Source organism: Puniceicoccus vermicola (assembly GCF_014230055.1).
Lineage (GTDB): Bacteria > Verrucomicrobiota > Verrucomicrobiia > Opitutales > Puniceicoccaceae > Puniceicoccus > Puniceicoccus vermicola.
In genome coordinates this window covers 1-57,671 of sequence record NZ_JACHVA010000102.1, presented here as the reverse complement: position 1 = coordinate 57,671, position 57,671 = coordinate 1, and the positions used below count along the sequence as shown (strand labels likewise).

The following is a 57,671-nucleotide window of genomic DNA, read 5'->3' as shown; positions in this document are numbered from 1 at the left end:
GCGCTGACTAAGTCAATAGATTTAGGCTTTGTTTTAACTCTTTATTGAGGGCGATCTTGTTGCGTTCGGTAGTTTGTGCGCATTGACTGAGCCATAGGGATTGCATAAGGTTCTGGAAATGAGGTAGCAGTAGTTGTCATGGCCGAGAGGAATAGAATTCAAGTTGTCCGGGATCACATACTGGGCTTGCTGGAGAGAGGAGAGATTTCTCCTGGGGATCGTATTATCGCCGCTCGAGAATTGGCGGAGCAATTGGAAATTTCCTTTTTGAAAGTCCAGCAGGCCGTCGAGTCACTCTGTCAGGATGGTGTGCTCCATACTCATTCCCGCAAAGGCACGTTTGTGCAGAAGAATTGGCAGCAGTGTGTGCTGGCAGAAAATATGCGGGTATACAATCCAGTGGAATTTTTTCCGTGGATTCCCGATTTGTTGTCGCTAATCGAGGACTATATCCCGGGCTTGCGTAGCACTTTTGCTTTTGATCGCGGCATGCTTGAATTGCGCACGACGAGTCATGTGCTGACAGAGTTTGATGACTACATGGATCTGTCGTCTATTTTCGAAGAGTGTTACCCCGATCGCAGTGTTTTCTTTGAAAGGCCGTTTCGCCCATTTGAGATCAAAAAACGCATGGTCGGCATTCCGTTCGCCTTCTCGCCGCGCGTAATTTTTTACCGGCCCTCTCTGTTTGAAGCTGCGGGTGCACCCATGCCTCACGTTGGCTGGGGTTGGAGCGAATTCATAGAAAGTCTGGAGGCGCTGAAAAATATTTTGCCGAAGTCCGGGCTCATTAATTGGAGTCATGCCCAGTACTTAATTATGGTTTTTGTTTTGCGGGCTGGGGGGAGGCTCTTCATGCCGGGCGCTGAGGACCCGGTGTCATTCGACAGCCCGGAGGTTGAGCACGGTCTAGAGCTGTATCGTGAATTAGGGGCGCGGGTGGAACGCGTTCATTCGCCCGATGCGACTTATCATAAAGCGTTTATGAACGGGGAGGCTGCAATGTATCTCGGGGGTCGCCATTTTATGGATTTCATTTTGAGGGCAGAAGATGATGATTGGGCTACGGCACCTTTGCCTCTCTTTGAGGGCGGCGTTGACTCCACGGCCCAAGCCACAGATCTGATTTGTGTGCGTAAATCATGTACATCGCCTGACTTGGCAAAGCAGTACGTGAAGGCGATGCTCTCTGAAGAAGTTCAGGATTTTATTGGTCAGCAAAAGCACAACATACCGATTCGGAAAAGCTCGGCTTTTAAGTCACTGGATTTGGATGATCCGCGGGATTCCCTAATTGCCTCTGAAGTGGGTAAGATCTCGATCGACTTTAATTTGCAACCGCCATTTCCAGGGGCCTTTGTGCTGAAAGGGCTTCAGCGCATAATTAAACAGGACATTGATATTCGAACGGGCTTGTCGGAGCTTGCCTCCGCGGCGCGCACCATTATTGCGGTCAACGGCGAGTATCGCCCCGACTAACTACGCGTCTGCGATGGCGTATCCTGCGCTCGGAACTGCGATTGTCTGAATCGAATCGCCGTTTGAAATTTTAGCACGGTTCACTTCTTCGCCGAGGCAATTGTAGATACGAAGCTCACGAGCCGTTTTGATCTTTGAGCAATCGAGGTGAACCTGTGGCTTGTGTGTGGCATTCACTATGCTGAGCTTCCGGCCAGAGTTTTTTGGCAGTTGGGCAATGTGCTGTTGCTGATAGATGGCACTTAGCGTTTCTTCATCGTTTTCGACGTGGACCGAAGGATAGAGGTCTAGTGGTTGGACTGGATTTAGCCGTCCTTTCATCAGTAGATTTTTTCGTTGGATCCAGAAGGTTAGAAACTCTCTCAGCATCTGCTCATGCTCACCGGGGATAGAGTCTTGTTTGACGGAGATTTGAGGCACCGAAAACAGGGTTGCCCAAAGTTGCATGGCTGCGTGTTCGACGCTCTCCCTGGGGTTCCACATCACCATGTCCGAATGCACGGCGGTGTTTCCAGAGAGCAGGCGGAGGTCGATGGTTCGCGTGAGGTTACTCGTGGCGTCGTTGGGGCAATCATGGGCTCGAAAGATATTCCCGTACTTGCGCATGGCCGGGCCAATGTAGGCTTGTCGAAATTCTATCAAAACATCGGGCTTGAGCGCTCGAAGCTGAGTCATGATGTCTGTAAAAAGCCGATCTGCAGCAGCGGGAACGGAGACCATATCGGCAGTTTCGTTTTCTGGGGTCACGGGGTTTTCCGCGGTGAAACGATCCACGAAATCGAGCTTGAGTCCATCGATGTTCCATTCCTCGATCGCGGTGCGGTAGCAATCGATAATCGTCTGGCGAACCGATGCGAACCTTGGGTCCAGGCAGGCGGCGGAGCCAACGGCTGCTTTGGGTAGGGTTTTGTCTTTGAGTGATTGCCAGGCTTTGCTTTTGGGTCCGACGAAGGGGACTGAAAACCAGACGAGGTAATTCATCTCCAAGTCACGGACATTGGCGACATGGGAGGGGAAATTGGGAAACTTGCTGGTGGCAACACCCCAGTCGCCACAGAAGGCGTAGCCCTTGTTGTTGTCTTCGGTTTGCCAGCCGTCATCCAGAATGACGGTTTTGCAGCCAAGTTCCCGGGACCATTGGCAGTTGGCCTCAACCTCCTTGTCGGTAAGTTTTTGGTGGAAGCTGTACCAAGTTGAGTAAACGGGTTCGTAGGCGGACTCGGGAACGGGGGCTGGTCGATAGGGCGGCATGGCACTCCACCATTGGCTGATGGTAGAGATCGTCTCATGGTAGGGGTGCGGTCGCTCGTCGATGCGAATCGTAATTTCGTAGTCTTTGATCTGGGGCCATGGAGCATCGAACAGCACGATGCGACAGTTGGCCGCAGAGTCTTCTTCCTCGAGTTGTGTGCGAATGCTAATGGGGTTGATGGCGTCCGATAGTGCAAAGGTGTGGCGGTTCTTGTCCTCCGACGAGAAGAAGGTGAATACGGGCGCGCCGAGGGTGGCGTAGGTCTGAGTGGTGGTAGCCCAGTTGGCAGTAAGCGAGCGGTCAGGTCCAATCGTTGGATGCCACTTCCCAACAATGTCCACAATCGGGACGAACCAATTAATTTGGATGGGAGCAGGGGAGGTCCTCTCCTTTAAATCGATACGGATGAGGTAGTCGTTTAGTCCTGGTTCAATCTCCTTAACGGTGACGTCTGCGGTAAAGTCCGGGGCATCGCCTACTGCGCGTATGGAGTCCGCGCTGATTTTTACGCGTTGGTTGCCGTTTGGTTGTGGAGTCACTGACCTGAGGTCTTGTCGCTCTTTGTCTTCAATGGATAGACAGCGAGCCTTTCGTATTCCGCCCAGTGCGTGTGATCCATTTGCCGAAGGCCAATCCAGCCGCTGTGATTCCACGCGGGTCCGTCGTTTGAGGGGTCGTCCAAATGTTCAAGCGCGAGCTCGCCATCGACATAGTAGCGGATCAGTCCATCATTTTTGTAGATGCCAATGCGGTGAAATTTGTCCGTTTGGTCATTGGCGATTGGATCTTCGCCATTGGCGATTAGGGTGAATCCTCGGTTTTTTCTGAGATTGGATGCTTTTCGGGCTCCGCTCCAATACGATAGATGGTATCCATTTAAGTCTCCGCTGTGGTATTGGGTGAACGTGCCGTCCCGAGCGGCGAGCTCTGGGTCAAAAATGGATTCACCATTCACTCCCCGTGTGTTGAAAAATACGATGGTTAAGCCTTGCTGCTTGTCCTTTGGTCGAAAATCAAACTCCAGGTAGAAGCTGCCCGGCACTTCGACGTTGAGCCAGGCAACGAGATGGTTGCCCTTTGCCGGCTTGGTATTGATACCCTCGCTTTTGAGTAGGAGGCGCCCATTTTCGATCGATATCGACTGACCTCCCTCGAGAGACCAGTCTTGCAGTATGCCGGGGGAGTCGAATTCGGTCGCGTAGATCGGGTGGGCCCAATCAACATTGTCGGCGATGAGGGCGATGTCTGTCTCATTGCACTGGGACATTGAGGGAGCCAGGATTAGAGAAGCGATGAGGAGGCTTTTTCGTAGACTCATGGGGACTTATTTCCGGCGGCGCAATACCGCCAGGCTCATGAATAAGATGCCTGCAATTAAGGAATATTGGGAAGGTTCGGGGATGGTGGAAATGACGTCCCCCAGTGAACTTCCGAAACGGATTTCGTCGTAGGAAGTGCTGATTTCTCCCGTATTGTCGTAGTTGTCTGCGCCAGAGTTAAAGTCTACAGAAAACTCAGCCGTGGCAATGCGCATGGATTGGCTGTCGCTTAGGGTGATCGTGTCAGTGCTGCTGTTGCTCGTGGAAATCAGGGCATAGGTGTTCATGTCGCTTTCGAGTCCGCCATTGGCTTGCCAGCTGTCGTAGGAGGTCTCGTTGAAGACCCACATATTAGCTTCGCCACCGCCAGCGCCACCAACATTGGTGTAGCGGGAAACGAAGAGGTAGACTTCCGATAGGTTGATACTGCCGCTGCCGCTAATGGAACCGTTAGCGGAGTAATAGGCACCTACCTTCACGCCGCCTTGATTGGGGCGTTTGGTTTGGGCAGACATGTAGCCATTGCCGTTGCCGATTATGTCGCTCGTATCCTGTGCACGCAAATCGGATATGCCGGAGTTGGATGGATCTTTGCCCAGGGTGGCATTGGCTAAGTTGTTGGAGTCAACGCGAGCGAGCATCGACTGGTAGACGGTGCCGGTCGCCACCGTGTCGAATGAGGCGTGTGAGTATACGTATTCTTTGTCCTGCAAGATGGTGGGAGAGACATTCTGATAGAGTGAACCGCCGGTTGTTTGAATGTTGCTGAATTCTAAGCCAGTCGGGTTGTAGGTCGATGCTTGGACGTTGCCATTCCCGGAAGTCCCGGTGCTGGTTGAGTAGGCTCCGCTGAGCCCGAGAGCGCCGCCGCCGACGGACACACCATTGATGTCCATGCTTGAGCCGCCGTAATTAAACCCTTCGTAGACAAATAAGTTCGCGTTGGCGAAAGCCGGACCAAGGATTGAGAAAGTGATAATGGCGGAAGTTTTTTTGAGGAGGGTCGTTTTCATAAGTGGTTGGATTTCTGGGGTGGAATTTTGGCTTAATCAGAAGAGAATTTTGTCGGCTATAGAATCATCGCTCGGGTTCGGAGGATACCTCTGCGCTTCACGGAGCAGTCGCCCAATGACTTGCTCTGGATTCTTCTTGGGCGTGGGCTCTTCGCGCACGGGTGTTTTTCAACTCGATAACGATGACGGCTGATTGATGCCGATTGCGGCGCTGCCGAAAATCGCCCTTTTCTCGGGTTTGGTTCGGACGGAAGTCAATTTTCATAGCTTTGATTTGCAAATCTTTACAATCTTTCGATTGCGTAGAACCGTGCCCGTAGATGGTCTGAATCTGACTGTTTCCGACTTTTTCCCTGCATTCGAGGAGATGACGGTCCACTGCGAGCAGACGGCAGAAGGTCTTTTTCGGCATTTTGGTTTCAGTAGTTTGGGTGGGGTCTCTCAAAGTTTCCTTTGAATGAAGGAATTTTATAGGCGAACCATCTTGACTAAGTCAACAGGAAATTGGAACCAAGTTTCCCTTACCTGTGTGGATGGCTGCGACATAGATTTCTCTGAATGGTTTGATATTGGATCGGAGAAATTTGTGCACAAAATTGGACGCTCAGCGCTCAGGGAAGGAATTCCAAAGAATTCCTGCCGAGGGAGGATCGCTGCTGGCTTGAGTGGGTCCTCTGTGGGAGCGAGGAGGGTCCGATTCGGGATGATTGGCAGGTCGTGGAGAAAATGTGTTTTCATCGCCAAGGGTTTCTCTCAGTATGGTTTTTATGCGATCGATTCCGTCTCATTTTGGCGCTCTTCTGCTGATTCTTACTCTCTCGCTGACCGGTTGTTACACCGTTCCAGAGACGGGGCGCTCGTCGTTTACGCTTTTGCCCGAGAGCCAAGTGAAGAGCATGGGGATTTCCTCATTTGAGGAGATCAAGGAGACTTCTCCGCTCATTACGAGTGGTCGAAATTACGAAATGATTCAGCGAGTTGGGAATCGGATCGCCAAAGCGGTGGGCAATGATATGCCGGACGCCGAATGGGAATTCATCTACATCGATGAAGACCAGGTGAATGCCTTTGCGCTGCCCGGTGGGAAAATCGCGGTTTACGATGGAATGTTCGATGTCATCGATAGTGAGGACGAGCTCGCTTTCATCCTTGGGCACGAGGTGGCGCACGTCACTGCCCGTCACTCCAACCAACGCCTTTCTCAGGCCATGGTTATTGCCGGAATCGGGGTGGGAGTTGGATTCGCTATCGATGATCTGGATAGTTCGGAGAAGCAGTTGATCCTCGCGGCTTATGGATTGGGGACGACGGTGGGTATCGCTCTGCCCTACAGTCGGCTGCATGAGAGTGAGGCCGATTATATAGGACAACTTTACATGGCCCGGGCCGGCTACAATCCGGAGGTTGCCCCCGGAGTTTGGGTGAAAATGGCGGAAAAGTCGCCGAATGGCACGCCCGGTTGGCTATCAACTCACCCGACCCATGAGGATCGAACTCAGGCGCTCCAAGAAAGTATGCCGAAGGCCAAAGAAGAATACCGCAATTCCCGCTACGTCACAGGCGAGCGGTAATCGAATCGGCTGAATCTCCAGATCTACTGTGAGGTAGACGTCGAGAGAGGTTTGCCTACCGCTCTCGCACGCAGGGCTGGAGGGCACCGTTTTCGGACGGGACGTTTTTGACCTCGAACAGATCGATGGCCTTAAAGAGGTCGCTGAGTTTGCGGAAGCCGTAATTGCGGGGATCGAATGAGCCTTGGTTGGAAATGTGGGATCCGACGACCCCGAGATGGGCCCAGCCCTCTTCATCCCCAACCGCCTCGATGGCGTTGCGCAGAAGATTCATGAGCTTCGTGTCGCTCTTGAGAATCGACGGGTTTGTGGCCTTCTCTTTTCGGGATTTCTTGGCCTTCTCGTCTTCATCGAGGAAGAGGAATTTTGAGCAGCTTTTGCTGAAAGGTTCGGGCGTTTGCTGTCCGCCGAATCCGACCACCAGTTTTCCTTCCTCGCGGAGGCGTCTCGCCAACGGGGTGAAGTCGCAATCGGAGGTGACCAGAGCGAACACGTCCGCATTGCGGGTGTAGAGTATGTCGAGGGCGTCTATGACGAGACTCATGTCGGTGGCATTCTTACCTTTGACGAGATCGAAGCGTTGCACCGGCTGAATCGCGTATTCATTGAGAATCTTTTCCCATCCCGAGAGTCCCCGCTTTTTCCAGTTTCCATAGGCGCGGCGAATATTGACGGTGCCGTACGAGGCGAGCTCAGCGATGATGAAATCGATCTTCGACGCGGGGGCGTTGTCGGCGTCAATGAGCAGGGCGATGCTATTGTGGTGAGAGCTGGGTTCGGGCATGAGATTGTGAATCCTAGAGATTTCCCCTCGCGCGGTAAAGGGGAACCCGCCACAGAAACGGCCTCTTGGGAAACTTCGGGGCCGAGAGGTCGCGTTCTCTTTTTGGGAACAGCTGGGTCAGTTGGCAGGGCCGAGGCCGATCCCATCGACCATAGATTCAAGATCCTGAAATCCCCGGAGTTGGCCGTCATAGCTCGCCGCTTCGGAGGGATTGAAAAGGATCAGGTAGGGCCAGCCCCGATATTTCAGGTCGTCGGGTATGTTCTGCTTGTGGCGGAAGGCGATGAGATTCTTTGTGGAGGAAGGGATGTTCTTATCGCGGTAAATGGGCGCGAAGTCGACCTTGAGGGGGATGATTTCTGATTGCGCAAAATCGGCGAATTCCGGAGTCGAGAGGACATTTTTCTCAAGGAGAATGCAGGGGCCGCAGGAATAGGAATTGGTGAAGAGGAGGAAGATCGGTTTGCCCGTTTCTTCCGATTGAGCGACCGCCTCGTTGTAGTCGGTGAGCCACTGGACTTCGTTCTCGGCGGAAGTGAGGGATTGCGCCACGGAGAAGGTGAGCAGGAGGGAGAAAAGGAGGGTTCTCATGGAGATCAAGTTTTGGCTACGCATAAAATACGGCGAGCCAGATCGTGATTTGGTCTGGGTCGGTCCAGTGGACGCGATGTTTTGTGTGGGCGGGAAGATGAAGTGTGTCGCCCAGGCCGAGTGTTTGAGAGCGGCCATCTTCGAAACGGATCTCGCCCCGGCCTTGGAGGACGAGGACCCACTCGTTCTCATCCTGGTCATACCACCCGGATTCGGGAGAGCTTTGTCCGTGGGAGAGGATCCGCTCAATTCGGATATTCTCGCCGCGGACGAGATCCTCGACGACCTCGGAATCCAGGGACTCCGGAAGAGAATCGAAAAGGTTCTGAACGGCCTGCGTCATTCCGGCTTCGCATTCAACTTGAGGGGGAAGGACTTTTTGCAGTCGAGGCAGTCCACCTTCTTCGTGGATAAAGGGAGGAGGAAGCCAATGATGATACTCATGGCGGTGATTAGGTTTAGTTCCCGCATTTTTACGTTTCCGGAACCGCAATAGGGGCAGGTGAGGAGGCCCTCGGATGCCGGGGGGAGTTCAAGGATTTCCCTTGAGCGGTCTTCATCGGCATCGGGCACCGCCAGTTTGATTCCTCCGACGGCGTCGGCATAAATCTGGATCGCTTCGACGATTTCGATATCCCGTAGCTCCACGGCGATCCCGTTCCCCTCGAGGACGGACGCCGCTAAGTGGGCTTCGTCCGGGTTGTGGTAGGTGGCGATGACTTTCATTGTTCGAAGACCGGGATTTTAGGGGAATTGCGGTGGAGAGTCATCCCCGGCCCGATTATTGTAATTGATCCGGTCGAGGTCGCTGTTTTTTGAAACGATATGCGTTGAAAGCCTTTTGACTGGAGTGTTTCCAATACGGATTGGATTCGCTGAAGTTTTGTTGTGGGAGCAACTTTAATTAGGATCTTTGAGTCTTTCGGTTTGTTTTTAAAGGCTTCTAGTAGCTCTTCGGTGGATACCGTTTCACCCGATAGGATTAAACTGTCTGGAGTGACTTCGACTTCGATGTCGAAGGAATCCAAGTCTGGAAAGGTCTGTGGCGATTTTGGGCCTGTAAAGGAACTGGTTATTTGAGGGCGGATCTGGATTTTTGCCGTCTCGGACGATCCTCTCACGAGGACGAACCAACGGTACGAATGGATTGGTGGCTGGTCGCCGATCTGCTCCGTGCGGTGGAGGCCTCCCATGAGAATGAAGGTATTGGGTCTGAGTGTCAGGTCGGAGGTAAGAAAAATCTTTTCGAAAATAGGCTGATCGAAGTTTGAGGGGGCATTCGCGATCGTTCCCTCGACTTCTTTCACGTCGGAGAAAGTGTAGGCAATGTCATCTCCATCTTCCTTGATCTGAAAGTAGGTCCCGACCTCGTTCCTGTCGGATGTTTCGCTTGAGTCTGATGAGTCTCCGAAAGGATCTGTGGCAGGGGAGGAGTCGCGGTGTTCTTGGGTGTAGGGAATGCCCTCCGTTTGAAGGGTGTGAGTGACTCGAATTCCGGGAGTGTTCAGAATCGTTGGGATGTCCAAGTCGGGGCTCTCGGAGATCACCGGCTCGTTGGCCTCGATTACGTAGAGAGTGTAGGAGTCGGCGTGGGCTCTGGCCGAGAGGCAGACGAGAAGGATGAGGAGGATCTGCTTCATTCTGGACGATTGGAGTTAGACGTTGTTTTCGAGAAGAACATCTTCACGCGAGCTTTGTTTGCTGGCGGTAAGATGGATAATCAGAGCGACGACGAGAAGCGCCAAGGCCAAGGCTCCGATGAGGCCTCCGATCATTGTCGAAATAAGGGCGTTGCTCATCTCGGTGTTAAGGGTTCCGGGGGCACTGACGCCGGGTTGGGCAACGGTAGAGAAGGTTCGGACAAAGCTGAGGATGGAGCCGCCCAAACCGACGATTGCGCCGGAAATGGTTAGAGCGATTCCACTGATTAGAGGCCATTTAACGGCAGGTTTCATGATCGGGCGGGTTTCGGGATTGTCCAGGGAGAGATTTCTGAGGGATAACTGATGTTGCTCCGGATTTCGAGGTGTTTCTTTGTTCAAAGCCTTTCGTTTCTCGGGCTGGATGGAGTGAATCCTGAGGTTCATGGAGGCACGAGGTCGCGTTGGTTGGAGCGCGGACTTCAGTCCGCCCCGACGGAACGGCGTCGTATGAAAGGTGACCTAGTTTGGCAGCCGTTTCTCAGGAAATGATCGAGGGAGGAAAAAGTACTAGGAGGATTTGCTGAGAGGCATGGGGGGCGGAATGAATTTCGCGGTCCATTGTGTCGATCCTTAGGCCGCTTGGGTGCTTCGTCGTTTCCGGCCGATAAGGAGGCCGCAGACGATGAGGATGGATCCGAGGGCGAGGGTGGCCCAGTTGGGTTCGCTCTTGTTGAGGACGATGGCGATCAAGACTCCGAAGGGGACGACAAGGTTGTTGGAGGCGGCAAGGAATCCGGCCGAGACGCGGCTGGCCCCGAAATTCCAGAGGAAGAAGCCGATTCCGGAAGCGACGACGCCGAGGTAGAGGAGGACGGCCCATTGGGCGAGCGTCGGCTGCGGAAATGGAGTGTAGGAGGCGAAAATCAGGGCCATGAGGACGGTGAAGGCGAGTCCGCCGACATAGAGGAGGGCAAAGACATCCTTTTCGCGGGTCTCGGGATTGCGGAATTTCCACTGTCGAAACCAAACCTGCCCGCCGGCGAAGGCGAGATTTGAGAGCTGCATTAGGAGGAATCCGGTGAGGAATTCTCCCTGCGGCACTCCCTGAGCTTCGATGAAAACGGCTCCGACCACGGAAAGGAAAGCCGCGGCGAAAAAGCGGAGCTTGAACTGACGGCGGAGGGCGGCGTCGAGAACGGTGACCCATAGGGGTGTGAGCACACTGAAAAGCGCGACCTGCCACGCCTCCAGAAAACGAAAAGCCGAGAGGTAGCTGACGTACATGACGCCAAACTGGAGGGCTCCAATGGCGGCGAGCTCGAACTTTTGTGCCCAAGAGCGTTGGCCGATCCGGAGGAAGGGCGCGAAGCAGACCCCGGCGACGACGAGGCGAACCGTCCCGATGAAGAGCGGATCCAGCCCGGCAAGCGCCTTCCCGATGATGCCGAAGGAGAAAGCCCAGATGAGGGTGACAAGAAGAAGCGCCCCGGTTCCGAGAGCGGTCTGGGAGGGGGCCGACTTCATCCGGTCAACTGCCCGGGGCGATTAGCCCGCAGGAGTGAATCGATCGGTGAGGAGGACCGTGCAGCTTTCGGTGGCTTGGATCGCGCACTCGCGGCTGGCCGGAAGGAGGACGGTGTCGCCCTTTTTCATCCCGATCCCGGAAGGGGAATCCGAGAGCTTGCCTGAGACGACGTGGAGGAGGATGGGGGCACCGGGGGCTCCGGTGGAGAGCTTGGTTCCTGCTTCAAGATTAACCCGACGGATCCGGAACTCGGCGCAATCAGCGAGGACGGTCTCCCCAACCTCATCAAAGGACGGAAGGGCAGAGGGCTCGAAATCGTTAAAATCGATGCTCTTCATCGACTCGTCGACGTGGAGCTGGCGTGGGTTGCCGTCGAGTCCCTTGCGCCCCCAGTCGAAGACGCGGTAGGTGGTGTCGGAATTTTGCTGGATCTCCAGAATCAGGTTCCCGGCGTCGATAGCGTGGAGGCGTCCGCTCTCGACGAGGATGGATTGGCCGGGTTCGACCGGAAAGCGGTGGACCAGGTCTTCCAGAGTTTCTTCCTTCAGTGCGGCTTCGAACTCATCGCGGGTGACCCCATCCTTGAGGCCGACGATGAGACCGGCGTCCGCCTGGGTGTCGGCCACGAACCAGTTCTCGGTCTTGGGTTCCCCTCCGAGCGAGGGGGCGATGGAGGCGGGTGGGTGAACCTGGAGGCTGAGGCGCTGCTGGCAATCGAGCCACTTGACGAGGATCGGGAAGCGGTCTTCGGCTTTCCAGCCCTTGCCCATGATTCCCTCCGGATCGGATTCGATGAGACTCCGGATCGTCTGACGTTCGTCTTCGGAGCCGCAGATCAGGGATGCGTCGTCGGGACGATCGACGAGGTCCCAGCTTTCGCCGATGACCTTCCCACCGGGGAGTTCGCGCCCCAAAGAATCTTCAAGGGAGCGGCCGCCCCAGACACGTTCTTTATAGATCGGTTGAAAGAGAACTGGATTCATGATTGCCATTGCGCTACAAAAGTCGGTTTGAATCCAGCTGAATGTCTCCCTCTCGTCAAAAGAAGAATAAAAAGGTTCAAGCGACCTTCACTCCTCGCACTTCACCGATCCGTCCGTTGAAGGGGGGAATCCTGATCACGATTGGCCTGCTTTTCGCGGTCGCATTGGTCGATTATGATCCGACTCAGGAGGGCATTATCCGGGCTTTTGCGACCTCGACGGAGACCTCGTCGGATCCGAACCTCGTTGGTCAGTTTGGCCGGGACTCCGCGTTTTTGCTGCTCTCCGGGCTGGGTCTAGGCTCGGTCTTTCTACTTTTCTCGGTGATTTGGATTGGCGTTTTGAATTTGGTGAAGCGCGCCCACCTCGTCACCGGGCCACGCCTGGTGGTATTGGTGCTGGCAACCCTCGCCTCGGCGGGGCTCGCGAACGGACTGCAGCTTGCGTGGTGGCCGAATCTGGAATCGATTTTTCCGGAAAATTTCTTTCCCCGCGGCACCGGAGGACTGGCCGGGTATTGGCTGAATGAGGCATTTCTTTTCGAAACGCTCGGTCAATTTGGCAGTTTTTTCCTCCTTTTGCTCTTTTTTCTGCTCGGACTGGGGGCGTTGTTCAGCGATCCCTCCCGGAATCTGTTTGAGCGGGCCTTCCAGCGTTGGTCTGAGCGCCGGGCCGACCGGCAGCCTACGGCGGCCGAGCGCAAGAAGGCTCGGACGCAGAAGAGGGAAGAGCGCGCGCAGAAGATCGCGCTGAAGGAGGAGAAACGTCAGGCGAAGCTGGACCGGAAGAAAGAAAAGGACCAGATCCGCCAGGAGAAAGCCCAGAAGCGGGAAGAGCGCGAGGCGGAACGTCGGCAAAAGCGTGAAGCCGAAGCGGCGGCGCGCGAAGAGCGATTGGCCACCCGCGCGAAAGAAGATCCCGAGCCCGAGTCTGAATCGGTCGCCGCGGTCGACAGCAGCTTGCTTTCGGGGAGCATTCCGGCCCGCCGTCGGTCTCGCTCGCAGAGTCGTCCTGAACCGGCCGCGCCAGCCCGCCGAGCGACTCCACCGACGGAACCGGAACCTGAGCCCGAGCCGGAGCCCGCGCCCCAGCCGAAACCTGCGAAAGCTCCCGAGCCCAAAGAACCGGAGCCGAAGGACAGCGGCCTGAAGATCGTTGCTGGGGAGAAAATCGAGAAAGCGGAGAACCTCTTTCCGGCCCGCAAAGGCAATTACCAGTTTCCCTCCCTGGACCTCCTGCAGGAGCCGACTCCGCCGCAAGAACGCCACGTGGAGAATCACGAGGAGACGGCCATGGCCCTCAAAACGACTCTGGCCGAGTTCGGGGTCAAGGTGGAGCTCGGGGAGGTTCACACCGGACCGGTCATCACTCGCTACGAAGTTTATCCCGCTCCGGGGGTCCGGGTGGAGAAGATCGCTAACTTGGCCAAGAATTTGGGTATGAGCCTCAAAGCGCAGTCGGTGCGTATTCTCGCCCCGGTGCCCGGGAAGGGCTGCGTGGGGGTCGAGGTGCCGAACCGCAATCCGTCGGCCGTCTGTATTCGCGAAATCATCGAATCCCGATCCTGGGGCGACGCGGATGCCGAGATTCCCGTCGTTCTCGGGAAGGAAGTGAGCGGAAAACCGTTGGTGGCAGACCTGACGAAGATGCCGCACCTGCTCATCGCTGGTTCCACTGGCTCCGGGAAAACGGTCTGTATCAACAGCGTCATCGCCTCGCTGCTCTACCACTCCAGCCCGGAGGACCTGCGTTTCATCATGATCGACCCGAAGATCGTGGAAATGCAGATCTACAACTCTTTGCCCCACATGCTGATTCCGGTCGTGACCGATCCGAAGAAGGTGCCGGGGGCTCTCAAGTGGTTGATCTCCGAAATGGAGCGGCGCTACCAAGTTTTTGCCCGGGCCAACGTCCGCAATATCGCCGGATTCAACAGCAAGATCGCCAAGAACAAGGAGGAGAAAAAGCGCGCCGAGGAGATGGAGGCCGAAATGTCGGCCGAAGAGCGGAACGCTCTGCTCGAGGCCCGGTCCGAGGAAGAGGACGATGGCTTCGAAATGCCGACCGAGAAGATTCCCTACATCGTCTGCATCGTGGACGAGCTCGCCGACCTTATGATGGTGGCTCCGGCCGACATCGAAACCGGAATCGCCCGACTCGCCCAGCTCGCTCGTGCGGCGGGAATTCACCTGATCCTCGCCACCCAGCGTCCCTCGGTAAACGTCATTACCGGGGTGATTAAAGCCAACTTGCCGAGCCGGATCGCCTTTAAGGTCGCTTCCAAAATCGACAGTCGCACCATTCTCGACGAAGGCGGAGCTGACTCCCTTATCGGAAAAGGGGATATGCTCTTTATCCCGCCGGGTGCTCATACGCTGGTCCGTGCGCAGGGGGCTTTCGTTTCCGACGAAGAAATCAACGGCGTCGTCGAATACCTCAAAGTCAACGGCCCGCCGAACTTCCTCGAACAAGTCCAGGCTCAGATCGATGCGGGCGACGAGGAAGGCGGAGGAGGCGCCGAGGGAGATTACGAGGACGAGTTGGTGCCTCAGGCCCTGGATGTTCTTCGTTCGAGCAAGCGGGCCTCGACTTCCATGCTCCAGCGTCGTCTTCGCATCGGCTACAACCGGGCTGCTCGGATCATGGAAATCCTCGAGGACGAAGGCTACGTCGGCCCGGAAAACGGTTCGAGTCCGCGCGAGATTCTTCGGGATCTGGACTGAGTCAAAAAGACAAGCGGTGACTCTTAGCGAGTGTTGAGTTGCCAGTGGAGAACGCGGGGCAGACTAGAGTCCGCGGTCCAAGGGGAGTGATTCCTTTTGTGTTCTAACAACTGGCGATTGATGGAGCGCGGAATTCATTCCGCCCCGTTAGAGGAGGCGCTCGTTTTTCCGTGGCAGGGTTGGCTCCGCCGCCCTGCGGATTTGGGCGGGACGGAGAAATTGATTTAACCACTGACCGCATACCCGTTCATCTGGGGTAGAAGATCACTTTCCTTGATGAGAATCATGGCTATTGTGATTCCGTGATCGTGGCGCTTGAGAGTTGCGGGTCTTCTCCTCTTTGTTTTGCCGATTCTCGTTGGGCGGCGAAGCCAACCCAACCACTGTGGATGGTGCTTTTCTGTAGCGCTTGGAACTTCGTAGTCGAATTTTGCCGCGTCGGGCGTGAGGCCGATGATCGCCAGTGGTGTTATCCCTTCTTCGGTCGTGCCCGGAACTCCTCGTGGAGGTCCGGGCGCTGTTGGCTCAGAACGGTGGAGACGTGACGGGCGAAGTCGGCTCCGATTTCGTTGTAGAGGTGGAAGGCGGAATCGACGCCGGTGGCGCAAAGTTCTTTGGCCTCATCGTCGAATTGAGAGGTGGTGGTCACGACCTCCTGATCGCCCGCCTCTTTCACCGTTTCTTTGGTGTGGAGTTTCACGGCGCGCTTGGGAATGGCCAAGCCAGTGGTGCGTCAGGAGGGATTGGACGAGTCGGAATCTCCATTTTCTTCGGCAGCAGGTTTCGGATAGCGTTTGTCGAATTCTTTTCCTTGGCGACTGCCTTGGGCTTTTTTGCGAATCGAGGTTATCAGGTCTTCTCGGACTTCGGATTGGCCGGATAGCTCAAGAAAGTCAATGAGGCTGTAGGTGTTCTCCGAGCAGAGAAAATAGACGGATGCTTTTGGGTTTCGGGTTGTCTCCGTGATCCACTGGGCGGTTTTAATCATTGGCTCGACCGGAGGCTGGGGATTGTTACGGAGAATCGCTCCTGTGACGAGGATGAGCCCTCTCGGTGGATCGTAGGCGTTGTCCATGGGATCTTCCTCTCGGAGGATCTGATTGGCTTCCAAAAGCAGTGCTTCCCGATCCTCCTGCGAGAAATTGCGGGCCTCAAGGTTCTCGATTCCGACGACCGTGGTCAGGCCCTTGGAGTAGGAGTGGTTACGACTCGCCAAGGATTTTCGGAGGAGACTTGAGAGTTCCTCCATGTCCTCCGGATCGGCGAGTAGGGTCTCGAGAACAAAGGCTTTTCCGGGGAAGCGCTCGAGATCGTATTCCGATTCTGCGATTCTCTCGCGGACGAGTGTGTCGACCTCCTCGTCGTAGTCCTTTTTCATCAAGCGGTTGAATTTGCTATAGGGGATTCCCTTGGACGTGTTGTATTGTCCAATCTCTCGTCGAAAGCGGTAGTTGGCGAGTTCCTCGGGGAGATCATCACCTCTGATCCAAGACATCATTTGCTCGCGGGCGAACTGGCGATATTCGGGATGGGTGTCTGCGGCATCGTAGAGATACTTGATGCGATCCAATGCTTCCAGATGGGGAATCTGGTAAAGGGTCAGGGCTGCTGCCCAACGCACTTCATCGGGGAGTTCTTGGTCTCCCAGCACATGGTTGAGTTCGTTGCGAAGATCGTAGGAATAGTTCTGATTTTGGTGGAAGGGTGAAGCGTTCTGCGGATTGATGGATTGTAGATACTCGATCGCGATGGTGGAGTCTCCAGCAGCTACTAGATCCTCGACGAGTTCCGGAAGAAGGTAGGCGGCAGAGGCGTAGGGATCCCTGCTGGCCAGAGTCAACAGTTCGGTCGGGCCAAGTTTATCCTCCGAATCGATTTGAACGGCGGCTTCTCGAACCTTCTGGAGCCAGGAAAGGTATTCGGATTGGTCCCGATCAATTTGTACGAATTGAATCGGACTCAATTGGGTTTTTTCGATAAGTCGAAGATCGAGCTTGTTCAAGGGAGATAGTTCGTCGCGCCCGGAAAATCCAGGAACCAGTGCAGAGAACAAGATGAACTCTCCCGGACGGGCGAGGGTCCAATTCGAAACATTGTAATCGTAGGACGGATGCCTCGGGTAAACGCGAATCGAGCGGTCGCCATCTTCGGACGTACCCCAGCTAAAGAGAAGGATGTCTTCCTCTTTCAGGTCGATTTCGGACAGATCGGGGGCGAAATTTTTTCTTTTGCTGGTAGAGATGAACTGATCCGCTTCGGGGAGAAGGGCAGAGAACGAGGATGCCTCGGTGGGCGAGGATTGGTTTTCGGGATCCCAGATTCTGGTGGCTCCAGAGAAGATAGGGGTGATCGGTCCGGCCACTTCCGCGCCATCAATCTGGGCGACTGCCCGGAGGAATCCGTTTACCTTTGGAAACTCGATTGTGACTTCCTGGGAGGCTTCGATTCCTGTCAACACGGCGAGGGTTTCCATCTCCGAAGGAAAGGTTCCAAAGCGAATCTCCAGTCGTTCTAACCCAGGAACGGTATTCACGAGTGAGCGACGGGTCAGTCGTGGGCTGTTGTCGGTCAGCTCATTCGAATCGTACTGATTGTTCGGATGAAAACGGATTTGGACAGTCCTCATCTTTTCATTATCGAGAGATCCGGCTAGGGCTACCGGCCAGAGATCTTGTGGATCTGGTTGGGTCAATCGAGGGAAAACGTATTGGTATTGAAGAGTCGTATCCAAATGGTTTTTCGTCTCGGCACTGGCATTGAAAATCTCCTGAGCGAGGATGAAATTCTGCTCGATGAGAGCCTCCTTTAATAGATCCCGTATCCGGGAATTATTTTTCTGCGGTTCTAGGAATACCCACTCGAGCTCAGCTTCATTCACGGAGGCGAGGAGCTCCGGAGATGGATTGACTTGGGCTTTGACAAATTGTTGCAAGGCCTCGAGGCGAAACCGGGCTTGATCGGATTCTCCCTCGACGGCGGATTCGGAGAGGCTTTGGAGGGCCTTTCGAGCTGGAGCCAAGCCGTCTTCCCGGGAGGCAATGCGGCCGAGGACGAGGGCGGCCATCTCCTGTTGATTCTCTGACAGAGGTCGACTTCTCTCCGCCAGACCGACGAGGATCATACTGGCGCTATCGGGGTTTTGGCCGGCGAGAATCCAGGCTTGAACGAGTTGCGAATCGACGGAATCGCTGGGGAGTGGAGGCTCCGGTCCCTGTAGCTGATCAAGGAGGGCGGGGAGCAACTCCAGCTCTTCCAAATTCAAAAGAGCCGCGTCCCATGCTTTCGGAGAGGGCCGGTTTGCTTCATCCTCTTTGGGAATGAGACCGAGGACCTTGTGTGCGAGTTTTAGATTCTCGTCTGGTGTCGTTGGATCCCAGCCAGTGGTTCGTGCCTCAAGGAGAAGTGCGTTGAGCTGCTTTTTTGGGAGGCAAGTGTCACCGCGGAAAACGATCTCGAGGAGAGAATCGGCCGAGGGAACCTCTCGCGATTGGATGGCGAACTCGGTCACCTCATTGAGGTCGCTTTGGGATCGGATTGTTTGCTGGTAATAGCGGAAGGAGTCGCCGTGGATTTCGGGGCGGGCGAGGAAGGCGAAGATTGCTTCCAGTTGGCCGCTGTCCCGTAGGGCCTCGGTCCAGTACTCCTGATTGTTGGGCCAGCGGGTGATGGTCTGACGGGGATTCTCCTGGAGCGAAGCGAGAAAGAGCTCACTGGCTTTTGCGGGATCTCCCTCTTTCGCGGCTTCGGTGGCTTCGCGCATCATTTGGTTGATGTCAAAATGCGCTCCCTCGGGAGGCGGAGGAATCGCCGAGAGATGCAGTCCCCCGAAAATGACGCCCGGATCCGTCTCGATTTTCAGCTGAACGGTGCGAGCATTCTCCGGATAGCTGCTTCGGCCTTGTCGGGAGGAGCTTTTTGCGGTGACAAGCTCGGAGACCGGAGACCAAAGATTGTCAAAGGGAATGTGGGCAGAAGTACTCGTGGATCGAACTGACTTTTCGTTCTCGTCGAAAAAGTTCAGCGAAAATCTTGTATACCCTTCTTGATCCATGGAGTCCAAACCACCCACCCAGCCGGAGAAAACGTAGTCGTGGTCTTTCTGCACGGGAATCTTCTCGGAGATGAAGGTCTGGCGTTCGTGGTTCTCCGGAGAGATCACCCGATTCCCGATCTGAATGGGAGCATCTTTCGAGAGTGCGAAAGATTCGATGGGTTTAGAAGGGAGTTCCTCCCATCCCTGGCGTTTGTTGCCTTCTTCGGGGAGGAGAGGGGCGTTCGCCGGATTGGGATGGGTAAGCAGATTAGGACGAAGGGAGATCAGGGACCAGAGGTCTCGGGGGGCGTCTTCGGCGCGTTCTCCGTTTCGACCGAGATAGAGATAGCCGAAACCGTCTGGGAGGGCTGTTCCAAGGGCTTCTGCCAACAGGACGTCGTCAGAGAGAGCGACGGGATCTTGCCGAGGGCTCGAAGTCGCGTAGAGAATCGGGTCGTTTTCCAAGGTGAAAAAAGAATCGCCGAATGTCAGCGGGGCTGAGTGACCGTTCGATTTTATCTCTTCCGGTGCCAGAATCCGAACCTGTAGGGATTCCTCGTTGAGGATGGCGGGGTAGAGAGGAGTTGAGAGGTTGTTGTTGGCGAGGACCTCGAGATAGCGGGCGGTGGTTTCGGCATTGTTGCCCCAATTCGATTGGGCGCGGATCTGCTTCAGCCATTTCTCAATTTCCTCGTCGTCGAGACTTTCCTGCTGGATGGCTACAGTCATCAGCTCCAAGACTGTCTCTTGAGAGCTCTGATTATTGCTCGAGTCGAGAAGGGATCGATACGTGTTGTCGAGTGTTCTTTTAAGGATCTGATTCGCCTTCTCGATCTCTTCCTCGGAAACGGCCAACTCGGTGAGTGCGATCGAGGATCGGATCAAGATTTGCTGTTCGTAAGAATTTCCATACCCGCCAGATGGGGAAGTGATCGTGTCCTCATAAAGCTCGAAGGCGACCGATTGAGCGTCTTCCCAGCTTGCCAGTCTTTCCGCCAAGGTAAATAAAATCGCTACTCGGTAGTGCAGCATTCCGGATTGTAATTCCCTGAGCATTTCTCCGGATTCGAGTTCTTGAAGGAGAGAGGGATCCCGTTGGTTTAATCGCACCAGGGTCTGGATAAGATACTGGTCCGACGGGTTGATCCATGACGGTTCTTCTTCATCGAGCCAGGTAAGGACTCGATCATTGAGTTCTAGCTGGTTGACCCGGTCCATGAGTTTCACTCCTTGAATGGTAAAGTTGGAATTCCAGAAGTGCATGTTGTTGAAGAGGGCCCCTCGATTCGAGTTGCTGGAATCGAACCCGAAGCGCGGATCTGAACCCTCAGTGAGCTTTTCCTCCGCGAAGATCGAATTCCACAGTGTTTCCCGAGCCTCTTCGATTCGACCAAGTTCAATTTGGAGGTCGAGGATCGGATCAATCTGGTTGATGCGATTATTCCAGTCGATGTGCTGAAGCCCGCTCTTTCGTACTTCCAGGGCCTCCAGTAGGCGGTCATCCCTCTCCAGTTGATTGGCGATCTGCTGAAGGAAATTGGAGAGCCCCCACGAGTTTGCGGTGGTGATCTTACGGATGAAATCAGCGTCGCTGGAAATCTCAATCAGCTCGGCCACACGGTCGGCTTCAACATAGGCGCGAACGAGATTGTGGGAATTGCTGACGGCCTCTTCGGGAGAACTCTGGAGAACTTGACCGTATAAATCGGTGGCGGTCTCGTATTCGTTCGCTTGCGAAAGAAGGTTGGCCAGCAGGAGGAGGAGTTGAGTGTCCCCAGCGCGGAGTTCGAGGATTTTCTCCACGTGTGGTTCGAAGGGAGAAAAGGACTTGTTCCTCGACTTAGCTTTGAGAGCGAGCTCGGCGAGACGATAGTGAAGGAATGCCGAGTTGGGTGCGGCCTCAAGCTGTTCTTTCAGGCTGTTTTCGAGAGGGTGGCCGTTTTCGTCTTTGAGGTAGATATCGAGTGCCCGGTCACGAAGGTAGAATTCGTTGTCGCGGTTGCTCTGGCTTGGGTCGTTGGAGAGAATCATCTCGGCGATCTGCTGGGCTTCCTCCTTTTCGCCTTCTTGATCAAGTTTTCGCATCCTTTCGAGGACCGCGTTGATCTGATTCCAATCTCCGGAACGGAGGGACGCGGTAACGGACCTTGCCGTGTTCAGAGTGGGTGTGGGTTGATAAACGGATTGATCGAAGCCCAGATTCTGCAGGAAGTTTCGCAACTGGTAGTCCGTCCGGGAGTTTGGGCTCCGGGTCATGAATTCGCGGGCAATGGCTTCGGCTTCCTCTTTCCGATCAAGGCCAACGAGGGCTTTCAGTTCGATCATTGTCCGCAGCTGGCGGTCGGCAAATGTGGTGAGTCGGGCTTTCTGAATTTGTTCGAGAGCGGCTTCGTATTGCTCGGTCGCGAGGAGAGTTTGGGCCGCCAGCAGGCGGAGTTCTGGATGCTGGTGAAACTCTTGGGCCAGGCGGGTCGTGATCGTGGCGGTCACCTCGGGTCGGTTGAGTAGTTGATTCCAGAAAGCGATGGTGAGAAACGGCCTTATCCTCTTTTCGCCCTCAAGACTCTCGGCGATCTCGTTCATCCCTTCGACCATTGCCGCTGTGGCTTTATCGGAAAGTGCCGAGGTTTGGAAAAATTGGTTTAAGTAATGGATTTCCAAGTTCGTTAACCAAGGGTTCTGGGCCGGGAAGGAGACTGGTGTAGTTCTTTGGTTTCCGTAGTTAGGCTGATTGGATCCCCGCTGCGGTTTGCCCGAGGATTCTGACCAGAAGATACGGAGGTTGTTTAAGGTCATTTCAATGCTCTCTTCCGGGCTAATGGGGTCGAGGCCTTGCGGGGTCTGGTTCTGTAAAAGAGGAGCGTAGACCATGCTGAGGATCATGTAGCTACTGCGGTTTCCGTATTGGTTTCCCAATTGAGGATTGCGCATGTATTCGCGGATCCATTCTTCGGCGATCGCGTAGTTTCCGGTAAAGCGCATAGCGTAAAACCCTTTTTGGAAATCCTGAGGATCGGTGGGATCCAGCTCTTCGATCATCTCCTCGGCGATGGCCCGGGCGTCTTCGATGCGACCTGCCTGACTCAGGAGGTTCAGTCGGAAAGTGTTGAGGGCATCGGCTTGTTGGGGATCGATTTTCTCCCATTGTTCTTCGAGAAGGTCAGTCATTTTTAGAGCTTCTTCTGTTGCTTCGGCGTCTCCCTGCATGGATCGGGCGAATGAGTTGCGGAGGAGGACGCTCTGAATCTCGATGAGGGAGGTGCGGGTTAAGCGATCGGCGTCGAGTAGCGTGAGGGCAGCTTCATGAGCGCGTTCATTTTCCGCGAGAAGGGCAAAGGCGATCATCTTTTCCCGGATTGGATCGGCCCGGCGATCAAGGATCCCTTCGAGTTGGAGAAGGAACGCATCGGCTCTGTTCTCCCGAACGGCGAGAGCAGCTAGATAGATGAGGGCGGCATCTTGAATCTGATCGAATGTTGGTTTGGTTTGGTTCTGGTAGAAATGGCGGGAAAAGTGGCCGGTTTTTCCCGTCAGGATCATTTGGGTCGCCCGTTGGCGGATCCTTTGGGAATAGTTGAGCCGGGAGTTCAGGGCTCCCTGCGAATAGCGGTAGGGGGAGAGGATGCTGGTGTTGGGAGGCGCTGTTGAACCTGGGTTTTGTGGCGGCTCCTCCATTTGCAGGATCTGCCAGAATGCTTGTTCCGCTTCGACAAAGTTCTCGGTCGAGACGAGCATTTCCCCGAGTGCGAGCTGGGCTTCGGCGTCGCCGTCCTTTTGGCGAAGAGAACGCCCGAAAAGTTGAAGAAGATCTTTTGCCGCCTCGGCTTGCCCGAGGAGCATGGTGCGGAGAGAGTCGATGTTGCGGAGGAACGTTTCCTGATTCGCCGAAATCCAGTCGATGGCTTCCTCTGACTCTTGGGCCATGAGAAGGGCCTGCAGGTGGGTGAAGATATTATCGGGGCTAGGTTCAATTTCAGCGAGTTGTCCGGAATAGCGGACATAGTCGTCCCAATTGTTTTCCTTCTTGGCCATCGCCATGATCTGCTGGATGAGGACGACGTCCTGGGGGCGGGAAGCAAGAGCCTCGATAAGGTTTTCTCGGGCAGAGACCAGATCGCCCGCCGATTCGTAGATCGAGGCGAGAAAGAGGGCGTAGCGGTATCCGTCCTCCTCCGACACCCGTTTGCGTTCAAAGTTACGGATCAATTCGTCGATTTCTCCTTGTTGGAGGGCGAGATTCGATAGTTGAGGAACCGTTGCCAGACGGGCTTCAAGAGAGTCGGCCTCCTCGAACTGCTTCCACGCTTGTTGGTAGGCTTCTTCGGTGCGGCCATAGGCGGATAGATAATCAATCAGTCTCTGGCGGATGGGAGTCGGATCATCGGAGAGCCGGAGTCCGGTTTCCAGGGTTGCCACGGCTTTCTCGAAACGGCCGTCATTCTGGTAAATCTCTGCAAGGAAGAGTTGTGCTTCGACTTTGCTGGGGTTTAGAGCTACGCGTTCTTCAGCCGTTGCTGTGGCCTCTTCGTATTGTTGGGCGTCAACGTAGAGGTTCGCCAAGCGTTGGAGCCATTCGTCCATTCGCTTTGGTTCGAGGGCGATCATTCGCTCGAGAATCGCGATGGCCTCGTCGTACTCTCCCTGATCCTGATAATAGCGAAGGGAGTTCTCATGAAGAGGGATCGACTCGGGGAATCGCTGCTGGATCTGATCAATGGCGGTCTCAGCGGTCTCGATTTCGCGGGTGGCGATGGCGATCTGAAGGAGAAGGCCAATGTCATTTTCGGCCAGAGTCTCGGCCGCGAGTTCACTTTTGAGGCGCCCAAGGGTGGATTCCATTTGCTCGGAGGCTGCCAGAGCTTGGATGTGTCGCTGCTCGACCGCACTGCGGAAGAAGTCATTGGGGGCGGCGGCGGAGAGGAGGGGGTAGAGGTCGGCTGCTTCTTCCCAGCGCTCTTCTTCGGCGAGCACGGACCATTGGAGAGAGAGGAGGTCGAAGGATGCGGGGTCGAGAGTAAGACCTTGCTCAATGGCCTCGAGGGAGGCGGGGCGGTCGCCATAGCGTTTGCGAAGTTGGGCTAGGCGAAGGTATCGGTCGGCGGTTTTTTGATCTTCCGTCGCGACGATCGTAGAAAGAACGGCCCACGCCTCATCGGGCCTCTCAGTCACGAAAAGCCAATCGGCCCATTGCTCGAGGATGTCGATGGACTCCGGATCGAGCTGAGCGGCTCGTTCGTAGGCGGTGAGAGTCTCCTCCTCCAATTCATGACGGCGGAGAATCTCGGCAAGTTGTAAGACGTCGCTGGCAGTTGCGGAATCATCTGGGGCGAGTTGGGCCCATTGATCGAGAGCTTGGGTGCGGTCTTCTTCATTTTCCGCCTCCTCGAACCGTTCCCAGTAGGCTTCACCGAAGTTGGCGGCGATACGTTTGTTGGTGGGATCCGCCTTGGCCAGGGGGGCGAGCACTTCGATGGCGAGATCGGGAGTCCCTTCTTCGAGGAGGCGGTTCGCGAGAAGGAGGCTGAGGTCGATTCGGGAGGGGGACCATTCGGCGGCTTTGCGGACCCATGAGGTTCCTTCCTCGTCGCGCCCCAGTTCGTCGAGGACCTGGGCTAGAAGGAGTGCGGTTTCACTATCGGGGCCGCGGGTGTCGAGTCGGTTCTCGTAGTAGTCCGCAAGTCCTGGAAGATCCTCCCGTTTGCGATAGACCTGTTCGATGCGGCTGCGGAGTTCCTTTTGTAACCAGCTCGTCCCACTGGTCCGGGGCATGGCCTGCCGATATATTTCCAAAGCCTCTTCGTATTGACCATCAGCTTCCTTCAATCGAGCCAGTCGAATCTGGAACCGGATGTTCTGGTAGGGATCGTCTTGCGAGAGTTCGGCGAGTTGCTGGAAGATCTTCTGGGCTGAATCGAAATCCTGGTTCCGGGCCAGGGCTTCGGCAGCTTCCTCCAACGTAAACGTGTCGGCCTCGGGTTGTTCAGCGAGGATCTTCCAGGTCTGGACCGCTTCTTCGATCTGGAAATTTCGTTCCTGAGTGAGGGCGAGCTGACGGTATAATTCCGCTTGATCCGGATCGGCAAGTTCTTCGGGTTTGAGGCCTGCCTCAAGGACGGCAATGGCTTCTGGAAATTGACCCGAGTTGGCGAGAAGCTCTCCGAGGGCAATTCGGGTCTTTATCTGATCGGGATTGGCTCCGAGTGCCTTTTCGAACCACTCAGTCGCCTCCTCGGTATCACCCTGCTGTTGGGCGAGAAGCCCAGCGAGGGTTGCCCATCCCGCTTTCTCTCTAGTGCTGGAGGAGGATTCATAACCCTTCGACCACCGTTCCTCCAGGGCTTCGCTTCCCGGACCGGTCCGGTAGTATTCGACGACGCGGTCAAAAGCGGGCCCGGCTTCAGGGCGTCGGATGAGAACCTGTTCGTAGCGGACGATGGATGATGGGGCCTCGGTCGAATCGCTGTATCCCGTCAGAGGCAGGAGGGCAGCGAGGAGGAGGGCAGCATTGGGCAATATCTTCATGAATGGCGGGCTGGTAATCGTTTGAGGGCGACGTCGATTGGGAAAAGGAGGAGGGCGGCTATGACGAGGCAGGGCCAGAGTTCCGTTTCGACCTGGACGGCGCGGTCATTGAGAGAGAGTTGTTCGGGGGTCGGGTCGAGAGAGCCTCCGGTGGTTTGGGCTAGTTGGCCAAGAGCCTCGAGTGCGGCCGGCCTCAGCGCATACTCGCCTGAGTACCCGACATCGTAGAAAAGGGTTTGTCCTCCGATTGGCTGCCCCTCTTCTTCAAGGGAGAGTCGCACGACATGTGTGCCCGCCTCGGCCGGCCAGTCGGCGGTAAACGAGCCGGGAGCCGAAGTCTTGAGGGCGATTTTTCGGGTCTCACCGGAGGGGAGCCGGAGTTGGAGTGAAGCGGTGGCGTTGGGGAGGATCTCTCCAGAGCGCCCGACGGCCTCGGCCGTGAGGGTGAGACGATCCCCTTTTCGCTCAATGTGGGCAGGAGTGGTTCCGAGATCGCTCTCTCTTTCCAGGTGACGAAAGATCCCAGCCCAGAATTGACCGAAAGAACGCCATCGCAGCCAATCGATGGCCCAGCGATTGCGAGCGTCGGAAGTGAATGCGCCGGTTCGGCCAAGACCAAATCGCCAGGTGGCGAGGAGAGGTTCGCCCGTTTCGGTAGCGAGCCAGAGGTCGGCGGTCGCCTTTGGCTGGGTGGAGACGAAACCGAGGAGAAAGGGGGCTGAGTCGAAGTCGATGGAATCAAGGAACTCCGCGGGGCGGGTTTGCACGGGGAGGAACGGAAGTTCCTGGATGGCTGAGCGAGAGGCGGTCACGGTTTCCCGGGCGAAGATCTGGACAACCTTGCGAGGGTCGGCGGTGAAGTGAAAGCGTCCATTCCCCCACCGTGCAATCTGCTCCAGGAGAGCCCGGTCGGCACCATTGCCAACGGCTACGGTGCTGACGGTGATCCCTTCCCGAGCCATCCGGCTGGTCTGTTCGTAAAAGGGCCCCGGCTGGGATTGTCCATCGGTGAGGAGGATGACGTGCTTGAGTTTTGCTGGATTGGAGGCGAGAGCCCGATGCGCCAAGTCGAGTCCGGGGGAAATATTGGTGCCTCCACTGGCAGTGAGCTGGCGAATCTTTTGGATGATGGAGGGGCCGTTGGTTGCACTTTGCAGGTCGCTGACCCAAAATGCCTGAGAATCGAAAGCGACGACTCCCGAGTAATCGCGTGGGGATAGGAGAGATACTGTGGCTTCCGAGGCGGCTTTGACCATTTCGATCTTTTCGCCGCTCATGCTGCCGCTGCGGTCAATGACCAAGGCTACGGCTAGGGAAGGGGTCTCCTTGTCCTTTTCGAAGTCGGATTGGATGGGGAGGATCTCATCAATGGGCGTGTCGAAATAGCCGCCGAGGCCGAAGGAATTTTCTCCACCAATCATCAGAAATCCTCCTCCGAAATCGCGAACGTATTGATGAATGAGCGACATCTGAGCGACTGAAGGATCGGTCGCCGGGACATTGTCGAAAACGACAAGGCTGAAGGGCTCCAGCTCGGCCATCGTCGTGGGGATCCCGGTCGGGGGGCGGATGTCGAGGCGGAAGCCTTCCTGGCGGAGGGCCCTGGATAGGTATCGGAGTGTTTCGGGTTTGTCGGAGATCAGGAGCACACGGGACTCTTCGCCAGCTCTTACGTGGGAAGTGAGCTGATTGTTATCGATATAGGTGTCCTGATCCTCCCTGGGGCGAACGGCCGCCGTGATGGCCACGACACCCTCGTCCCCAGCACGTTCGGTGAAGGAGTATCGGTTGTTGCCGGGTTCGAGCTGGATTTCTTTTTCCGCACTCAGAGCGCCGTTGCGGTAAATCTCCAGAATCGTTGTCGAGGCTCGGTTGCTGACGATCTCGACCTCGACCGGAAAGGGTTCCTGGGGATTGGCCTCGCGTGGCGTGGAAACCGAGCGGACGAGGATCTCGGGTTTGTCGGCCGGCTCGATCGGGACGGTGTGGACCCGGACGTCTCGGGCCGCTAGCTCACTGGCGACCGCAGCGATCTCCTCCTCATCCTCTTGTCCATCGCTGAGGAGGACGAGGGTGGGGGCTTTCCCTGCCGGGACGGTGGCTTCGGCAAAGCGGAGTGCATTGGCGATCCGGCTTCGGGTAGGATCGATGGGGCCAGGCAGGGGCGGTGTGCCGTCCTCTGGGATTTCGGAAACTTCGGCTTCGCCCCCGAAGAGAACGAGCGAGCGGGCATTCTCCCCTGGAAAGTCCTGATAATCCGACAGTTTCTCGAGGGCCTCAGTGCCGAGGCTGTCACTGGCGTCTGCGACGAAAACCACCTGGGTTTGATTCTGCTCAAGAAGAAAGCGTGGATCCGCTAGGGCGAGAATCAGTAGAGTGAATAGAGTGAACCGGATGCAGGTGGAGATCCGGCGTCGGGAAAGGGAGAGGTCCGAGAGCGAATGACGCTGCCAAAGCCAAAAGAAAAACCCCAGGGGAAGGAGGGCGAAGGCCCATGGGTAGAGGATCGAGATACTCATTCCGTGATTCTCCGGTGGAAGAGTCGCCATTCCAGAATGAGCCAACAGACGGCGATGATGATGAGCCAACTGCGAAGAGGAAAAGACAAGAAAGATCCGGAAGGTTTGGCGTTGTCTTCCAAGGCTTCTTTCGGGGCCAGGCGTTCTGGAAATGGCTGGAGTCGGGATTCGGTCTCTCCGGGGAGGTCGGACCGCGAGAGGTCGGATGAGAGTGCAAGGGAGCGCACGAGATTTCCGACCAGAATGGGGAAGACCGTTCGATAGACCAAATCCGACTGCTCGAGTCCGAATGCCGTCACGAGCCATTTCTCCCGGGAGTCCCAATCACCGAAGAGAACGGGATCATCGAAGCTGGATGCGAGGACCTCGGCGGAAGGGGGAAGAGAGAAACGACTGAACTGGGGGAAGACCACTTGATCGAGGTCGACATGGCGGAGTAGGTCATTTTCCTCCTGCCAGTCGGTTACCAGGCTCTCCTCGGATTCACCAGGAAGCCTCTCTCCCCAGACACCCTCTCCAGAGGGTTGGATGAGAACCATCGCCCGCGGTAGAAAGTCGGTGGGTGGAGAGACCTCGTTGAAAAGGTAGAGATCTACTTCGGGATCCTCGGTTACATTGTCAGGGCGGATTCTCGCAACATCGACTAGCTCAAGAGAGGAGAGGATGGCTTCGAGAAAGGGGTTGGGTGCCGAGACGAGACGGATCGACAGCGTTTCCACCGGATCAATGTCGACGGAGGCGGAATCATCGAGAAAGAGGGAGTCGGGGCCCGGGCCAACGATTTTGGCTTCGATGCGAGCCATGCTCGTTTCCGGAATTCGCCATGTCTTCTCAATGGGCTCGTCCTCGTCGAACGTGAGTGGAAGAACATCGGTAAGGCGGTCATTTACTTTCAGCTCAAGCTTAGCCTCCTCCGAACTGGGGGAGGTGCCGGCCGATTGGACAATTCGAGCCCGGACGAGGATGATTTCGGGGTCTAGCCGGGAGCGGCGGGCGGAGAACTCGACGAGTCCCCGGTTCCGCGAGGCGGGAGGTGCGATGGACAAGCTTTCGTAAGGGGGACGATCTCCCGTGGAGGAGCTCTCCGGTAGAACTGCATCACTGAGAACCACGATCCTTGCATCGTCCCGCTGACGCGCAAGGCTGCCGGCGAGATCCAAGGCTTTGTCCAAATTGCTTTCTCCGGAGCTCGCACGAAGTTGACGGACGCCTTCCAATAGAAGCCTGCGGTTAGGGGTCCAGCGCTGGAGAACTTGAGGAGTCTGGTCCGCCGCGATGATCAAGGCTTCGTCACTCGCGCGCAGATTGGCGATTCGATTCTCCAAGAGATCTTGAGTTTTCTGGAGGGTCGTACGGTCTCCGTGAGATGCGGACATGGAGGCACTGGTGTCGACCACATAGATCACCGTCTGAGGCTCACGCTGCTGGCCGGGCAGGAGTGGGCGCGCAAGCAGGAGGATGAGGAGGAAGAGAAAGGCGAGTTGGAGGAGCAGGGAAAATAGTCGCCGTAGTTTTCGCCACAGCGGCGAGGATCGCAGTTGCGGTTGGATCTGATCCCAGAAAAGCAAGGTGCTGACTGGGCGGCGCTTGGGCAGAGTACGAATCAGGTAGAAAAGTACGATGGGGATCGCGAGAGCGGAGAAGATCCAAGCGTAGGGCCAGAGAAAGCTCATCGGACGAATCCTCCCGAAAGTAGGGCAGCCTTGAGGGTTTCCTCGGGAGAGGTTGTGCACTCGCTTCGGAGAAACGTAATTCCGTGGCGGCGACAGTAGGAGGCTAGAGATCGCTCATAGTTTTTTACTCGTTCAACAAAGGCTTTACGGATGGCAGGATCGACGAGGATCTTGCGGTTGCGCCCGGTCTCCCGGTCGACGAGTTCGAAGTCGCCGCGGCCTTCGATGGTCAGTTCTTCCGGATGAACGATTTGGAGAACTGCGACTTCCTGGCGAGCATGGCGTAGGAGATCGAGAGCTTGAAAAGCATCTTTTTCATCTCGACCCCAAAGGTCGGATACGAGGATCGCCAATCCCTTCCGGGGGCGAATGTCAGTCCATTGGCGGACGATCTCACTGAGCGAATCGTTAGATCCGTTGACTCCGCATTGAGCGAGATGTCGCAGGAGGGCGAGGAACTTCCCGCGGCCCCGCGAAGGGCGCCACACTGGATGTTCGGGATTGCCCAGAGGCACGATGCCTGCCCGATCCAGATTGGCCAGGGCGAGGTAGGCCAGACCGGCGACGAGCTTGCGCGCGACGTCGAATTTAGCGGGGGTGCCCCAGTCCATAGAAAGGGTGCAGTCGAGAAGGAGGTGGACGTGAAGATCTTCCTCTTCGACAAAGAGTTTGAGGACGAGTTGTTTCCAGCGGGCGTAGGCATTCCAGTCGATGTTACGCCAATCATCTCCGGCGGTGAACCGACGGTATTCGGCGAATTCAATGCTCGATCCCCGTTTCGCGCTGCGGCGCTCAGCTCTCTGGCGCCCGTTCACCAGTCGTCGTGAGAGTAGGCGCAAGGCTTCGAGTTGTTTCCGGAAGTCTGCGTCAAACAGATCGTCGACATCGTGGATCGGCATCGCGAAGACAGATATCAGGGAATCGTGGGGCGGCGTGCGGAGTGTTTGTCGTCCTAGGATTGTTTTCGGCGTGCTGTCCGGCGCTCTTCGATGAGTTGGCTGATGATCGAGTCGCTCGTTTTCCCATCCGCCTGGGCTTCGAAGTTGAGGATGATTCGGTGGCGAAGAACTGGCGGTGCGACGGTCAGGATATCCTCAAGAGAGACGTGAAGGCGTTCATTGAGCAGGGCTTGAATTTTTGCGGCGAGGATGCAGGCCTGCCCGGCGCGGGGGCTGGCCCCGTATTGAACATACTGTCGGACGGTTTCGCAGGCGTAGTCGGTCTCCGGATGAGTAGACATTACCAGACGAACGACCTCCCGCCGTAGATCGTCGGCGATGGGGATGGATCGAGCGAATCGTTCCATTTCCAAGAGTTCTTTCGCGCCAAAGACCTGATCGATGCTGGAGGTCTCTTTTTCGGTAGTTGCGGCGAGAATACGGGTGAAGTCATCTTCTCCGGGGTAGGGCACCTTGAGGTTGAAGAAAAAGCGATCCAGCTGGGCTTCGGGAAGCGGGTAGGTCCCTTCCATCTCAAGGGGATTCTGAGTGGCGAGAACGAAAAAAGGGCGGGCGAGAGGGCGGGTTTCTCCGGCGATGGTTACGGATTTCTCCTGCATGGCCTCAAGAAGTGCCGATTGGGTTTTGGGAGTGGCCCGGTTGATCTCATCGCCGAGGAGGAGATTGCAGAAGATGGGGCCGGGAGAAAATTCAAAGGAAGGATGCCCTCCCTGCTCTTCGACGAGAATCTTGGTGCCGATCAGATCTGTGGGCATGAGATCGGGGGTGAACTGGATGCGTTGAAAGTTGAGGTGAAGGGCCTGCGAAATTGTGCGAACGAGAGCAGTTTTTCCCAATCCTGGAACGCCCTCTAAGAGAACATGCCCACCCGCTATCATCGCAATGAGAGTAAAGTCGACGATCTCTTCCTGACCAATCAGAAATTTGTGGATCTCTGATCGCAGGATCTCAAATCGCTCGCGGAAGAGATGGGCGTCGGCTTCGACGGTGTGGTGTTGGGGAGATGTATCCATAGGTTCGATGAGGGGGAGATCCGCGTTTAGTTCTCGGAGTTGCTTGGACGAATTCGTTCAAAGTAGCGACGGATGGTCTCGCGATGGACCAAGGGGAGGGATTCGTCGTGAATCGCTTGGGTGGAGAGGTTTTGGTATTCTTCGAAGGTGGCTTGGCGGCCGACGCGGAGCGCCTCGGTGGGAGCATCGGAGCTTCGGACGGTTTCCCGGGGGGAATCCCCCTGCCCCATGGTGCCCGAGAGGGCAAGGGTTTCGAGTTGCCCGTCCGGTTGTGTGGCGTCTCCGAAGGGGGCTCCTCCGTTGCCGACACCCGCTTGAAGATTTGGAGGGCCGCCGCTCGATTGGGGCAGTAGGGCGGCTAAGCTGGAAGAGGGGGGAGTCTTTTGTTGAGAGAGGGCGAATTTCTGGGCTTCAAGCTGATCGAGTTGGGCTTGCATGAGCCGAGCGGCCAGAGCGCGAGCACCCTCTTTGTTCATACATTGACCCAGTGCCTTGGCGGATTCGCACCATTGAGTCGCATTTTGGTTCAGGGCCGCCTCTGAGAGATTTTGGAGATTTTCGGCCAGTTCGAGGTTCTCGGCAAGGCGAGCGGCCTCGGCGAGTTCTGCCGCTTGGTTCTGGAATTCTTGCGAGGTGGCATCAGGCGGGAGCTTGTCTTTGCTCTTCAGGGCCGAAACCATTTCCTCGAGTGATTGACCCGCGTCGGAGAAATCCCCTCGGCGCAAGGCGGCGGCGGCGCCACTCATCCCTTCGACAGGCTCGAGGAGCTCTGCGAGGTTATCCGCGTGTTCGGCGATCGAGGACTCGGATTGAGACTTCTTATGTCGTTCTACGATGGCTTCGATCTTACTCAGTAGCTCCATGCGTTCGCTCGGAGTCTGCTGGGAGGGGTCCATTTCAGTCCGGAGTTCTTCCACCTCGGCAAGGATTGCCTCAAATTCCTCCGATTCGATCTCGGGAGCAGTTTCCTGCCAATCGTCGAACATCTCCTCCAAAGCTGCATTGGCGGCTTCGGATACTTGAATCTTTGCTTCCGGGGAGGGGCGGGCGACGACGGCGGTGAGAAGAACATTTCCCCCCATGAGAAGGCAGGCTACGATCCAGATCTTCTGAAGACCGGAGGAGTTTAGCGGCCAGATGCGGGAAATTTGCAGGGAGGCGAGGTGAGGCTGGAGTCGGCGGAGAAGCAGGTCTCGCCATGCCGAGCCGAGAGATGGGTCGCCGACCGTCACCGCAAGGTCTTCGGTCTGAAGCCCTTGGTCCAGATCTCTCAAAACGGAGGCACTCGGAAGAGGACGGAGGGCAGGGATGAGGGCGGATGCGAATGAAAGAAGAATCAGAGAGATCCAGATGCTCAGAGTGGTCCAACCCGACAGAGGAAAGATCCAGAGAATAATGCAAAGCAAGGCTGAGGCAAAAAAAAGAAGGGGTAGGGTTCCCAACCATCCTCTCCAGAATCGATAAACCCGTTTCCGACGGATCCAACGGGGGAGTCCGTGCAACATTTCAGGCGATTTGTGGGACGGGGAAAGGCTCACTGATGAGGAAGGCTAGATGCGGAGCACCGCGGGGCAAGGAGCAATGCGGGAAAAGGTCGAAAGTTTTTTGCTTATTTGGGGGTATTTCCCATTTGCGCCATCGTCTTCGTTGTGGATCGAGGTCTTGCGCTGGTTTAGGCCACCATCGACGATAGCTGGCTCGTTGCTCAGGGCGGGGCTAGGCCCGTGCGAAGAAGAATCGGTCGCGTTCGTTGAGATCGTCCTCACCCCACGCTTCGGAGTAGCCAGCTTCTTCGGCTGTCTTTTGGAGGGAGTCGCGTTGGTGAATGCCGGTTTCGAGGGCGAGGAGGGCTCCTTCCGCGAGGAAGGGTCGGGCTTCGGCAAGGATTCGTTTGAGGTCGGCCAGACCGCTGTCGGGAGCGACCAGCGCTTCTTTGGGCTCGAAGTCGCGAACTTCCGGTTCGGCATCCTTCCACTCTTTTTCGGTAAGGTAGGGTGGGTTGGAGACGATGAGGTCGAAGGGGCTCGTCACGTTTTCGAACCAATCGGATTCGGTCCACTCAACTTCGAGACCGAGTTTTTCGCCGTTCTCTTTCGCGAGGGAGAGGGCGTCGGTCGAGCGGTCGGTGGCGATGACGGTGGCTTCGGGAAATGAGGTTTTCAGCCAAAGGGCGATGGCGCCGGTGCCGGTGCCGAGGTCGAGGATGCGCTTCGGCTCGGTTCGCATGTGATCGGTGGTGATCTGGAGGAGGTCCTCGGTCTCCGGGCGGGGGATGAGGGCTCCGGGGCGCACCGTTAGGTCCAAGTCGTGAAACGGATGATGGCCGAGGATGTAAGAGAGGGGCTCGCGGCGGGCGCGACGGGAGAGACGGGGGCGGATTTGCGCGAGGAGGTCCTCGGTCATCGGGCGGTCGAATTGGAGGTAGAGCTCCATTCGCTTGCATCCGAGGGTGTCGGCAATGAGGTGCTCGGCGTCGAGCCGTGCTTCGACGATTCCCCGATCACGGAGAAGATCTTCAGATTTGCGGAGGATTTCCAGCAGTGTGTGCACGGATCGTGGGAGGGGAGGGTTTAGCTAGTGCTTTCAGCGAGGGCGGCCTCGGCTTTGGCGCGGATGTCGGCGCGTAGGAGGGCGTCGAGAACTTCCTGGAGGGAGCCGGCGAGGATGCCGTCGAGGTCGTGAGTCGTCCAGTTGATCCGGTGATCGGTCAAGCGGCTTTGAGGGAAGTTGTAGGTGCGGATGCGCTCGCTGCGGTCACCGGAGCCCACTTGATTGCGCCGATCGGCGGCGTATTTGGCCCGTTCTTCCTCTTGTTTCTGTTGGAGGAGCCGGGAACGGAGGACTTTCATCGCCTTGGCCTTGTTCTTGATCTGAGAGCGCTCATCGGCACAGCTGACGATCATGCCGGTGGGTTTGTGGAGAATCTGGACGGCGGAGTCGGTCGTGTTGACTCCCTGTCCGCCCGGTCCGCTGGCCCGGGACACGGTGATCTCGAGTTCTTCCGGGTTGATAACGAGGTCGACTTCCTCGGCCTCCGGGAGCACGGCGACGGTGGCGGTGGAGGTGTGGATGCGGCCGTTGGTCTCGGTGGTCGGCACGCGCTGAACGCGGTGGACTCCACTCTCGAATTTAAGGAGGCGGTACACTTCCTCGCCGGTGACGAGAAAAATGATTTCCTTGTAGCCTCCTGTGTCGGAGAGACTGGAGCTCATTGGCTCGATTCGCCATCCCTGGGTCTCGGCGAATCGGCTGTACATCCGGAAGAGGTCGGCCGCGAAGAGGGAGGCTTCGTCGCCACCCGCGCCTGCGCGAATTTCCATCACTGTGTTGCGGGAGTCGGCGGGGTCGGAGGGGACGACCAAGAGGGTGATTTCTTCCTCAAGCTTTGCCGAGCGTTCCTCTAAGTCGGGGAGCTCGGTTTCGGCCATCTCGCGAATTTCGGGATCTTCGTTGGAATCTTTGAGAAGTTCGCGGGACTCTTCGATCTGGGATTCGAGGGAGCGGAGCTCGATGGAGAGGTTGAGGAGTCGGGTTAGGCGTTGATGTTCACGGGCGCAGGCGGCGGCTTTACGACCGTCTCCAAAAATGGAGGGGTCGGACATTTCGCGGTCTTTCTCGGAGAGTTTTTCTCGAATCGATTCGGTGCTGGGAAGAATGTGCATGAAAAATGGTGTGGAGGGGAGGTCGGGAAAAGAATTGTCGCTGGTGGCGTGTTCGGCCAGAACAGATACTTCCCTGAAAGAAAAATCCGGAATAATCAATATGGCAGAATCAAACCTACACGGTCAAACGGTGATCGCCTGTATCTGGGATTTCGATAAAACCTTGATCCCAGGGTATATGCAATCCCCGCTCTTCGAAGCGTATGGGATTGATGAAAAGACGTTCTGGAATGAGGTAAACGAGTTGCCGGAGCTCTATGCGCGCCAAGGCTGCCACGTGTCGAAGGATACCGTCTACCTGAATCACTTGCTGAGTTACGTGAAAAACGGTCCGTTGAAGGGGCTCTCGAACCGTAAACTCAGGGAGTTGGGGCGGGAGTTGCGCTTTTATCCGGGGCTGCCGGAGTTTTTCAAGACGATCAAGAATTTTGTCTCGGGGGATCCGTTCTTCCAGAAGCACGGGGTGACGATTGAGCATTATATTATCAGTACGGGTCTGGCGGAGATGATTCGGGGCAGCAGCATTGCTCCCTATGTTGACGGGATTTTTGGCTGCGAATTTATTGAAAAGCCTTTTCCCCCGGGGTACGGAAGCCAGAAAGAACTGGAACTCGTCGAGGGTGGGGAGGTGAGCCAGATCGGCGTCATGGTTGATAATACGATCAAGACTCGCTTCGTTTTTGAGATCAATAAGGGGACGAATAAGGATCCGAGCATCGACGTGAACGCCAATATTCTTCCCGGGGATCGCCGCATCCCGATTCGGAACATGATTTATCTCGCCGATGGTCCGAGCGATGTCCCAGTCTTCTCGGTCGTGCGCCGTAGTGGGGGGCTCACTTTTGCGGTCTACGATCCCGAGAGCGAAGCCGAATTCGCCCAAAACGATAGTCTTTTGCAGGCCGGGCGGATCGATAGCTATGGTCCGGCCGACTACCGCGAATCGAGCAGCACGAATATGTGGCTCCGGATGCATATTCGCCAGATCGCAGGCCGTATCTGTGAGGAAAAGCGGCAGGCCATGGCCTCACGGGTCAAGGAGCCGCCGCGTCATTTGCACAAAGAAGTGCCCCCGTCTCCACCGATGGATCTTCAAGGGAAGCTCTTCACCGAGGGAGATTCGCAGAGCTCTGAGCAGTAATTTCTCTTTTTTCTGGGTTTCTTTTTTAAGAGGGCCTAATGGGCTTGTCTCGCTGGGCTGTGAGCGGAAAAGATCAGATTTAGAAATCTACCGAATACGGAACAAATTATCGAAAAAGTGACTCTTTCGGCATCTGTGAGGCTTGGAAAGCCCTTTCAGACTTGATCGGGGTAGCTTTCTTCCTCAATTTTAACCTTTTCATGACCTTGAAATACCCCCGTTTCAGTCTCTTTATTGTTCTCATCCTTATGCTCCCGCTCGGCGCGGTGGCGCAGGTCGATCCTGCATCGATGGGCATCACGCCTTTGCAGGAACGCGCTTCGGAGCTCTCTGCGGAAAACCGTTTCCAGTCGGCTCGTCCCTATCTTTTGGAGATCATTAATCGTTTAAAGGAGGGAACCGAGGAAGAGCAGGCTACACTCGGGCCAGTCTACTTTTTTGTAGGTCTGAGTTATCTACAGGATTATAGTCAACAGAGTGATCCTGCCCTTTTGCAGCAGGCCATTGACGCTTTTACGAATGCCTTGGCAAGCGGAGTAACCGAGGAGCGGGAAATTGCGATTCTCGAGTTTCGGGGTGATTCCTATCGAGGGCTGGGCGAGTTTGATAAGGCTGCGGCAGACTACGAAAAGGTTGCCTCGCCACCTTTGTCCCGTCGCCTTCGGCCAGCGGATGAGCGCGACGTTCTGCAGAAACTCTCTCTCTCTCTGCATGCACAACGGGATTGGAACAAAGCTCTCCCATGGTTCCGCGCCTTTCTCGATAAGTCAGAAACCGACCGCGAGCGAGCGCTGGCAGCAGGTTTGATCCTCGAAGCCTACATCGAGCAAAACAATTTAAATGGGATCATGGAGCTATTGCCGCTGATCACGGTGGACAATCCCTCGCGTTATAGCGTTTCCCTCAATGTGGCCCTGATGCAGGCAGGTGATAAGCTCTCAGACAAAGGTCAATATGCGCAGGCGGCTCTTCTTTATAATGCGACTCTGACTCGCGATCAGATCCTTCGTTACTTCGAAGAGCGTGAAGGTTTGCAGTCTGCGCAGATCGAGCGGATGAGAGCCCGTGGGAGTTCTGAAGAGCGGATGGCCGATGAGATCATTGAACTTGAAAATACGCGTCAGCAGCTTGCGGCCATTCGCCAAGTGACACCTTACACTTCGCAACTGATGGCCCGTGTGGCTCGGAATTACTATTTGGCCGGGCGCGATTACGAAGCCGTCTGGGCGTATCTCCGTTTTGTCGACAACTATCCCGATGATCCTATCGCTCAGGAGTTCCGATTTGCTGCTTTCATCACGGCTACGAAGTTGGGGATGGAAGGGCTCTCTCGGCAGTTGGGTGAACAAATTCTTGAAGGGGGAGGGTCCAACGAAGATTTCCGCAAGCGAGTACTGCTTTCTTTGGCGAATGCTTATCTTCAGTCGGATGAGGAGCGATCCTTCTATGAGTCCGTCGATGATTTTCTGGCGCAGTATGCAGATTCCCCAGAGGCGGCGCAGGTCGTGTTCATGCTGGGGAACTATCTTCTGAATAAGGGGCAATTCGACGAATTGGAAGATCGGTTTGCGTTGCTCAAAACGAAACTCAAAGGAACTCCAGCTGAGGACGGGCTCTATTATTGGCCTGGGCTGTCCTACCTTTTTCAGGCACAATTTGAAAAGGCAAGGGAGCAGTTCCAGACCATCGTCGATCAGTTTCCGCAAAGCGTTTATTTCGAAGATTCAAACTATCGCCTTGCGATGACCTACTATGGTTCGGATCAGTCCGATGTAGCGACCCAGAAGTTTGAGGAATTTATCCAGAAATTTCCCAATAGTGGTTTGAGAGGAGAGGTTGAGTTTTTCTTAGGGGAAATCGCTGCCTCCGATGGAGAACTTCTGCGTGCGATTAAGTTTTACGACGAAGTCCCCGAGCACACAGACAGCATCAGCTTTATCACCAGCGCCTATTTTCAGAAAGCCAAGCTCTTGCAGAAAAACGGGGCTCTGCCCCGCGCCGCAAGGACCTATGAGGAGTATATCAAGGAGTATGGCGAGGAAGGGCAGTTGACCCAAGCGATCTTCCAGCTCGGGGAAATTCGCAAGGAGCAAGGTCGCCCGGGTGAGGCTCTCGAAGAATATCGGAAGGCCATTCTTGAATACGGAAACGATCCGGCCAACTTGGGAGTTGATCCGATGATCTCCACCTATGTCGAGCAATACGACGAGGTGAAGGCTCGCCTGACGGCATCGTTGGCTTTCCTTGAAAAAATGGAGACCGATCCCCAGTTTCGCGAGAAGATCGCGACCAACCGGGGATTCCTTTATCAGCAGTTTGCGGACAACAAGAATCTGGATCAGGGCCTTTACGAAGAGTTGCGCCAAAGTAAGGAGTTCAGTGAGGCACTCGCGAAGAGTGCGGAGCCCCTGCAGCCGTATCTCGAGAATTACCGCGAACAGCTGAAATCGTTCCCGAAGGAAACACCAGAGACCGTTTTCTCACGGGAGTTCACCAAAGCCCAGCGTCGGAATCAGAGAACTCTGGCCATGCGCTTGCAGATGGCATTGGAGGAGCTCGGAAAGCCCCCGCGGTCGCCGATGGTGATTCAGGAGTCGGACTTGGCTCTTGCGAGCCCGAAAATTCTCATCTGGATCGGAGGCAATCAGACTCGCGTAGATCCTGAGCTTGCGAAACGGGCTTACCGGATGGCTATCGACTACGAGGAAAGTGTTGATGAGAAAGTGGACGCTTACTTGAATCTGGCCGACCTCCTGATGGCGGAAGGGGATACCGACGCAGCCATGACTCTTTATCAACAGGCAGAGGAGAACTTCCCCGCGGATCCGCGCATCTATCGCGCTCTTATCGCCCAGGCCCGGGTTTATGCTGAAAAGGGCAACACGGGAGAGGCTCGAGAGCGTTTGATGCAAATCTTGAAAACGCCAGATTGGCGTGGTGAGCCCCATGCGGAAGCTCTTTATCGCGTTGGAGTGACCTACTTTGATGAAGGCAAGTACCCAGAGGCGCACGGATTCTTCGAACGGACATTCCTAGGGTATGGATTATTTGATGAGTGGGCCGCTCGCGCCTACCTCATGGATGCGAAAACCTTGGTCGAAATGAATGAACTCGAAGATGCTAAGCGGACGCTCAATGAAGCATTAAGTGATGATCGCTACCGCAACACGGAGATTTACAGTGAATTGGTTGAGTATGAGAACAGTATCTAAGAGACTCATTTTCGCCGGTCTGCTCGCCGGAAGTTTGGTCGCCCCGTTGCAATCGCAGGACGCGCCGACGGATACCAAGCCGGAAACCGCGGCCAAGTCTGAGACTGAGGCGAAGAAGTCGGTGGTTTCGGAAGGATTTGACGACGCAATGAAGCGCTATGGCGCAAACCCTGTGGATGCGACCCAGATCAATGGGCCGAATCAGTATTCGCCGATTATTTTGGTCGATTTCACCGTCGGCGGTTTGGTTATGCGGTATCCGAACCTTGAGAGTCCGATTACTATTCCGGAAGACCAGCTTACCTTCGCTGTCGGGTATCGTCCGAAGTTGGACTCCGAGAAATATGCGAAGCTGGTCGAAGAGGGTGAAAATGACCAGGCCCTGGAGCTGATTCGTGAGGAGGTCTATCCACTTCTGAAGTATGTTCCCATCAATCCGCAGACCGTTCGTATTCACCCGTTAGTGACTCGACTTCTGGATGAGTTGATCGCCTCCGGAAATATTGATGAGGCCGCCGCCATTTTGAGGACATTTCCGCGCGACCGGCTTACGGGATATTTTCGTCCGCAGGCGGTCGAAGTGGCTTCTCAATTAGTCGAAATCGGTGAGATCGATAAGGCTTACGATATGGTGAAGCAGTTCCCGATTGGGCCGGGGCAGATGGATTTTGCGTTGGTTTATCTCAACTTGGCCAACGAGTTTCGGCTTCGGGGCGAGTGGGAGAAAGCCCGGAATCTCTATAAGGACGTTCAGTTGGCCTCTTCGGCGTCAGAGACTCCGGAAGCATTTCTCTGGGAGGCCTACATTCACCTCCAAGAAGATCGGGCTTTCATGGTCGACGGGATTCTGGGGCAATTTGACGATCTGGACGCCGACAGTCGCTATTTCTCTCTCAGGGAATTAGTGCGGGGGGCACTGCTCGAAAGTCAGGGGAATGAACAGCAAGCTCTCTCGGCTTTGGCCAAAGGCCTTGTCTATTCCACGACGAATGATCCCTGGACCCCCGAATTGCTTTTTCGAACTGCGAATCTTTATGAAGCCCAGGATTTTCTCGGGGCCGCGAGCGAGATTCGTGACCAGCTCCGTTTCTTCTATCCCGATTCGATCTGGGTAGATCGCTTGGAGGAAGATAACAGCTGACTTTCTTCGAAATCCCTCTTGAGCCTATTCTTCACAACCTATAAGTTTTTAAAAAATTGTAATCACCGCACCCATGACAAACCCTAAAGCTAAGTTTATCTTTACCCTTCTCGCTGCTATGATGGCCAGCGCTCTTTTTTCGGGAGCGACCTATGGTCAGGAAGATACTGGAGAGGTTATCATAGAAGAATCCGCCGATGACGGCGTGGAAGTTGCGGATACCGGTCGCAGCCTGATTGACATGGTCAAAGTGGGGGGGTGGGCAATGTACCCGCTCGGTGCTCTTTCCATCGCTGGTCTTGGGCTGATCGTTTATAACTTTATCGCGATTCGCCCGAAGAAGTTGCTGAACATTGACGTTGTGGAGCAAGTTTCCGAAAAAACGAAGGCATTCCAGATCGATGAAGCCCGTCAAATCTGCGCGGAAAATCCCTCACCGTTGACCAATATTTGTGATGCAGGCTTGGAGCGTGTGACCGAAGATTTTGTCGATGCGGAAGCCATGGAAAAGGCGATGGAAGAAGCTTCTGTGGAAGAGCTTTCTGGTCCGTTTGTCTACATCAACTACCTTTCGGTGGTGGCAAGCCTCTCTCCTATGGTCGGGCTGCTCGGTACGGTTAGCGGTATGGTGAAAGCCTTTAACGCGATTGCCGCTCAAGGGGTAGGTCAGCCACAGGCCCTGGCGAACAATATTTCTGAGGCCCTGATTACGACGGCAACCGGGATGATCGTCGGGATTCCTGCAATGTTCTTCTTCTTCTATTTTAAGAACAAGTATGGGAAGATTACGGCGAGTGTCAGCCGGATCATTGGGGACTTTCATCACGAGTTCGTAGCCGCTCTGAGAAAGAGCCAAGGTTAATCCTCGCCGCGAAGGTAGTTTAACCCCGAATACCTGGAGGCTCGATTGAATACTTGGACACCCAGCGGAGACGACGAAGGATTTGAGCTCACGCCGATGATTGACGTGGTCTTCCTCCTGATTGCCTTCTTCATGACCATCACGAGCGAGATCACCGAAGAGAACATCAAGATAGAGGTACCGATCGCGGTCGAGGCACAGGTTCCCGAAGAACGAGGAGTCCGACAGACCATCTCGATCGATGCTTCGGGAAATATCTTCTTTGGCGCTCGGCAGTTGGCTCCGGATGAGTTGGCCGATGCGATACGGGTCTCGCTCGAAAATAGTCCGGATACTCGCGTATATCTGCGAGCGGATGCCCGGACTCCTCACCGCTATGTTCAGGACGTCATGCAGGCGACCGCTAACGCGGGTCTTTATGACCTGATCTTCGCGACCAACCAGGAGTAGGTGATGAAGCGAAACAAAATTCTCGAATCGGAAGAAAAGTTCGAAATCACGTCGATGATCGACGTGGTCTTTCTCTTGTTGATCTATTTCATGTTCCTGCCCATCCAGCAGGAGGCCGACTTGGGGATTACCCTTCCCGCGGAAGCACCCCCCGCCAAGAATTTGGAACTTCCGAGTGAGCACCTCGTGGAGATCATGCCAAACGGGCAGGTACTTTTGAACCGCCAACCGATGGGGGGGGTGAACTCACGCGAGCTTCCAGGTTTGCGAGACACTCTCGCTAGGTTAAAGGCATCGTCGGATCGCGCAGGAATTAAAACAGTCGTTACTATTGATGCTGATCCGGATTCGCCTCATCAAAGATCCATCGATGTGTTGAATGCTCTCAAGGAGGCAGGTGTTGAGCTGGTTTCCTTCACCATGAGCACCTAACCGTTGATTATTTATTCCCCTCTGCGGCCCCGCGGAGGCGCTGACAATCATCAGCTATGTATCATCCTCGTAAATCCCCCCCGAATAAAATCCTTTGGAGCATTATTATAGCGATTCTGCTGCTGCACGTTGTCGTCCTTGCTGTATTTGGAGGGATGACCCTGTATGAAGCGATTCGTCCTTCGAATCCCACCTTTGAAGAGCCTCCTCCTCTGGAGAAGATTGAACGGGTAAAGTTGGAGTATAAGGTCCGAATGCAGGAGAAGCAGGCGAAATCTGCTCGGCCGAAACAGCGTCTCCAAGTCAAAAGCGTCCAGAATATCCAAATGCCGGATGTGAGCATCCAAGTTCCCACGATGGGAAGCACTGGAAACATTGGACGCTTCGGGGAAGATAATTTTGGAGATCTTGGTGATGATAACGGTCTCGATGTAGGGGCAATTTCCGTCGAGCTCTTTGACATTAAGGCCAAGGGTGAGAAGTTTCTCTTCGTGATCGATGTGGAGCGCGACCTGATGCAGGACTCGAAGGGTGGGTTGCTTACCTACAACGTGATCAAAGAAGATTTGACCGAACTGATCATGGATCTTCCATCGGGCGTCTTGTTCAATGTGATGCTTTTCGATGAAGGAAAATTGGAGCTCTGGAGGCCTTCATTGGTGGCGGCGACGAAATCGAATAAGGAATCTTTCGCCGAATGGTTGAAGCCAGTGAATAGCAGCCCCACGCAGATCGGGGTTCGGAATAGGAATTACACACCAAAGTCATGGAACTCTCAATTCGCCAAAGATCTTTTGGGAAGCCGATGGAGGACTGGAAATGAAGTTTATCTGGTAGCCATGGGGATTTTGGAGCAGAAGCCAGACGCGGTGTATCTTTTTTCTGACTACCTACCGCCAATGGCCGATGCGAGCTATCGTTCGGAAGAGGATATCGAAGAGGCAGAGAAAAATTACATCGATAAAATCGAGGATGCCGGATTCGATTCCGTTGAGGAATATCGTGCGCAGCGGGATGCCTATGCCCCGAAAATCCGCAAAAGAGTTGAAGCTTTTAAAGCCAAAGAAGCAGCGGAACGCAAAGCGAAAGGCATTCCACCGAGGATTTACAGCCGTGGTGAGAATTGGAGCCTCCACTCGAATATCGAGAAAAAGTTGAAAGAGGAGGACGACGATTATGTTCCTCACATTACTAAAAACTGGATTTACTCGACATATTCGGAGAGAGAGGTGAAACAGTTTTTTGAGCAGCTTATGCGGTTGGAATACGATCAGAATTCCGACGAGCGCCCCGTCCTCAATGCGATTATTTTTAAGGGGGAAGACGAAGATTGGAGTAAGGAGCAGGACGACGCTGTTGATGACTTCGTTGACTACTTTCAAGGCGATTACCGTGTGCTGAAGGGGCTCGGTGCTATCGATTCAGAAAAATTCCAATAGAGTCTTTTGGCAACTCCAGCGGAATCCTGTTGAGAGCTGAAGATTTGGTTCTCATTTTAGCCCATTCTGGCTGAATGATTACCGTGATTCCAGGAGGGATCGGGTGCGGAGCCTTATTCCTCGGAGGGAGAAAACCTGGTTCTTTCGATTAGTTTTTGGGCACAGAAGTTAGCCCAGACCATTCATCCGATTCTGAGTTTCTGCTACGGAAAGGGTAGGGGAATCGAGAGGACTTGCTGAGTTCGGACTAGGTAGCAGGTGGGATGTGCTGAGGTAGATAGTTCTACGCTCGCTCTAGCGGGTGAAAAAATTAGAGGAAAGAGGAGATGCTACCTTTTGCGAATTTCCCTTGTCCGGGGCTGCCGTAGCGATAGTCAATGGCACTCGAATCAATTGGGTTTAAAGGAGAAGGTTAGAAATGAAGCTTCCGGAGTGAAGCCGACACTTTATGCCGGTTTTCTCTCCGGACTCGTTTTTACAGGACTTAAGAGTCGGCAAACAGTTTTGAGAGATAAGGAATGAGTTGTTTCTTGCGGCTGACGATGCCTTTCAGATCGAAGATCTCTCCTGAGGTGACGGATGGGTAGGAGATTCCGGAAATGAGTTGTTCTTCGCCCGAGACGACTAGCAACGAGTTCTGAGTGTTGATGTCCGTGACCAGTAGGGCAGAAAAGTCGAGCTTCTCGGAGGTGCGGTATTCTTCGAGTGCCTCCTTGAGCACGCTTTCATGTTCCCAGAAGTTATCAAAGCCTAATTCCTCAACCTGTGAGACAGAGAAGCGGGTGCCATCCTCCTCGTAAACTTTGCAGTCCATCTGGATGACTCGCTTGGGCTCGGAGTTGAGGATGACGGATCCCGATGTGAAAATGCTGTCAGCGAGTTCCTGCGGATCGACATCCGCGATCTTCGCTAGTCGCTCGAGAATTTCCTTGTCGGTGGGAGTGGTGGTTGGGCTCGAGAGAAGGAGGGTGTCTGAGATCAGTCCGGCCATCAGAACTCCTGCAATCGCGGGTGAAGGCTCAAGGCCTTCTTTGAAAAAGCGATCGGCGACGATGGTGCAAGTCGAGCCTACCGGGCGATTGATGAAGAGAATAGGTTGGTCGGTAGGGATATTTCCGAGCCTGTGATGGTCGATGATTTCGAGAATTTCGACCTCTCCAGCTCCAGAGACGGCTTGAGAGAGTTCGTTGTGGTCGACGAGTACAATCTTGGTTGTGGGTGGCTTGAAAATGTCGGTTTTCGAGAAGATCCCGAGAAGTCGATCACTCGAATCCGTGACCATGTAGAGCGGAGCATACTTGCGGGCGATCCGCTTTTGCACATCCCGAACCCGATCTTCGCGGTGGAACTGGATCGTCTCGGTCTCAAAGAGCGAATCGAGAAATGATGCGGATCGAATGATCCAGGAAGTGGTTGCCGAATCGTAAGGGGAAACAATTAGACTGACTTCCTTTTCTTTGGCCCGTTCGATCATTTCTGGATCCAGTTCCAGGTTCCCGGTGACCACCAAAAGACGGACTCCGAGTTGCATGCTCTTCTCCTGGATATCCCAGCGGTCGCCGACCACGATGATGCTTTGTCGCGGGCTCACTTCCTTCTGGGCGAAATTGCCGAAGGATCGGATGTCCATGGCACCGATGCGGACAAATAGCTCTTCGAAGCGATCGGGCTCGTGGAGGTGAACGGTTTCCGCTTTTAGGGAGCGGGCAATCGCGGTTATCGTCGAGCGAACCTTTCTCATGCGAAGAGGATCGCTCACACGAGGGGTGAAATACTCACCCAGATCGAAAATGGAAACTAAGCCTTTGGCTTTTCCCTGTTCATCGACGACGGGAAGAGACCGAACATCGTATTCGTCGATGAGTTGGAGTGCTTCCGCGCAAGTGCTCTGAGGGCCGGCCTTCCAGAACTCCGTCTTCATCACATCCTCGAGGCGAGGGGTGACGTCTCCAATAAAGGTCGGAAGGGGCACCTTGAAACGATCCAGGATAGCGTCGATGCGGGCGTTGGAGTTTCCGCAGCGGGCTGGGCGGAACTCCTTTTCTCCAATCGCCTCTTTGAATGCGGCATAGCCGATGGCCGAGCAGATCGCGTCCGCGTCAGGGTTCTTGTGGCCGAAGATGTAAACCGGTTTCGTCATGAGTGAGTTGGGGGGAAGGAAAAACTTAATTTCTGACGATAGCGAAGAAAAAAGCCGACTCGAAAGTCGGCTTTTTTCGGGAAATGAAGTTTGAGCTCTCCTGTTGGATTAGCTACTCGGTGGCTCGACGACGTTCGCGGAACCTCCGACGGCAGTTTCAATGTTGTTGGTCGTAGTCCCGGTGCTTGGATCAACAAGTTCTCCTGTTGTTGAGTCTCCAAGGTTTTTGTAGAATGCGACGTGGCCATCCATAAATGCGATGTGTCCGCCGTCACCTTCCCATGGGGAGGTGTCATCCCAAGTCCCTCCAGTGGACAGACCTTTCGTCCATGCAATAGGAGTGATGGAAGCGGAAGCATTGGGACTAATGTTGACTGCCATGTTGTAGCTGATCGCTCCAGACGCATCGCCCCATGCAGTTGTAGCGGTATACGTTCCATCACTTTCAGTTAGAATGACTTTGGGGATGTCGATCGCTGCGACGTCGGTGGCCGAGGATATAAAGTAGATCGATCCGTCATTGAGATCAGAAAATTCCGCAAGCACTTGTGCCCATTGGGCAGAGTTGGATGCCTTTCGACCTCCAGATTCCCATCCCCCATCGGCGATGGTGCGCGATCGTGCTCCAGCAATAGCGAAATTATTGTAGGCGAGCCCGATGTTTTTCAGGTCACTTGCGGAAGCTGCCTGAGCGGCCTTCACACGGACATTGCCCACGGCCGGAATAATGATCGCCGCCAAAATGCCGATAATGGCGATGACGGTGAGGAGTTCAATAAGCGTAAAGCCTTTACGATTTTGGTTACAGGGGAGTTTTTCCATACGGCTTATAAGGTCGGCCCAGAAGTCGATTGAGTCAACTGCGAAATAGCGTTTTCCCCCTTTGAAAAGAGGGATGAGAGCTCATTCGAAAGTTGTGTTTTTACGGAATTTAGACGATGGAGTGCCGGATTTTTTGAGTTGTGCTGGGTTTGCTCGGATAAGGGTGCGGTTTTGAAGGGTTCATTGGGGGCTTTCGCTCACATCTGAGGAATCGAACGGGGCAAGAAGTTCTTTTTGTGGATTAGGGGGAGCATTCCAATTTTGAAATCACCATTGTAAGGATACAAAAAGCCCGTCGACCTGGGGTTGAACGACGGGCTTTCGGTTTAAAAACTGTAGCGGTTCAAGGCATACCCGGCAGGGCCATTCCTTTCAGGTTCAGAGGTCGGTATCCGGACGGGACCTCTAGATCCGAATCGGCTACGTTCTCAGCCTTTATGGCAGTCACGACGATCTCCGTCGGGCGGCCTTTGCCACTGGTTCTGATGACCAGAGGCATTCCTCCGTTGGGGAAGGCATTCAGTAACTCGGCTGGAGTTTCACCGGAAAGAGGTCCCTCGAGCGGTTGGAAGGATCCGAGCTCATCGGTGATCCAGAGTTCCGAGGTTTCGCCCCCGTCGGTATAGATCACCTTCTTTGCCGTGTAACCGAGGATCTCCCGGGTCTCATCCGTAACCTCAAATTGGCCGGACTCTTTCTGTTTGGCGTTCTTGACGAACTTGTCGGCCGGAACCTCGATATACATCTTCTGCTGCGGCATCAGAACTTGGGCCTTCATCGTTTCCCGGTTCAGCAATACAAGCCCTCGCGGATTGGCCGGCGTTTCGATGGCCATCCGGTTTCCCTTCACGAGGAAGGAAACTTCCTGAACATCGTTTCCGCTTTTGACTTCATAGGTGAGGGTTCCTTCGAAGAGTCCGGCGCTGAGGGATGCCGTTCCGAGGGTGAGGGCTAGGAGAATCGGTTTGATCAATAATTTCATGATGATGGATTGGGTAGAATGGAGGTTGTGGTACGATGTCAGTTTAATTGTCTGCTGCGATGACAACATCTCCCTTGGCGGGCATGACACCGTCGATCAGGGTCGCATAGCTGATTTTATCGGAGACTTTTGTGACTTCAATTTCGCTCGTGACGGCGCCTTCAATTCGTTCGAGCACTTCTCCGGTCGTCGGATCAATCAGTAGCTCACCCTTTTCGCGGACGACAAATTTCTGTCCGTTCTCCACATTGAAATTAGATCCTCGATTGATAATGATTCGATCTCCGGAAACGGTGACGACTGCCCCTTCGAGGGAAATGTCTTCAAATTGCTCCGCGAGAAAGCGAGTCGCTTGGACGACATTGTCATAAGCCGCCTCACCGAGGGGAGTTTTGCTGAAACCTCCCACATCGGCCCCCCAGTTTGAGGATGCGTATCCGACATTCAGTCCCTTGCGTCCGGCTTCTCCGATGACGCGTTCCTTCGCAACGATCTCGCCGGTAGTCGAGTCGATCACTTTGATAATGGTCGTGATCTGGGCATTTCCTCCACTGCCGCCGATGCGGAAGCCACCAATAGAAACACCTCCGCTCTGACCGGATTCGGCGCCTTCAACATCCGTAATTTCTACCTCCGCCAGATACTTGGCGCTCTGAATGAGGCCAGTCTGGGCTACATCCGAAGCTTTAGCCGATCGACCATCGGCCTGAAGGTTTTGTTCGGCAAGGGTGTCGTTGATGCGGTCACGATCGACGACAATGAAGCGATTCGTGTCGTAAAGGGCAGATTCGAGCATCGACCCGATGTTTTGAGAAAGGTCTCCGGTGTAAGTGACCAGCGCCGTATATTTGGGAGGTAAAACTGCAATCGCATGCTTCACTCCGTTATAGGGAGGCAAGCCGAAGTCCTCATTGGCGGATTCGGTTTTGTCTTCGCCAAAACCGAAAAGAGCGAAGGCACTGGAGGCGGCCATTAGGGATGCAAAAAGTGTGAGAGAGAGTGTTTTTTTCATAGAACTGAGAGAGTAAACGAGAGTGGAAAGGAGAATGTAAAAAACGCTCCAATTTGAGTCAAGAAAGCAGGTCGAGCCAATCTGTGATCTTCGTTCGTTGAGGTTTGGTCGATTCAGCAGTGTTTTTCCCGCGAACAATCGAAGAGAGGACGATATGATAACAGTTCTAAAATATTTTGCTGTTTTCCGTGGATTTTTGGTGGTGGAATTTAAGGGCAGTTAAGTTGAAGGATTTTGGGGTAGGTTTATTGCAATCATTTTAGGAGTTATGATTTGAGAAACGCTGAATTGGGGCCTGGGGGGAATGGGTCTCTGCGGGATTTGGGGAGTTGTCTGGTGGATGGCTTTTGGTGGGGATTGGGTTTTTCTTTCGGACGGGGTTCCGCGAGGCACTATTTATATAGGTCGGGCTTCGTTTGGTCTTTCTTCTAGCTGCAAAAGATCTCTTTCTGGATTTCGGTTCGCTGGGAAGGGGTTGGGATCGCTTTTTCCCTTGAACGCAGAGGTTGACACGCAGGGGCAGATTCGTTTTTGTCTCCTCTTTTTTCGAGAGAACCATGCAACCGACATACCGTCCTTCCAAAATCAAGCGAGCTCGCAAGTTCGGCTTCCGTAAACGTAACTCGACCAAGTCTGGTCGCAAGATCCTTGCTGCGCGCCGGCGCAAAGGGCGGGCAAGTCTGTCCGCCTCCAAGTAATTGGATGCGCTTCTCCCGGGAGTGCCGGCTCCGGAAGAGCAGTGAGTTCATCCGGTTGCGGCGTGCTGGGAAATGGGTTCCCGGGCGATATTTCCACCTGCAAGTGTGTGAGCGAGAAGATTCAGTGCTTCCATCACGCTTGGGGCTGGCGGTCTCTCGTCGAATCGGACCCGCCGTCACCCGTAATCTCGTGAAACGTCGTTTTCGCGAGATTTTTCGTGCCATAACTCCGGAGTTCTCCGGACCGATTGATCTCGTGGTCATTGCCCGCAAGGGAGTTGACCGCGTTCCTTTTTCTGAACTGAAGCAACAATTCGCGCATGCTCTTCGGGCATGGCGTAACGAGTCCCATCTTCGAGTAAATGGATAAGAAGAATGTAGTAATTGGCCTCGCCTGCATCCTGGCGGCGTTTGGCCTGATGTTTTACCAAAGTTCTCAGCGAGTCGAACCGGTTCCGGTTGACCCTGTTGAGCAGACTGTTGTCGAAGAGTCGGAGACCACGGTGACCGAGGAGGCTCCGCAAAGCGGACTGGGGGCATTGGATGATTCCGTGTCCACTCAGTCTGAGGCGGAGGATGCATCAGCGGACTCCGTGTCAGAATCGGTTTTCAGCCCGGTTACCGAACAGGAGGCGAAAAAGATCGAGAAGATCGAGGAGGAGCCAGCGACGATTCGTTCGCTCAGCAACGACTTCATCTCTGTTGATTTCACGACTCGTGGTGGTGCCATCAAGCAGGTCCATTTCCTCAAAACCAAGCAGGGGGGACCCGATACGTTCGTATTTAACTCGGGGGCCGCTCTTCCGTCCCTGGGACTGAGCTTTCGCGGTCCGGAGTCCGAGTTGTCCTACAAGGGGACTTATGAGATCGTCGAAGCCGAGACGACCGCGACGAAAATTGTTTTCGAGCGTAAAATGGGCGGAGGCATTGCTGTCCGACGCAGTTATGAGATCTCGCCAGCGGGGGATTCGGAAGAGGACGCTTACCTGATCCGGCACGAGACAGAGTTTATCAACCATGCAGATCAGCCGCTGGAATCCAGCACAGGGGTCTATGTGAATTTGGGGACCGTCTACTCGCTCGGGAATGACAAGCGGGGCGATTTCCTGAATTTTGGATATTTCAATGGCGAGGACACCGAGTTCATTGGCCGTAAGGTTTTCGAAGGGAGCGGTGGAATTCTCGGCATCGGTGCTCGGGAAGCTCGGCCAAAAGTTCAAGAAACGGTCTCCAATCTCTACTGGGGAGTCGTGAAAAATCAGTATTTCGCCTTCGTTGCGACGGTAGGCGAGGGGATGAAGAGCAATGGTTTCTTCACGACCGAGACTCATTTGACCCCCGCCGAGTTGGCGTCGGATACGGATACCGTGGATGCGGTCCGGGCAAGTCTCGCCTTCCCCATCTCCCGAATTGATGCGGGAGAGAGTAAATCGATCGAACTCGAATTCTATACGGGTCCGAAAGAATTTAAGCGTTTGTCCAAGCTCGGAGATCATCAGGAAGAGGTGATGCAGTTTGGGTTCTTCGGATTCTTCAGCAAGATTCTGATGTTCTTCCTCTACGGCATCCATTCGGTGATTCCGAGTTGGGGTTGGTCGATCGTGGTGATGACCATCATCATCAAGGTCTGCTTCTGGCCGTTGACCGCAAAGGCTGCCGCCTCGCAAAAGCGGATGCGGAAGATTCAGGAGCCCCTGAAGGAGATCCGGGAAAAGTTTAAGGACAATCCGCAGAAAATGCAGAAAGAGACGATGCGTCTCTTCCGCGAAAACAAGGTGAATCCGGCGGCGGGTTGTTTGCCGATCTTCATTCAGATGCCGATTTTCTTCGGACTGTTCTGGATGCTGCGGACAGCCTCGGAGTTGCGTTACGCGCCGTTCCTCTGGATCAATGACCTTTCGCAGCCGGATACGGTAGCCTATATCTTTGATTTTCCGATCAACATTCTTCCCCTGATCATGGGAGTGACGATGTTCTTCCAGATGCGGATGACGCCCGCGATGGCTTCGGGGGATGCGACGCAGCAGAAGATCATGAAGTTCCTGCCCTTCATCTTCTTGATCTTCCTCTACAACTTCAGCTCCGGTCTGGTGGTTTACTGGACCGTGCAGAATTTGCTGACGATTCTCCAGCAGTACATCACGAACAAGCGGGATGACGTGGCAAACGAGCCAGTCGTCATTCCCGGCAACAAGAAGAAAAAGAAGCGGATCTCTGCAAAGAAGTAGTGTGGGACCGTTGGGGGCTCGTTTCCGAGTGAGGAGTGAGCCCAAACAATCCCCTTGATCTGAAATTCCCTAACCTCAATATCGTTCTCTATGTCCGGACACAGTAAATGGGCGACTACCAAACGCCATAAGGCCGCGATCGATGCGAAGCGCGGAAAGATTTTTAGCGTCATCAGTAAGGAACTCACCCTTTCTGCTCGTGATGGAGGCGGGGATCCCGAATTCAATCCGAGACTGCGCACGAACATCGCGAAGGCGAAGGCCGCCAATATGCCGGCGGACAACATTGAGCGTGCGATCAAGAAAGGGACGGGCGAGCTTGAGGGTACGATCATTGAGGAGCTCACCTACGAAGGCTACGGCCCGGGGGGCGTGGGACTCATCGTCGAGGTGACGACCGACAACAAGAACCGGAGTGCCTCGGAGGTGCGCAGCACTTTCACCAAGAACGGTGGTAATCTGGCTGGGGCTGGTGCTCTTTCCTACAATTTTCAACGCAAGGGCCAATTCCTGATCTCCTCGGACAAAACGGATGAGGAGCAATTGATGGAAGTGGCGATTGAGGCAGGAGCTGAGGATATCATCAACAACGAGGACCACTTTGAGGTTCTTTGTGAGATGACCGAGTTTGATAATGTCGTTCAAGCCTTGGAAAAAGCGGGGATCGAGACCGAATCCGCTGAGTTGGCCTACCTGCCACAAACGCCGGTTCCCGTGACGGATGCCGATGTGGCTCGCCAGGTGTTGCGTTTGATCGATGCGCTCGACGATCTGGAGGATGTGAAAAGTGTTTTCGCAAACTTCGACATCGCCGACGATCTCCTCTCGGACTGAGGAGATCCCTCCGGTTTCGGAACGACTCCGTCTGGAAAAGACGGATTGGTTGGGAATGTCGCTTGTTTGGCGTCGGCTAGCTCATAGTGTAATCGGGTGAAACGCTCGAATCATTCCGGAATCTTCTCGCCTCATTTTCCGTTCTCTCCGGCGAGGCCCCGGGTCTTTTACGGTTGGGTGATCGCAGCCGTTGGGACCATCGGGATCATCTGCAGCATTCCCGGGCAGACGATGGGGGTGAGCGTCTTTACGGACCATTTGATCGAGAGTCTTCGAATCTCTCGGACCTCGATCAGCACTGCCTATCTCATTGGAACCATTGCCAGTGGATTGCTCGTAACGCCGATGGGACGCAGTCTCGATCGGAACGGCATTCGCAAGGGAGCGGTTGCGGCCGGATTTGGGATGTTTTTGGCACTGACCCTATTGTCCCAAGTGGATCGGATTGCCGCCTTCTTTGCCTTTGGGAGCCAGGGGAGTTGGAATCTCGTCGCTCGTTTTATTGCGGTGACGATTGGTTTTTTTCTCCTCCGCTTTTTCGGACAAGGACTGATGACGCTGGCCTCTCGCAACATGATTGCGAAGTGGTTTGATCTGTTCCGCGGACGGGTTTCGGCGGTGAGTGGCATTATCGTCTCCTTTGGCTTTTCGTCGGCCCCGCTCGCGCTTAACTCGTTAATCAACTGCGCGGGATGGCGTGGTGCCTGGCTCCTGCTTTCGCTGCTCAGCGGTGCCTTCTTCATTCTCCTGGCTTGGTTGTTCTTTCGCGATAATCCGGAGGAGTGCGGTTTAAAAATGGATGGAGGTCGAACGGTAAAGCCTGGCGCCCGGGTCAATCGGGACAACCAGGTGGTACGGTCCTTCACCAAGCGTGAAGTGATGCGAACTTATTCCTTCTGGGTCTACAACATCGGCCTCTCCTTTCAGGCATTTTTCATTACCGGTTTCACCTTCAACCTTCTTTCGGTGGCCGAAGATCTGAATATCCCGGAGGCTCACATCCTCCGTGTTTTCTTGCCTGCCTCGGTGTTGACCGTGTTTGTGAGCCTTTTCATCGGCTGGCTCATCGACCGAACGCGCATCAAGTATTCGTTCCTAACCTTCTGCTTTGGCCTGGGCCTTTTCCCGGCTTCGCTCTACTTCGCCTCGGGGGCGTTCGCTTTGGGAGGATTCATGGTCGGACTCGCGATCTGCGGAGGGTCGTTCGCACCCGTGATGGGAACGGTCTGGGCTCGTTTCTATGGGCGAGAAGCATTGGGGGCGATCTCCGGGTTCAATATGGCCTCGATGGTCATTGCCAGTGCCTTGGGGCCCATTGTTTTCAGCCTCAGCTATGACTATCTGGGTAGTTATCACGCCGCCATTGGCCTTGGATTTATTGCTCCGATTATTTTCTTTATCGCGGGTATCTTTGCGGATAATCCGCAGCTGAAACTACAACAAGCAGAGGAGGGGATGGGAAATGTCTGAGTGGGAACATCCGGGTTTGAAATTGGCCTTGCAGAAAAAAGACCGCATTCCATTTGTCGAATTTTCGCGCCTTGCGCTCTACGATCCGGAGCACGGCTACTACCGCAAGGACCGGAAGAGAGTCGGAGCCACGCAACAGGCTGATTTTCAGACCAATCTGGCCGTGCGCAGTGTCTTTGGCCCGCTTGTGGTGGAGGCGATTCGGTCCTTGCTGGAAGAGGCGGATTTGGGCGAGTTCACTTTTGTCGAAGTGGCGGCGGAGCCGGAGACCTCCTTGCTGAGTGGGGAGGATCATCCCTTCGGATCGTCGCAGGTGGTTCGGCTCGGGGAAGAGGTTCCGGAGCTCACCGGGCCGACCGTCCTCTTCGCCAATGAGTGGTTGGATGCGCAGCCCTTCGTCCGGTTGATTTTCGAAGGAGGGGAGTGGAAGGAAGTTTTTGTCGGCCAGGCCGAGGATGAAAGTCTTTGCGAAATTTTCAGCCGACCCGAGAGTGAAGATGCGCTGAAGTTGAGCGAAGTATTGCCGGAGGTGGCTCCCGAGGGGTATCGGTTGGATCTTTCCGTGGAGGTGGATTCGGTGCTCGAAGGATATCTCCGGAGCGAGTGGAAGGGGATCTTTTTGACCCTCGATTACGGATCATTCTGGGAAGCATTGGTGAAGAACCTGCCCGGTGGAACCGGTCGCGCATATTTCCGCCACCAGCAGATTGCAAACTTGTTGGCTCAGCCGGGTCACCAGGATCTGACCTGCAATGTCTGCTGGGATCGAGTGATCTCTGTCCTTGAGCGCAATGGGTTCCAGGCCGGTGGGCCACAACGTCAGGAAGCGTTTTTCATGGAAAAGGCCTCCCGAGCAATCCAGGGCATCGTCGAAGGAGGAGCTTCTCCGGAGGCAGCTTCCCACCGGGCACGGCTGATGCAATTGCTCAACCCCGTCCATTTGGGAGCGGCTTTTCAAGCGGTGTGGGGAATTCGTTGACTCTGAACGATTGATTTCGAACGCTTGTTTCTATGGACGATTGGAGAGGTCAGTTTGGATTGGAGCCACATCCTGAAGGCGGGGCCTTTCGAGAGCTTTTCAAGTCGGCCGAACGAGTGACGCCAGAAGATGGTCGCTCGGAACGTTCGGCCGTGACTCATATTTATTTCCATCTCAAGCAAGGGGAGGTGAGTCGCTTTCACCGAGTGCTCAGTGACGAGGTTTGGCATCTTTATGAGGGGGAAGGGGTGATCCTCTATCAATGGGAACCCGGGAGCGACCGAGTTGAGAAAATCGTCGTTGGGGGCGAGACTTTCCCTCATTGCTATGTGGTACGAAAAGGGGGTTGGCAGGCCGCGGAACCACTCGGTGCTGAAGTCTTGGTCGGATGCACTGTAGGTCCTGGATTCGAGTTTGAAGATTTTGCTCTTATCGAGTCACAGTCCCCGGAGGCGAAGACGATTCGCTCTCTGAATTCGAGCTTGGAGAAATTTCTTTAGGTCGAAAAACGGGCGAGTCGCCAAAAAAAAGCGCCCGTTCGAGAGGAACGGGCGCGGGAATTAAAAAATCTGAGAGAACCGATTCGGCTCAAAGAGCTTGGAACCACTCTTGGGCTTTGTCTCCGATAAGGGGGACGGGATTTTTACTGCCTTGGATCGCACCAATGAGACCCATGATCCAGAAGACGAATCCTGCGAGATAGCCGATCAGCCCGAGAATCCAGCCAATGACCGGAATAATCATGATAAAGCCAGCTACAAACATGAGGAGCATGATCCCGAGAGATTGCCGGATGTGGAACGATCCGAATTCAGTCTTCGGGTTGTTCATGATGATGGCGACAATCCAGTCAATTAAGGTGATGTAGGAAACGATTCCGACGATCTTGGGATCGTAGTTGGTTTTCGCGGCCGTCGGTTCGGACGGAGGTGGTGTTGTTTCAGGAGAGGAGGGAGTGGGTTCGGTAGTCATAGGATCAACCTAGAGCGATTTTTGGACCAGATGAAGGGTAAAATGTTGATCGAGACTGCGCCGATTGAGGTTGACCTTCTCTTCAGACTCGCACTTGCTCTGGCTCGAATATCGTAATTAGGCCGCACTTCGGACGGCCACTTCCCCAAGCAAAAGCAAACCAGACATCAAGCGCACCAGACGGAGTATCCGCAGACTCCGCTCTCCCCAATCATTGTTTTCACTCTTTCGCCGCGGTCTCGGTTTGTCGGGTCTTCAGATTCCAAGCCGTTTCGTCGACGAATCCAGCATGGCGGCTTGGAAAGCGCCGTTTCCAAACCGTCCGTTCTCAAATCGGCGCATCAATAGACAAGGACATCACAGTGGACATCTACGTGGGAAATCTTCCCTACAACATCGACGGAACTGAGCTTGAACAGCTCTTTGGCGAATACGGCGCCGTGGAACGGGTTTACCTGATCACGGACCGTGAAACCGGTCGCCCCCGCGGTTTCGGTTTTGTCACCATGAATAATGATGACGAAGCCCACGCGGCAATCGAAGCACTCAACGGCCAAGAAGTTGGCGGACGTGCTTTGAAAATCAATGAAGCTCGCCCTCGCGAAGAACGCGCTCCTGGTGGAGGCGGTCAACGTGGCGGTCACGGCGGTGGTCGTGGCGGTCAGGGCGGAGGCGGTTTCCGCGGACGCCGATAGGCTTCCCCGAGGAAATATTTCTTCGCAAACAACGAAAGCCCGCTTCGGCGGGCTTTTTTTTGGTTCATCGTCATTTACCGGGGAAAGCATGCTTAATCTTGAGGAAGAAGTATTCCGTATCCCTGAAGCCATAAGCGGTTCTTTTGATGACCTTGATCTTGTTGTTCATGCCCTCGAGCACGCTGGTGTTGAGTGGGTATTTGGCTGAGGCTATGATTCCACGGAGGTAGGGTCTGAGTTTATCAGCGAAGGCGAGCAGGGGTTTGATTTTGGACTCACGGCACATCCTCCACCATGTGCGCCAGCGTTTGAAGGCGCCCCAGATGCTTGAGCTTCGCCATAGTTCTTTGAGCTGTTCTTTCAGGACGTAGACTTGAGCCAAGGATTGGTTGGCATTCATCAGCTCTTCGAGCCTGACAAGTTCTTCTTCATTGAGGTTGTCCTTGTTCTTTAGAAGTAACCATCGGCTACGTTTGACCGCTCTGCGAGCCGACTTGTTCTGCCTTAGTTCATTGGCCTGATCCACGCGGACTCGGTCGATGACTTCACGGCCGTATTTGGCAACGACATGAAAAAGGTCGTAGACGACTTCCGCATTCGGGCAGTGCATCTTCACCTCCAGGTCAAAGGCGCTGTTCTGATCCATCGCGACCGCTTCGATTTGATCGCAGTGTTCGCCCAGTGATTCAAAGAAGGGGCGTATGGATTCGCGACTGCGCCCTTCACCGATCCAAAGCACTTGCCGAGTGTCCGCATCGGCTACGACGGAGGCGTAGCGGTGCCCCTTGTGCAATGCGAACTCATCCATGACCAGAGTTCTGAGCGAACCGTAATCGACTTCAGGCAACTCCCGAACCAACCTAGCTTTGTCAATGCGTTTGACGGTGTGCCAAGGCAA

45 protein-coding genes are annotated in these 57,671 nt (G+C 54.8%); 18 read left to right on the top strand and 27 right to left on the bottom strand.

The features are described from left to right. The first annotated feature begins 138 nt into the window (after nucleotides 1-138). A complete protein-coding gene (locus H5P30_RS13795; RefSeq protein WP_185693518.1) occupies nucleotides 139-1,479 on the top strand; it encodes an extracellular solute-binding protein in 1,341 nt (446 codons plus the stop codon). Here H5P30_RS13795 and H5P30_RS13790 read toward each other — a convergent pair whose 3' ends face one another. The 4 genes from H5P30_RS13790 to H5P30_RS13775 form a co-directional block, all read right to left on the bottom strand. Beyond that, entirely contained in the window at nucleotides 1,480-3,270 is a 1,791-nt protein-coding gene (locus tag H5P30_RS13790) for an alpha-galactosidase (RefSeq protein ID WP_185693517.1), read from the bottom strand. Continuing rightward, complete coding sequence (locus H5P30_RS13785; RefSeq protein ID WP_185693516.1) at nucleotides 3,267-4,049, bottom strand: DUF1961 family protein; 783 nt, start codon at nucleotides 4,047-4,049, stop codon at nucleotides 3,267-3,269. The genes H5P30_RS13790 and H5P30_RS13785 overlap by 4 nt, the downstream gene beginning before the upstream one ends. Nucleotides 4,050-4,055: 6 nt before the next feature. Further along, nucleotides 4,056-5,063, bottom strand: coding sequence for a hypothetical protein (locus H5P30_RS13780; protein ID WP_185693515.1), 1,008 nt, complete (start codon nucleotides 5,061-5,063; stop codon nucleotides 4,056-4,058). A 97-nt stretch (nucleotides 5,064-5,160) separates the two neighbouring features. Next, the gene (locus H5P30_RS13775) at nucleotides 5,161-5,475 is read right to left on the bottom strand and encodes a hypothetical protein (protein WP_185693514.1); all 315 of its coding nucleotides are present in this window, start codon (nucleotides 5,473-5,475) and stop codon (nucleotides 5,161-5,163) included. A 355-nt stretch (nucleotides 5,476-5,830) separates the two neighbouring features. Here H5P30_RS13775 and H5P30_RS13770 point away from each other — a divergent pair, with 355 nt between their 5' ends. After that, complete coding sequence (locus H5P30_RS13770) at nucleotides 5,831-6,634, top strand: M48 family metallopeptidase (protein WP_185693513.1); 804 nt, start codon at nucleotides 5,831-5,833, stop codon at nucleotides 6,632-6,634. A 55-nt stretch (nucleotides 6,635-6,689) separates the two neighbouring features. Here the strand turns inward: H5P30_RS13770 and H5P30_RS13765 are convergent, their stop codons facing one another. The 8 genes from H5P30_RS13765 to H5P30_RS13730 form a co-directional block, all read right to left on the bottom strand. Continuing rightward, on the bottom strand, nucleotides 6,690-7,418 hold the full coding sequence (locus H5P30_RS13765; RefSeq protein WP_185693512.1) for an NYN domain-containing protein: 729 nt from the start codon (nucleotides 7,416-7,418) through the stop codon (nucleotides 6,690-6,692). Nucleotides 7,419-7,535: 117 nt separating this feature from the next. Beyond that, entirely contained in the window at nucleotides 7,536-8,009 is a 474-nt protein-coding gene (locus tag H5P30_RS13760) for a thioredoxin family protein (protein WP_185693511.1), read from the bottom strand. Between the two features lie 16 nt (nucleotides 8,010-8,025). After that, a complete protein-coding gene (locus H5P30_RS13755) occupies nucleotides 8,026-8,352 on the bottom strand; it encodes a cupin domain-containing protein (RefSeq protein ID WP_185693510.1) in 327 nt (108 codons plus the stop codon). Beyond that, entirely contained in the window at nucleotides 8,349-8,735 is a 387-nt protein-coding gene (locus H5P30_RS13750) for a putative signal transducing protein (protein WP_185693509.1), read from the bottom strand. Before H5P30_RS13750 ends, H5P30_RS13755 begins: the two co-directional genes overlap by 4 nt. Further along, nucleotides 8,732-9,649 (bottom strand): ExbD/TolR family protein, encoded by a 918-nt coding sequence (locus H5P30_RS13745; RefSeq protein WP_185693508.1) that lies wholly within the window; start codon nucleotides 9,647-9,649, stop codon nucleotides 8,732-8,734. Before H5P30_RS13745 ends, H5P30_RS13750 begins: the two co-directional genes overlap by 4 nt. A gap of 15 nt (nucleotides 9,650-9,664) precedes the next feature. Further along, the gene (locus tag H5P30_RS13740; protein ID WP_185693507.1) at nucleotides 9,665-9,964 is read right to left on the bottom strand and encodes a hypothetical protein; all 300 of its coding nucleotides are present in this window, start codon (nucleotides 9,962-9,964) and stop codon (nucleotides 9,665-9,667) included. Nucleotides 9,965-10,282: 318 nt separating this feature from the next. Next, nucleotides 10,283-11,176, bottom strand: coding sequence for a DMT family transporter (locus H5P30_RS13735; protein WP_185693506.1), 894 nt, complete (start codon nucleotides 11,174-11,176; stop codon nucleotides 10,283-10,285). 21 nt (nucleotides 11,177-11,197) lie between these two features. Beyond that, a complete protein-coding gene (locus tag H5P30_RS13730; protein WP_185693505.1) occupies nucleotides 11,198-12,160 on the bottom strand; it encodes a type I phosphomannose isomerase catalytic subunit in 963 nt (320 codons plus the stop codon). A 41-nt stretch (nucleotides 12,161-12,201) separates the two neighbouring features. Here H5P30_RS13730 and H5P30_RS13725 point away from each other — a divergent pair, with 41 nt between their 5' ends. Continuing rightward, nucleotides 12,202-14,883, top strand: a complete 2,682-nt coding sequence (locus H5P30_RS13725) for a DNA translocase FtsK (protein WP_185693504.1) — start codon at nucleotides 12,202-12,204, stop codon at nucleotides 14,881-14,883. 469 nt (nucleotides 14,884-15,352) lie between these two features. Here H5P30_RS13725 and H5P30_RS13720 read toward each other — a convergent pair whose 3' ends face one another. The 9 genes from H5P30_RS13720 to prfA form a co-directional block, all read right to left on the bottom strand. Then, nucleotides 15,353-15,583 carry a hypothetical protein gene (locus tag H5P30_RS13720; RefSeq protein WP_185693503.1) on the bottom strand — a complete coding sequence of 77 codons (231 nt, stop codon included), beginning with the start codon at nucleotides 15,581-15,583 and terminating at the stop codon, nucleotides 15,353-15,355. Nucleotides 15,584-15,616: 33 nt separating this feature from the next. After that, nucleotides 15,617-25,438, bottom strand: coding sequence for a tetratricopeptide repeat protein (locus H5P30_RS13715; protein ID WP_185693502.1), 9,822 nt, complete (start codon nucleotides 25,436-25,438; stop codon nucleotides 15,617-15,619). Then, on the bottom strand, nucleotides 25,435-27,957 hold the full coding sequence (locus H5P30_RS13710; RefSeq protein ID WP_185693501.1) for a VWA domain-containing protein: 2,523 nt from the start codon (nucleotides 27,955-27,957) through the stop codon (nucleotides 25,435-25,437). The genes H5P30_RS13715 and H5P30_RS13710 overlap by 4 nt, the downstream gene beginning before the upstream one ends. After that, entirely contained in the window at nucleotides 27,954-29,630 is a 1,677-nt protein-coding gene (locus tag H5P30_RS13705; RefSeq protein ID WP_185693500.1) for a vWA domain-containing protein, read from the bottom strand. Before H5P30_RS13705 ends, H5P30_RS13710 begins: the two co-directional genes overlap by 4 nt. After that, nucleotides 29,627-30,529, bottom strand: coding sequence for a DUF58 domain-containing protein (locus H5P30_RS13700; protein ID WP_185693499.1), 903 nt, complete (start codon nucleotides 30,527-30,529; stop codon nucleotides 29,627-29,629). Before H5P30_RS13700 ends, H5P30_RS13705 begins: the two co-directional genes overlap by 4 nt. A gap of 53 nt (nucleotides 30,530-30,582) precedes the next feature. After that, entirely contained in the window at nucleotides 30,583-31,602 is a 1,020-nt protein-coding gene (locus H5P30_RS13695) for an AAA family ATPase (protein ID WP_185693498.1), read from the bottom strand. 26 nt (nucleotides 31,603-31,628) lie between these two features. Beyond that, nucleotides 31,629-33,107: a hypothetical protein gene (locus H5P30_RS13690; protein WP_185693497.1), complete on the bottom strand. Its 1,479-nt coding sequence runs from the start codon at nucleotides 33,105-33,107 to the stop codon at nucleotides 31,629-31,631. A 211-nt stretch (nucleotides 33,108-33,318) separates the two neighbouring features. Further along, entirely contained in the window at nucleotides 33,319-34,152 is an 834-nt protein-coding gene (gene prmC, locus H5P30_RS13685; protein ID WP_185693496.1) for a peptide chain release factor N(5)-glutamine methyltransferase, read from the bottom strand. A 20-nt stretch (nucleotides 34,153-34,172) separates the two neighbouring features. Further along, nucleotides 34,173-35,264: a peptide chain release factor 1 gene (gene prfA / locus H5P30_RS13680; protein WP_185693495.1), complete on the bottom strand. Its 1,092-nt coding sequence runs from the start codon at nucleotides 35,262-35,264 to the stop codon at nucleotides 34,173-34,175. Between the two features lie 100 nt (nucleotides 35,265-35,364). Between prfA and H5P30_RS13675 the strand changes: the two genes are divergently transcribed. The 7 genes from H5P30_RS13675 (at nucleotide 35,365) to H5P30_RS13645 (ending at nucleotide 43,941) form a co-directional block, all read left to right on the top strand. Then, on the top strand, nucleotides 35,365-36,405 hold the full coding sequence (locus H5P30_RS13675; RefSeq protein ID WP_185693494.1) for an HAD family hydrolase: 1,041 nt from the start codon (nucleotides 35,365-35,367) through the stop codon (nucleotides 36,403-36,405). Between the two features lie 200 nt (nucleotides 36,406-36,605). Next, a complete protein-coding gene (locus tag H5P30_RS13670; protein ID WP_185693493.1) occupies nucleotides 36,606-39,617 on the top strand; it encodes a tetratricopeptide repeat protein in 3,012 nt (1,003 codons plus the stop codon). Further along, nucleotides 39,601-40,758 carry a tetratricopeptide repeat protein gene (locus H5P30_RS13665; RefSeq protein WP_185693492.1) on the top strand — a complete coding sequence of 386 codons (1,158 nt, stop codon included), beginning with the start codon at nucleotides 39,601-39,603 and terminating at the stop codon, nucleotides 40,756-40,758. The genes H5P30_RS13670 and H5P30_RS13665 overlap by 17 nt, the downstream gene beginning before the upstream one ends. A gap of 73 nt (nucleotides 40,759-40,831) precedes the next feature. Continuing rightward, a complete protein-coding gene (locus H5P30_RS13660; protein ID WP_185693491.1) occupies nucleotides 40,832-41,620 on the top strand; it encodes a MotA/TolQ/ExbB proton channel family protein in 789 nt (262 codons plus the stop codon). A 45-nt stretch (nucleotides 41,621-41,665) separates the two neighbouring features. Beyond that, on the top strand, nucleotides 41,666-42,070 hold the full coding sequence (locus H5P30_RS13655; protein WP_185693490.1) for an ExbD/TolR family protein: 405 nt from the start codon (nucleotides 41,666-41,668) through the stop codon (nucleotides 42,068-42,070). A gap of 3 nt (nucleotides 42,071-42,073) precedes the next feature. After that, complete coding sequence (locus H5P30_RS13650) at nucleotides 42,074-42,502, top strand: ExbD/TolR family protein (protein ID WP_185693489.1); 429 nt, start codon at nucleotides 42,074-42,076, stop codon at nucleotides 42,500-42,502. Nucleotides 42,503-42,558: 56 nt separating this feature from the next. Then, nucleotides 42,559-43,941, top strand: a complete 1,383-nt coding sequence (locus H5P30_RS13645) for a vWA domain-containing protein (protein WP_185693488.1) — start codon at nucleotides 42,559-42,561, stop codon at nucleotides 43,939-43,941. Between the two features lie 484 nt (nucleotides 43,942-44,425). Here H5P30_RS13645 and H5P30_RS13640 read toward each other — a convergent pair whose 3' ends face one another. From H5P30_RS13640 to H5P30_RS13625, 4 genes are all read right to left on the bottom strand, one after another. Beyond that, a complete protein-coding gene (locus tag H5P30_RS13640) occupies nucleotides 44,426-46,081 on the bottom strand; it encodes a putative manganese-dependent inorganic diphosphatase (protein ID WP_185693487.1) in 1,656 nt (551 codons plus the stop codon). A gap of 108 nt (nucleotides 46,082-46,189) precedes the next feature. After that, a complete protein-coding gene (locus H5P30_RS22265) occupies nucleotides 46,190-46,903 on the bottom strand; it encodes a type II secretion system protein (protein WP_281388077.1) in 714 nt (237 codons plus the stop codon). A 343-nt stretch (nucleotides 46,904-47,246) separates the two neighbouring features. Further along, on the bottom strand, nucleotides 47,247-47,885 hold the full coding sequence (locus H5P30_RS13630; protein ID WP_185693486.1) for a DUF4412 domain-containing protein: 639 nt from the start codon (nucleotides 47,883-47,885) through the stop codon (nucleotides 47,247-47,249). Between the two features lie 43 nt (nucleotides 47,886-47,928). Next, entirely contained in the window at nucleotides 47,929-48,897 is a 969-nt protein-coding gene (locus tag H5P30_RS13625; RefSeq protein WP_185693485.1) for a CsgG/HfaB family protein, read from the bottom strand. Nucleotides 48,898-49,454: 557 nt separating this feature from the next. Between H5P30_RS13625 and rpmH the strand changes: the two genes are divergently transcribed. The 7 genes from rpmH to H5P30_RS13590 all read left to right on the top strand — a co-directional run bounded on the left by rpmH (nucleotide 49,455) and on the right by H5P30_RS13590 (nucleotide 55,606). Continuing rightward, the gene (rpmH, locus tag H5P30_RS13620; RefSeq protein ID WP_185693484.1) at nucleotides 49,455-49,595 is read left to right on the top strand and encodes a 50S ribosomal protein L34; all 141 of its coding nucleotides are present in this window, start codon (nucleotides 49,455-49,457) and stop codon (nucleotides 49,593-49,595) included. 4 nt (nucleotides 49,596-49,599) lie between these two features. Further along, a complete protein-coding gene (gene rnpA, locus H5P30_RS13615; RefSeq protein WP_185693483.1) occupies nucleotides 49,600-49,965 on the top strand; it encodes a ribonuclease P protein component in 366 nt (121 codons plus the stop codon). Next, nucleotides 49,958-51,823, top strand: a complete 1,866-nt coding sequence (gene yidC / locus H5P30_RS13610) for a membrane protein insertase YidC (protein WP_185693482.1) — start codon at nucleotides 49,958-49,960, stop codon at nucleotides 51,821-51,823. Before rnpA ends, yidC begins: the two co-directional genes overlap by 8 nt. A gap of 90 nt (nucleotides 51,824-51,913) precedes the next feature. Further along, nucleotides 51,914-52,657, top strand: a complete 744-nt coding sequence (locus tag H5P30_RS13605) for a YebC/PmpR family DNA-binding transcriptional regulator (protein WP_185693481.1) — start codon at nucleotides 51,914-51,916, stop codon at nucleotides 52,655-52,657. Between the two features lie 96 nt (nucleotides 52,658-52,753). Next, entirely contained in the window at nucleotides 52,754-54,127 is a 1,374-nt protein-coding gene (locus H5P30_RS13600) for an MFS transporter (RefSeq protein WP_185693480.1), read from the top strand. Beyond that, on the top strand, nucleotides 54,120-55,106 hold the full coding sequence (locus H5P30_RS13595) for an SAM-dependent methyltransferase (protein WP_185693479.1): 987 nt from the start codon (nucleotides 54,120-54,122) through the stop codon (nucleotides 55,104-55,106). Before H5P30_RS13600 ends, H5P30_RS13595 begins: the two co-directional genes overlap by 8 nt. A gap of 32 nt (nucleotides 55,107-55,138) precedes the next feature. Further along, nucleotides 55,139-55,606, top strand: coding sequence for a cupin domain-containing protein (locus H5P30_RS13590; protein ID WP_185693478.1), 468 nt, complete (start codon nucleotides 55,139-55,141; stop codon nucleotides 55,604-55,606). 88 nt (nucleotides 55,607-55,694) lie between these two features. Here the strand turns inward: H5P30_RS13590 and H5P30_RS13585 are convergent, their stop codons facing one another. After that, the gene (locus H5P30_RS13585) at nucleotides 55,695-56,078 is read right to left on the bottom strand and encodes a DUF4870 domain-containing protein (RefSeq protein WP_221774366.1); all 384 of its coding nucleotides are present in this window, start codon (nucleotides 56,076-56,078) and stop codon (nucleotides 55,695-55,697) included. 362 nt (nucleotides 56,079-56,440) lie between these two features. On the opposite strand from H5P30_RS13585, the gene H5P30_RS13580 reads away from it, so the two are divergent. Continuing rightward, on the top strand, nucleotides 56,441-56,773 hold the full coding sequence (locus H5P30_RS13580; protein ID WP_185693477.1) for an RNA-binding protein: 333 nt from the start codon (nucleotides 56,441-56,443) through the stop codon (nucleotides 56,771-56,773). 70 nt (nucleotides 56,774-56,843) lie between these two features. Here H5P30_RS13580 and H5P30_RS13575 read toward each other — a convergent pair. Further along, on the bottom strand, nucleotides 56,844-57,671 hold an 828-nt coding region (locus H5P30_RS13575; RefSeq protein WP_185691362.1), incomplete at its 5' end, for an ISL3 family transposase.

Excerpts from the sequence above, each read along its gene's own strand:
- H5P30_RS13585 (WP_221774366.1), bottom strand. The coding sequence starts at position 56,078 with ATGACTACCGAACCCACTCCCTCCTCTCCTGAAACAACACCACCTCCG.
- H5P30_RS13650 (WP_185693489.1), top strand. The coding sequence starts at position 42,074 with ATGAAGCGAAACAAAATTCTCGAATCGGAAGAAAAGTTCGAAATCACG.
- H5P30_RS13770 (WP_185693513.1), top strand. The coding sequence starts at position 5,831 with ATGCGATCGATTCCGTCTCATTTTGGCGCTCTTCTGCTGATTCTTACT.
- H5P30_RS13755 (WP_185693510.1), bottom strand. The coding sequence starts at position 8,352 with ATGACGCAGGCCGTTCAGAACCTTTTCGATTCTCTTCCGGAGTCCCTG.
- H5P30_RS13785 (WP_185693516.1), bottom strand. The coding sequence starts at position 4,049 with ATGAGTCTACGAAAAAGCCTCCTCATCGCTTCTCTAATCCTGGCTCCC.
- H5P30_RS13745 (WP_185693508.1), bottom strand. The coding sequence starts at position 9,649 with ATGAAGCAGATCCTCCTCATCCTTCTCGTCTGCCTCTCGGCCAGAGCC.
- H5P30_RS13675 (WP_185693494.1), top strand. The coding sequence starts at position 35,365 with ATGGCAGAATCAAACCTACACGGTCAAACGGTGATCGCCTGTATCTGG.
- H5P30_RS13735 (WP_185693506.1), bottom strand. The coding sequence starts at position 11,176 with ATGAAGTCGGCCCCCTCCCAGACCGCTCTCGGAACCGGGGCGCTTCTT.
- H5P30_RS13740 (WP_185693507.1), bottom strand. The coding sequence starts at position 9,964 with ATGAAACCTGCCGTTAAATGGCCTCTAATCAGTGGAATCGCTCTAACC.
- H5P30_RS13645 (WP_185693488.1), top strand. The coding sequence starts at position 42,559 with ATGTATCATCCTCGTAAATCCCCCCCGAATAAAATCCTTTGGAGCATT.
- H5P30_RS13765 (WP_185693512.1), bottom strand. The coding sequence starts at position 7,418 with ATGCCCGAACCCAGCTCTCACCACAATAGCATCGCCCTGCTCATTGAC.
- H5P30_RS13705 (WP_185693500.1), bottom strand. The coding sequence starts at position 29,630 with ATGAGCTTTCTCTGGCCCTACGCTTGGATCTTCTCCGCTCTCGCGATC.
- H5P30_RS13710 (WP_185693501.1), bottom strand. The coding sequence starts at position 27,957 with ATGAGTATCTCGATCCTCTACCCATGGGCCTTCGCCCTCCTTCCCCTG.
- H5P30_RS13665 (WP_185693492.1), top strand. The coding sequence starts at position 39,601 with ATGAGAACAGTATCTAAGAGACTCATTTTCGCCGGTCTGCTCGCCGGA.
- H5P30_RS13690 (WP_185693497.1), bottom strand. The coding sequence starts at position 33,107 with ATGTTGCACGGACTCCCCCGTTGGATCCGTCGGAAACGGGTTTATCGA.
- H5P30_RS13725 (WP_185693504.1), top strand. The coding sequence starts at position 12,202 with ATGTCTCCCTCTCGTCAAAAGAAGAATAAAAAGGTTCAAGCGACCTTC.
- H5P30_RS13670 (WP_185693493.1), top strand. The coding sequence starts at position 36,606 with ATGACCTTGAAATACCCCCGTTTCAGTCTCTTTATTGTTCTCATCCTT.
- H5P30_RS13590 (WP_185693478.1), top strand. The coding sequence starts at position 55,139 with ATGGACGATTGGAGAGGTCAGTTTGGATTGGAGCCACATCCTGAAGGC.
- H5P30_RS13795 (WP_185693518.1), top strand. The coding sequence starts at position 139 with ATGGCCGAGAGGAATAGAATTCAAGTTGTCCGGGATCACATACTGGGC.
- rpmH (WP_185693484.1), top strand. The coding sequence starts at position 49,455 with ATGCAACCGACATACCGTCCTTCCAAAATCAAGCGAGCTCGCAAGTTC.
- rnpA (WP_185693483.1), top strand. The coding sequence starts at position 49,600 with ATGCGCTTCTCCCGGGAGTGCCGGCTCCGGAAGAGCAGTGAGTTCATC.
- H5P30_RS13640 (WP_185693487.1), bottom strand. The coding sequence starts at position 46,081 with ATGACGAAACCGGTTTACATCTTCGGCCACAAGAACCCTGACGCGGAC.
- H5P30_RS13715 (WP_185693502.1), bottom strand. The coding sequence starts at position 25,438 with ATGAAGATATTGCCCAATGCTGCCCTCCTCCTCGCTGCCCTCCTGCCT.
- H5P30_RS13780 (WP_185693515.1), bottom strand. The coding sequence starts at position 5,063 with ATGAAAACGACCCTCCTCAAAAAAACTTCCGCCATTATCACTTTCTCA.
- H5P30_RS13605 (WP_185693481.1), top strand. The coding sequence starts at position 51,914 with ATGTCCGGACACAGTAAATGGGCGACTACCAAACGCCATAAGGCCGCG.
- H5P30_RS13625 (WP_185693485.1), bottom strand. The coding sequence starts at position 48,897 with ATGAAAAAAACACTCTCTCTCACACTTTTTGCATCCCTAATGGCCGCC.
- H5P30_RS13760 (WP_185693511.1), bottom strand. The coding sequence starts at position 8,009 with ATGAGAACCCTCCTTTTCTCCCTCCTGCTCACCTTCTCCGTGGCGCAA.
- H5P30_RS13695 (WP_185693498.1), bottom strand. The coding sequence starts at position 31,602 with ATGGATACATCTCCCCAACACCACACCGTCGAAGCCGACGCCCATCTC.
- H5P30_RS13775 (WP_185693514.1), bottom strand. The coding sequence starts at position 5,475 with ATGCCGAAAAAGACCTTCTGCCGTCTGCTCGCAGTGGACCGTCATCTC.
- H5P30_RS13730 (WP_185693505.1), bottom strand. The coding sequence starts at position 12,160 with ATGAATCCAGTTCTCTTTCAACCGATCTATAAAGAACGTGTCTGGGGC.
- yidC (WP_185693482.1), top strand. The coding sequence starts at position 49,958 with ATGGATAAGAAGAATGTAGTAATTGGCCTCGCCTGCATCCTGGCGGCG.
- H5P30_RS22265 (WP_281388077.1), bottom strand. The coding sequence starts at position 46,903 with ATGGAAAAACTCCCCTGTAACCAAAATCGTAAAGGCTTTACGCTTATT.
- H5P30_RS13700 (WP_185693499.1), bottom strand. The coding sequence starts at position 30,529 with ATGCCGATCCACGATGTCGACGATCTGTTTGACGCAGACTTCCGGAAA.
- H5P30_RS13595 (WP_185693479.1), top strand. The coding sequence starts at position 54,120 with ATGTCTGAGTGGGAACATCCGGGTTTGAAATTGGCCTTGCAGAAAAAA.
- H5P30_RS13660 (WP_185693491.1), top strand. The coding sequence starts at position 40,832 with ATGACAAACCCTAAAGCTAAGTTTATCTTTACCCTTCTCGCTGCTATG.
- prfA (WP_185693495.1), bottom strand. The coding sequence starts at position 35,264 with ATGCACATTCTTCCCAGCACCGAATCGATTCGAGAAAAACTCTCCGAG.
- H5P30_RS13630 (WP_185693486.1), bottom strand. The coding sequence starts at position 47,885 with ATGAAATTATTGATCAAACCGATTCTCCTAGCCCTCACCCTCGGAACG.
- H5P30_RS13750 (WP_185693509.1), bottom strand. The coding sequence starts at position 8,735 with ATGAAAGTCATCGCCACCTACCACAACCCGGACGAAGCCCACTTAGCG.